At 68.3% G+C, this 54,492-nt stretch carries 61 protein-coding genes, 15 pseudogenes and 1 riboswitch (1 of these 77 only partly in view); of the genes and pseudogenes, 28 read left to right on the top strand and 48 right to left on the bottom strand.

Annotated features, from left to right (window positions below):
• From GNX96_RS38840 to GNX96_RS58615, 4 genes and pseudogenes are all read right to left on the bottom strand, one after another.
• Nucleotides 1-452: sigma-70 family RNA polymerase sigma factor (locus GNX96_RS38840; protein WP_163572698.1), on the bottom strand; the 452-nt coding region annotated here is incomplete at its 3' end.
• A 494-nt stretch (nt 453-946) separates the two neighbouring features.
• Entirely contained in the window at nt 947-1,855 is a 909-nt protein-coding gene (locus GNX96_RS38845; RefSeq protein WP_163572699.1) for a DUF3152 domain-containing protein, read from the bottom strand.
• 92 nt (nt 1,856-1,947) lie between these two features.
• Nucleotides 1,948-2,466, bottom strand: a complete 519-nt coding sequence (locus GNX96_RS58610) for an alpha/beta fold hydrolase (RefSeq protein WP_279582634.1) — start codon at nt 2,464-2,466, stop codon at nt 1,948-1,950.
• A gap of 100 nt (nt 2,467-2,566) precedes the next feature.
• Nucleotides 2,567-2,986: pseudogene (locus GNX96_RS58615) on the bottom strand (alpha/beta fold hydrolase); the annotation flags it as partial.
• A 292-nt stretch (nt 2,987-3,278) separates the two neighbouring features.
• Here GNX96_RS58615 and GNX96_RS38855 point away from each other — a divergent pair.
• The 4 genes and pseudogenes from GNX96_RS38855 to GNX96_RS58620 all read left to right on the top strand — a co-directional run bounded on the left by GNX96_RS38855 (nt 3,279) and on the right by GNX96_RS58620 (nt 7,491).
• Nucleotides 3,279-3,815 carry a TetR/AcrR family transcriptional regulator gene (locus GNX96_RS38855; RefSeq protein ID WP_279582636.1) on the top strand — a complete coding sequence of 179 codons (537 nt, stop codon included), beginning with the start codon at nt 3,279-3,281 and terminating at the stop codon, nt 3,813-3,815.
• A gap of 62 nt (nt 3,816-3,877) precedes the next feature.
• Nucleotides 3,878-4,139 (top strand): annotated as a pseudogene (locus tag GNX96_RS38860) (DUF3107 domain-containing protein).
• Nucleotides 4,140-4,523: 384 nt separating this feature from the next.
• A complete protein-coding gene (locus tag GNX96_RS38865; protein ID WP_279582637.1) occupies nt 4,524-7,043 on the top strand; it encodes an AAA family ATPase in 2,520 nt (839 codons plus the stop codon).
• Nucleotides 7,033-7,491: a helix-turn-helix transcriptional regulator gene (locus GNX96_RS58620; protein WP_279582638.1), complete on the top strand. Its 459-nt coding sequence runs from the start codon at nt 7,033-7,035 to the stop codon at nt 7,489-7,491. The genes GNX96_RS38865 and GNX96_RS58620 overlap by 11 nt, the downstream gene beginning before the upstream one ends.
• 150 nt (nt 7,492-7,641) lie before the next feature.
• Here GNX96_RS58620 and GNX96_RS65970 read toward each other — a convergent pair.
• Both GNX96_RS65970 and GNX96_RS38875 read right to left on the bottom strand, forming a co-directional pair.
• Nucleotides 7,642-7,689: pseudogene (locus GNX96_RS65970) on the bottom strand (hypothetical protein); the annotation flags it as partial.
• A gap of 31 nt (nt 7,690-7,720) precedes the next feature.
• Nucleotides 7,721-8,155, bottom strand: a pseudogene (locus GNX96_RS38875) (ferritin-like fold-containing protein); the annotation flags it as partial.
• Nucleotides 8,156-8,304: 149 nt separating this feature from the next.
• Here GNX96_RS38875 and GNX96_RS38880 point away from each other — a divergent pair.
• Nucleotides 8,305-9,970 (top strand): annotated as a pseudogene (locus GNX96_RS38880) (DEAD/DEAH box helicase).
• Between the two features lie 60 nt (nt 9,971-10,030).
• Entirely contained in the window at nt 10,031-10,210 is a 180-nt protein-coding gene (locus GNX96_RS38885; protein WP_163572702.1) for a hypothetical protein, read from the top strand.
• On the opposite strand, the gene GNX96_RS38890 is transcribed toward GNX96_RS38885, so the two are convergent.
• From GNX96_RS38890 to GNX96_RS38905, 5 genes and pseudogenes are all read right to left on the bottom strand, one after another.
• Complete coding sequence (locus tag GNX96_RS38890; RefSeq protein WP_163572703.1) at nt 10,199-10,480, bottom strand: alpha/beta fold hydrolase; 282 nt, start codon at nt 10,478-10,480, stop codon at nt 10,199-10,201. The genes GNX96_RS38885 and GNX96_RS38890 overlap by 12 nt on opposite strands.
• A gap of 103 nt (nt 10,481-10,583) precedes the next feature.
• A pseudogene (locus GNX96_RS65975) lies at nt 10,584-11,006 on the bottom strand (alpha/beta fold hydrolase); the annotation flags it as partial.
• Nucleotides 11,007-11,051: 45 nt separating this feature from the next.
• Complete coding sequence (locus tag GNX96_RS38900) at nt 11,052-11,465, bottom strand: LmrA/YxaF family transcription factor (RefSeq protein ID WP_279582640.1); 414 nt, start codon at nt 11,463-11,465, stop codon at nt 11,052-11,054.
• Nucleotides 11,466-11,487: 22 nt separating this feature from the next.
• Nucleotides 11,488-11,637, bottom strand: a complete 150-nt coding sequence (locus tag GNX96_RS65980) for a TetR/AcrR family transcriptional regulator (RefSeq protein ID WP_390624255.1) — start codon at nt 11,635-11,637, stop codon at nt 11,488-11,490.
• Between the two features lie 21 nt (nt 11,638-11,658).
• Nucleotides 11,659-12,450, bottom strand: a pseudogene (locus GNX96_RS38905) (ParA family protein).
• A gap of 70 nt (nt 12,451-12,520) precedes the next feature.
• On the opposite strand from GNX96_RS38905, the gene GNX96_RS65985 reads away from it, so the two are divergent.
• The 4 genes and pseudogenes from GNX96_RS65985 to GNX96_RS38915 all read left to right on the top strand — a co-directional run bounded on the left by GNX96_RS65985 (nt 12,521) and on the right by GNX96_RS38915 (nt 14,216).
• Nucleotides 12,521-12,769: an alpha/beta fold hydrolase gene (locus GNX96_RS65985; protein ID WP_390624256.1), complete on the top strand. Its 249-nt coding sequence runs from the start codon at nt 12,521-12,523 to the stop codon at nt 12,767-12,769.
• A 4-nt stretch (nt 12,770-12,773) separates the two neighbouring features.
• Nucleotides 12,774-13,349 carry an alpha/beta fold hydrolase gene (locus GNX96_RS38910; protein ID WP_390624258.1) on the top strand — a complete coding sequence of 192 codons (576 nt, stop codon included), beginning with the start codon at nt 12,774-12,776 and terminating at the stop codon, nt 13,347-13,349.
• Between the two features lie 104 nt (nt 13,350-13,453).
• A pseudogene (locus GNX96_RS65990) lies at nt 13,454-13,594 on the top strand (oxygenase MpaB family protein); the annotation flags it as partial.
• 43 nt (nt 13,595-13,637) lie between these two features.
• On the top strand, nt 13,638-14,216 hold the full coding sequence (locus GNX96_RS38915; RefSeq protein ID WP_279582642.1) for an oxygenase MpaB family protein: 579 nt from the start codon (nt 13,638-13,640) through the stop codon (nt 14,214-14,216).
• A gap of 331 nt (nt 14,217-14,547) precedes the next feature.
• Here the strand turns inward: GNX96_RS38915 and GNX96_RS58635 are convergent, their stop codons facing one another.
• From GNX96_RS58635 to GNX96_RS38935, 4 genes are all read right to left on the bottom strand, one after another.
• Entirely contained in the window at nt 14,548-15,093 is a 546-nt protein-coding gene (locus GNX96_RS58635; protein ID WP_279582643.1) for a RecB family exonuclease, read from the bottom strand.
• Nucleotides 15,094-15,116: 23 nt separating this feature from the next.
• On the bottom strand, nt 15,117-15,725 hold the full coding sequence (locus GNX96_RS38925; protein WP_163572705.1) for a MarC family protein: 609 nt from the start codon (nt 15,723-15,725) through the stop codon (nt 15,117-15,119).
• 4 nt (nt 15,726-15,729) lie between these two features.
• Nucleotides 15,730-16,530 carry a PHP domain-containing protein gene (locus GNX96_RS38930; RefSeq protein ID WP_313885901.1) on the bottom strand — a complete coding sequence of 267 codons (801 nt, stop codon included), beginning with the start codon at nt 16,528-16,530 and terminating at the stop codon, nt 15,730-15,732.
• A 234-nt stretch (nt 16,531-16,764) separates the two neighbouring features.
• Complete coding sequence (locus GNX96_RS38935; RefSeq protein WP_163572706.1) at nt 16,765-17,190, bottom strand: PH domain-containing protein; 426 nt, start codon at nt 17,188-17,190, stop codon at nt 16,765-16,767.
• A gap of 116 nt (nt 17,191-17,306) precedes the next feature.
• Between GNX96_RS38935 and GNX96_RS38940 the strand changes: the two genes are divergently transcribed.
• Nucleotides 17,307-17,654, top strand: a complete 348-nt coding sequence (locus GNX96_RS38940; protein ID WP_163572707.1) for a hypothetical protein — start codon at nt 17,307-17,309, stop codon at nt 17,652-17,654.
• A 120-nt stretch (nt 17,655-17,774) separates the two neighbouring features.
• On the opposite strand, the gene GNX96_RS65995 is transcribed toward GNX96_RS38940, so the two are convergent.
• The 4 genes and pseudogenes from GNX96_RS65995 to GNX96_RS38960 all read right to left on the bottom strand — a co-directional run bounded on the left by GNX96_RS65995 (nt 17,775) and on the right by GNX96_RS38960 (nt 20,877).
• Nucleotides 17,775-18,068 carry a DUF6758 family protein gene (locus GNX96_RS65995; RefSeq protein WP_390624257.1) on the bottom strand — a complete coding sequence of 98 codons (294 nt, stop codon included), beginning with the start codon at nt 18,066-18,068 and terminating at the stop codon, nt 17,775-17,777.
• Nucleotides 18,069-18,085: 17 nt separating this feature from the next.
• Nucleotides 18,086-19,240, bottom strand: a pseudogene (locus GNX96_RS58640) (DUF6758 family protein); the annotation flags it as partial.
• A 317-nt stretch (nt 19,241-19,557) separates the two neighbouring features.
• Nucleotides 19,558-20,181: a TrmH family RNA methyltransferase gene (locus tag GNX96_RS38955; RefSeq protein ID WP_163572737.1), complete on the bottom strand. Its 624-nt coding sequence runs from the start codon at nt 20,179-20,181 to the stop codon at nt 19,558-19,560.
• 36 nt (nt 20,182-20,217) lie between these two features.
• Nucleotides 20,218-20,877 (bottom strand): MaoC family dehydratase, encoded by a 660-nt coding sequence (locus tag GNX96_RS38960; RefSeq protein ID WP_344314000.1) that lies wholly within the window; start codon nt 20,875-20,877, stop codon nt 20,218-20,220.
• Between GNX96_RS38960 and GNX96_RS38965 the strand changes: the two genes are divergently transcribed.
• The gene (locus tag GNX96_RS38965) at nt 20,850-21,254 is read left to right on the top strand and encodes a PH domain-containing protein (RefSeq protein ID WP_163572709.1); all 405 of its coding nucleotides are present in this window, start codon (nt 20,850-20,852) and stop codon (nt 21,252-21,254) included. The two genes, GNX96_RS38960 and GNX96_RS38965, sit on opposite strands and share 28 nt — an antisense overlap.
• A gap of 39 nt (nt 21,255-21,293) precedes the next feature.
• Here the strand turns inward: GNX96_RS38965 and GNX96_RS66000 are convergent, their stop codons facing one another.
• The 4 genes and pseudogenes from GNX96_RS66000 to GNX96_RS38980 form a co-directional block, all read right to left on the bottom strand.
• Complete coding sequence (locus GNX96_RS66000; RefSeq protein WP_390624259.1) at nt 21,294-21,464, bottom strand: thiol-disulfide oxidoreductase DCC family protein; 171 nt, start codon at nt 21,462-21,464, stop codon at nt 21,294-21,296.
• A 7-nt stretch (nt 21,465-21,471) separates the two neighbouring features.
• Nucleotides 21,472-21,678: pseudogene (locus GNX96_RS66005) on the bottom strand (DCC1-like thiol-disulfide oxidoreductase family protein); the annotation flags it as partial.
• Entirely contained in the window at nt 21,675-21,965 is a 291-nt protein-coding gene (locus GNX96_RS38975; protein ID WP_279582663.1) for a suppressor of fused domain protein, read from the bottom strand. The pseudogene GNX96_RS66005 and the gene GNX96_RS38975, both read right to left, overlap by 4 nt.
• A 219-nt stretch (nt 21,966-22,184) precedes the next feature.
• Nucleotides 22,185-23,033, bottom strand: coding sequence for a LysR family transcriptional regulator (locus GNX96_RS38980; RefSeq protein ID WP_279582664.1), 849 nt, complete (start codon nt 23,031-23,033; stop codon nt 22,185-22,187).
• Between the two features lie 164 nt (nt 23,034-23,197).
• On the opposite strand from GNX96_RS38980, the pseudogene GNX96_RS66010 reads away from it, so the two are divergent.
• Nucleotides 23,198-23,970: pseudogene (locus GNX96_RS66010) on the top strand (isocitrate lyase/PEP mutase family protein).
• A 158-nt stretch (nt 23,971-24,128) separates the two neighbouring features.
• Here GNX96_RS66010 and GNX96_RS38990 read toward each other — a convergent pair.
• Complete coding sequence (locus GNX96_RS38990) at nt 24,129-24,560, bottom strand: hypothetical protein (RefSeq protein WP_163572710.1); 432 nt, start codon at nt 24,558-24,560, stop codon at nt 24,129-24,131.
• Nucleotides 24,557-27,124 carry a beta propeller repeat protein gene (locus GNX96_RS38995; RefSeq protein WP_163572711.1) on the bottom strand — a complete coding sequence of 856 codons (2,568 nt, stop codon included), beginning with the start codon at nt 27,122-27,124 and terminating at the stop codon, nt 24,557-24,559. The genes GNX96_RS38990 and GNX96_RS38995 overlap by 4 nt, the downstream gene beginning before the upstream one ends.
• A gap of 121 nt (nt 27,125-27,245) precedes the next feature.
• Between GNX96_RS38995 and GNX96_RS39000 the strand changes: the two genes are divergently transcribed.
• Nucleotides 27,246-28,337: an Rv2578c family radical SAM protein gene (locus GNX96_RS39000; RefSeq protein ID WP_163572712.1), complete on the top strand. Its 1,092-nt coding sequence runs from the start codon at nt 27,246-27,248 to the stop codon at nt 28,335-28,337.
• A 179-nt stretch (nt 28,338-28,516) separates the two neighbouring features.
• On the opposite strand, the gene GNX96_RS58660 is transcribed toward GNX96_RS39000, so the two are convergent.
• Genes GNX96_RS58660 through GNX96_RS58670 form a run of 3 tightly spaced genes read right to left on the bottom strand, consistent with a single transcriptional unit; the run spans nt 28,517 to nt 29,704 of the window.
• Complete coding sequence (locus GNX96_RS58660) at nt 28,517-28,930, bottom strand: acyl-CoA dehydrogenase family protein (RefSeq protein WP_279582646.1); 414 nt, start codon at nt 28,928-28,930, stop codon at nt 28,517-28,519.
• Nucleotides 28,884-29,471: an acyl-CoA dehydrogenase family protein gene (locus GNX96_RS58665; RefSeq protein ID WP_279582647.1), complete on the bottom strand. Its 588-nt coding sequence runs from the start codon at nt 29,469-29,471 to the stop codon at nt 28,884-28,886. The genes GNX96_RS58660 and GNX96_RS58665 overlap by 47 nt, the downstream gene beginning before the upstream one ends.
• A gap of 11 nt (nt 29,472-29,482) precedes the next feature.
• Nucleotides 29,483-29,704, bottom strand: a complete 222-nt coding sequence (locus tag GNX96_RS58670) for an acyl-CoA dehydrogenase family protein (protein ID WP_279582648.1) — start codon at nt 29,702-29,704, stop codon at nt 29,483-29,485.
• Between the two features lie 289 nt (nt 29,705-29,993).
• Between GNX96_RS58670 and GNX96_RS39010 the strand changes: the two genes are divergently transcribed.
• Nucleotides 29,994-30,260: a DUF4190 domain-containing protein gene (locus tag GNX96_RS39010; protein WP_279582649.1), complete on the top strand. Its 267-nt coding sequence runs from the start codon at nt 29,994-29,996 to the stop codon at nt 30,258-30,260.
• A 42-nt stretch (nt 30,261-30,302) separates the two neighbouring features.
• On the opposite strand, the gene GNX96_RS39015 is transcribed toward GNX96_RS39010, so the two are convergent.
• Nucleotides 30,303-30,968 carry an SDR family NAD(P)-dependent oxidoreductase gene (locus GNX96_RS39015; protein WP_279582650.1) on the bottom strand — a complete coding sequence of 222 codons (666 nt, stop codon included), beginning with the start codon at nt 30,966-30,968 and terminating at the stop codon, nt 30,303-30,305.
• A 370-nt stretch (nt 30,969-31,338) separates the two neighbouring features.
• Between GNX96_RS39015 and GNX96_RS66015 the strand changes: the two genes are divergently transcribed.
• Entirely contained in the window at nt 31,339-31,668 is a 330-nt protein-coding gene (locus tag GNX96_RS66015) for a DUF4190 domain-containing protein (protein WP_390624260.1), read from the top strand.
• Here the strand turns inward: GNX96_RS66015 and GNX96_RS39025 are convergent.
• Both GNX96_RS39025 and GNX96_RS39030 read right to left on the bottom strand, forming a co-directional pair.
• Nucleotides 31,558-32,007 (bottom strand): serine hydrolase, encoded by a 450-nt coding sequence (locus GNX96_RS39025; protein WP_163572715.1) that lies wholly within the window; start codon nt 32,005-32,007, stop codon nt 31,558-31,560. The two genes, GNX96_RS66015 and GNX96_RS39025, sit on opposite strands and share 111 nt — an antisense overlap.
• Nucleotides 31,982-32,389 carry a serine hydrolase domain-containing protein gene (locus GNX96_RS39030; RefSeq protein ID WP_163572716.1) on the bottom strand — a complete coding sequence of 136 codons (408 nt, stop codon included), beginning with the start codon at nt 32,387-32,389 and terminating at the stop codon, nt 31,982-31,984. Before GNX96_RS39030 ends, GNX96_RS39025 begins: the two co-directional genes overlap by 26 nt.
• Here GNX96_RS39030 and GNX96_RS39035 point away from each other — a divergent pair.
• From GNX96_RS39035 to GNX96_RS66020, 5 genes and pseudogenes are all read left to right on the top strand, one after another.
• Nucleotides 32,376-32,660, top strand: coding sequence for a hypothetical protein (locus GNX96_RS39035; RefSeq protein WP_279582651.1), 285 nt, complete (start codon nt 32,376-32,378; stop codon nt 32,658-32,660). The genes GNX96_RS39030 and GNX96_RS39035 overlap by 14 nt on opposite strands.
• Nucleotides 32,661-32,805: 145 nt before the next feature.
• Nucleotides 32,806-32,868, top strand: a riboswitch (cobalamin riboswitch).
• 93 nt (nt 32,869-32,961) lie between these two features.
• Nucleotides 32,962-33,921 (top strand): helical backbone metal receptor, encoded by a 960-nt coding sequence (locus GNX96_RS39040; RefSeq protein WP_279582652.1) that lies wholly within the window; start codon nt 32,962-32,964, stop codon nt 33,919-33,921.
• Nucleotides 33,918-34,691 (top strand): iron ABC transporter permease, encoded by a 774-nt coding sequence (locus GNX96_RS39045; RefSeq protein WP_313885902.1) that lies wholly within the window; start codon nt 33,918-33,920, stop codon nt 34,689-34,691. Before GNX96_RS39040 ends, GNX96_RS39045 begins: the two co-directional genes overlap by 4 nt.
• The gene (locus GNX96_RS61775) at nt 34,574-34,918 is read left to right on the top strand and encodes a FecCD family ABC transporter permease (RefSeq protein ID WP_313885905.1); all 345 of its coding nucleotides are present in this window, start codon (nt 34,574-34,576) and stop codon (nt 34,916-34,918) included. Before GNX96_RS39045 ends, GNX96_RS61775 begins: the two co-directional genes overlap by 118 nt.
• Before the next feature lie 103 nt (nt 34,919-35,021).
• A pseudogene (locus GNX96_RS66020) lies at nt 35,022-35,363 on the top strand (ABC transporter ATP-binding protein); the annotation flags it as partial.
• Between the two features lie 20 nt (nt 35,364-35,383).
• Here GNX96_RS66020 and GNX96_RS58675 read toward each other — a convergent pair.
• The 4 genes from GNX96_RS58675 to GNX96_RS58680 all read right to left on the bottom strand — a co-directional run bounded on the left by GNX96_RS58675 (nt 35,384) and on the right by GNX96_RS58680 (nt 37,746).
• Nucleotides 35,384-35,677, bottom strand: a complete 294-nt coding sequence (locus GNX96_RS58675) for a hypothetical protein (protein ID WP_279582653.1) — start codon at nt 35,675-35,677, stop codon at nt 35,384-35,386.
• An 83-nt stretch (nt 35,678-35,760) separates the two neighbouring features.
• Nucleotides 35,761-36,795, bottom strand: a complete 1,035-nt coding sequence (locus GNX96_RS39055; protein ID WP_163572718.1) for a hypothetical protein — start codon at nt 36,793-36,795, stop codon at nt 35,761-35,763.
• A 137-nt stretch (nt 36,796-36,932) separates the two neighbouring features.
• Entirely contained in the window at nt 36,933-37,523 is a 591-nt protein-coding gene (locus GNX96_RS39060) for a siderophore-interacting protein (RefSeq protein WP_279582654.1), read from the bottom strand.
• A gap of 16 nt (nt 37,524-37,539) precedes the next feature.
• On the bottom strand, nt 37,540-37,746 hold the full coding sequence (locus GNX96_RS58680; RefSeq protein ID WP_279582655.1) for a siderophore-interacting protein: 207 nt from the start codon (nt 37,744-37,746) through the stop codon (nt 37,540-37,542).
• A gap of 371 nt (nt 37,747-38,117) precedes the next feature.
• Between GNX96_RS58680 and GNX96_RS58685 the strand changes: the two genes are divergently transcribed.
• Together GNX96_RS58685 and GNX96_RS39065 are read left to right on the top strand one after the other, a co-directional pair.
• Entirely contained in the window at nt 38,118-38,534 is a 417-nt protein-coding gene (locus GNX96_RS58685; RefSeq protein WP_279582656.1) for an MFS transporter, read from the top strand.
• 34 nt (nt 38,535-38,568) lie between these two features.
• Complete coding sequence (locus GNX96_RS39065; protein ID WP_279582666.1) at nt 38,569-39,348, top strand: MFS transporter; 780 nt, start codon at nt 38,569-38,571, stop codon at nt 39,346-39,348.
• Nucleotides 39,349-39,671: 323 nt separating this feature from the next.
• Here GNX96_RS39065 and GNX96_RS39070 read toward each other — a convergent pair whose 3' ends face one another.
• The 10 genes and pseudogenes from GNX96_RS39070 to GNX96_RS39115 all read right to left on the bottom strand — a co-directional run bounded on the left by GNX96_RS39070 (nt 39,672) and on the right by GNX96_RS39115 (nt 48,913).
• Nucleotides 39,672-40,145, bottom strand: a complete 474-nt coding sequence (locus tag GNX96_RS39070; protein WP_163572719.1) for a RidA family protein — start codon at nt 40,143-40,145, stop codon at nt 39,672-39,674.
• A 31-nt stretch (nt 40,146-40,176) separates the two neighbouring features.
• Entirely contained in the window at nt 40,177-41,328 is a 1,152-nt protein-coding gene (locus GNX96_RS39075; protein ID WP_163572720.1) for an aminotransferase class V-fold PLP-dependent enzyme, read from the bottom strand.
• A complete protein-coding gene (locus GNX96_RS39080) occupies nt 41,325-42,197 on the bottom strand; it encodes an acetylxylan esterase (protein WP_163572721.1) in 873 nt (290 codons plus the stop codon). The genes GNX96_RS39075 and GNX96_RS39080 overlap by 4 nt, the downstream gene beginning before the upstream one ends.
• A pseudogene (locus GNX96_RS66025) lies at nt 42,194-43,149 on the bottom strand (acetylxylan esterase). Before GNX96_RS66025 ends, GNX96_RS39080 begins: the two are co-directional and overlap by 4 nt.
• A complete protein-coding gene (locus GNX96_RS39095; RefSeq protein WP_163572724.1) occupies nt 43,146-44,312 on the bottom strand; it encodes an ABC transporter ATP-binding protein in 1,167 nt (388 codons plus the stop codon). Before GNX96_RS39095 ends, GNX96_RS66025 begins: the two are co-directional and overlap by 4 nt.
• Before the next feature lie 3 nt (nt 44,313-44,315).
• Nucleotides 44,316-44,516, bottom strand: a complete 201-nt coding sequence (locus GNX96_RS58690; protein ID WP_279582658.1) for an ABC transporter permease family protein — start codon at nt 44,514-44,516, stop codon at nt 44,316-44,318.
• A gap of 13 nt (nt 44,517-44,529) precedes the next feature.
• Nucleotides 44,530-44,763 (bottom strand): annotated as a pseudogene (locus GNX96_RS66030) (ABC transporter permease subunit); the annotation flags it as partial.
• Nucleotides 44,763-45,935 (bottom strand): ABC transporter permease, encoded by a 1,173-nt coding sequence (locus GNX96_RS39105; RefSeq protein ID WP_163572726.1) that lies wholly within the window; start codon nt 45,933-45,935, stop codon nt 44,763-44,765. The gene GNX96_RS39105 and the pseudogene GNX96_RS66030, both read right to left, overlap by 1 nt.
• A gap of 295 nt (nt 45,936-46,230) precedes the next feature.
• Complete coding sequence (locus GNX96_RS39110) at nt 46,231-47,397, bottom strand: ABC transporter substrate-binding protein (protein WP_163572727.1); 1,167 nt, start codon at nt 47,395-47,397, stop codon at nt 46,231-46,233.
• A 73-nt stretch (nt 47,398-47,470) separates the two neighbouring features.
• Nucleotides 47,471-48,913, bottom strand: coding sequence for a hypothetical protein (locus GNX96_RS39115; protein WP_279582659.1), 1,443 nt, complete (start codon nt 48,911-48,913; stop codon nt 47,471-47,473).
• 291 nt (nt 48,914-49,204) lie between these two features.
• Here GNX96_RS39115 and GNX96_RS39120 point away from each other — a divergent pair, with 291 nt between their 5' ends.
• The 4 genes from GNX96_RS39120 to GNX96_RS39130 are packed head-to-tail and all read left to right on the top strand — an operon-like array spanning nt 49,205 to nt 51,405.
• Nucleotides 49,205-50,050, top strand: coding sequence for a magnesium transporter MgtE N-terminal domain-containing protein (locus tag GNX96_RS39120; RefSeq protein ID WP_313885903.1), 846 nt, complete (start codon nt 49,205-49,207; stop codon nt 50,048-50,050).
• Entirely contained in the window at nt 50,050-50,445 is a 396-nt protein-coding gene (locus GNX96_RS61780) for a CBS domain-containing protein (protein ID WP_313885904.1), read from the top strand. The genes GNX96_RS39120 and GNX96_RS61780 overlap by 1 nt, the downstream gene beginning before the upstream one ends.
• Nucleotides 50,438-50,953, top strand: coding sequence for a DUF1003 domain-containing protein (locus GNX96_RS39125; protein WP_163572728.1), 516 nt, complete (start codon nt 50,438-50,440; stop codon nt 50,951-50,953). Before GNX96_RS61780 ends, GNX96_RS39125 begins: the two co-directional genes overlap by 8 nt.
• An 11-nt stretch (nt 50,954-50,964) precedes the next feature.
• On the top strand, nt 50,965-51,405 hold the full coding sequence (locus tag GNX96_RS39130; protein ID WP_163572729.1) for an SRPBCC family protein: 441 nt from the start codon (nt 50,965-50,967) through the stop codon (nt 51,403-51,405).
• A gap of 130 nt (nt 51,406-51,535) precedes the next feature.
• On the opposite strand, the gene GNX96_RS58695 is transcribed toward GNX96_RS39130, so the two are convergent.
• From GNX96_RS58695 to GNX96_RS39145, 3 genes are read right to left on the bottom strand one after another with little or no spacing between them, the layout of a single operon-like run.
• The gene (locus tag GNX96_RS58695) at nt 51,536-52,195 is read right to left on the bottom strand and encodes an AzlD domain-containing protein (protein WP_279582660.1); all 660 of its coding nucleotides are present in this window, start codon (nt 52,193-52,195) and stop codon (nt 51,536-51,538) included.
• Nucleotides 52,150-52,560, bottom strand: a complete 411-nt coding sequence (locus tag GNX96_RS58700) for an AzlC family ABC transporter permease (RefSeq protein WP_279582661.1) — start codon at nt 52,558-52,560, stop codon at nt 52,150-52,152. The genes GNX96_RS58695 and GNX96_RS58700 overlap by 46 nt, the downstream gene beginning before the upstream one ends.
• Before the next feature lie 10 nt (nt 52,561-52,570).
• Entirely contained in the window at nt 52,571-53,383 is an 813-nt protein-coding gene (locus GNX96_RS39145) for an AraC family transcriptional regulator (protein WP_163572731.1), read from the bottom strand.
• A gap of 161 nt (nt 53,384-53,544) precedes the next feature.
• On the opposite strand from GNX96_RS39145, the pseudogene GNX96_RS39150 reads away from it, so the two are divergent.
• Nucleotides 53,545-54,492: pseudogene (locus GNX96_RS39150) on the top strand (Mrp/NBP35 family ATP-binding protein) (it continues 206 nt past the right edge of the window).

Raw genomic sequence — 54,492 nt, forward strand, 5'->3', positions numbered from 1 at the left:
CATCCGACTTCATCGCGGAGCTGGTAGGCGTAGGCGCGTAACAGCTCGGCGAGAGCGTGCGGAAGCCGGTGCAGTCTCGTCTTGACCGAGGTCACGGAGACCTCAAGAGCCTCGGCGGTCTCCTGGATGGACATGTCCGCGAGGTAGAACAGGGCGATCGTCTCCCGCTGGCGGGCCGGCAGCCGGCGTACCGCGTTCATCAGCACGATTCGCTCGGGTGCGAGTCCGGGCAGGTTCGTCGACTCGGGCTCGGCGAGCCTGGGCAGCAGCATTCTCAACCGCTGTTTGCGGCGGATCCGCGATCGGGCGATGTTCATCGTGACCGTACGCATCCACGCCACCGGGTTGTCCGCGCGCAGCACGAGCGCGGGCGTCGCGAAGGCTCGTACGAACGCCTCCTGGACCGCGTCCTCGGCCTCGGCCCGGTCGCCCGTCAGAGCGAACGCGGTCACCAACAAATAGCGCGACGACTCACGGTAGAGACGCTCGATGATCTCCCTCGCGGCGCGCGCGCTGGCGCACCCGCAGGCTCGGCTTGGAGCTGGTTGTTGTCCGTCACAGGGCCCCCGTCATCCGGCGTGAGATTGCAGGAGGGACGCCCGACAACGGCGAAAGGTTACCGCCTTCGACCACCGTTTCGCGGCCGCCAGCGTGGGCTGCTTACACTCTGCCCCAGAGGGCATTCTGAGAGCTGGGTATGCTTGCCTATGTTCGCGATGCCTCATCGCGTGCGTCACGCGCACGCGATGAGGCATGGCGAACAAGACCTGACATAGCTTCCCGGGCATATACCCAAAATCCGGTGACCGGGCGTGAGAATCAGTCACACCAGCCACTCCAGCCCCAAACCAGGCACCCCCGAACTCGAGTTTGCAGGGATGCACTGACAAAAAGCGGTGCCTGGTTCGTTTCTCCCCGTCGGCGCTGGAAACTGGAAATAGGTCGTCTACGGAACGGCTGGGCCGGTGACGAGTTTGCCGTCCACGTACGGCCAGGGGTTGATGCGACAGCCTTTGAGGCCGAGCGTTTGCTGCTGCATGACCGGCGCGAGCTGGCCGGCGGCCGGGCAGGCCATGTGGCCGTGGCCGAGTCGGTGGCCGACCTCGTGGTTGACCGCGTATTCGCGATAGAGGTCGAGGTGGCCGACGAAGTCCGGGACGGCGGTGAGCCAGCGGGCCAGGTTGATCACCACGCCGTCGCCGACCCGGCAGGATGTGTAGCCGTCGGTGGTCAGCGGGAAACAGAGCCGGTCGACGGTCTTGGGTGAGGCGAGCCGGATGGTGACGCCTGGGGTGCCCGTGCTCACCCGCTGGAAGGCGATCTTGCCGGCGGCCGTCCACGATCGCGGGTCGTCGAGGATCTTGTCGACCTCGGCGGCAAAGGCGGCGGCCTGTTGGCCGGTGCCGTTTTCGACCTCCACTCGGTAGGTCAGCAGCGTGCCGTGTCCGACGACACCGGTGCCACCAGGCGCCGCGGTGAACGTGCCGGCGCCCTGGTCGACCACTCCGGGCGGCGCCGGGCTGTCCGACGGCTGCGGTGCCGCGGTCGAAGGACCGGCCGACGGTGAGGGGCCGGTGACGACCGGGGCAGCCGGCCGTACGGCCGAAGTGGCGGGAGCGGGCGTCTGCGCGGTGGTCGTGTCACCGGCGGCGGAGCGGTCCTTGAGACCGTTCGTGAGGTCGACGCTGACCAGCACCAGGGTGACGGCGAGGACGGCTAGTACGGTCCAGCGGCGACGCTGCAGGGCCTGTTGCTTCGCGGCCCGTGACTGGGCGGGCCGTGGCCGAGACTGGGTGGACCGAGAGCGGGCCGGGGCGGTCCTGGAGGGACTGCGCCGTGCCTCTCGATCCGTCACCTGGGTCACTTGATCAGAGTGCCACGAGTGACCGATCTATCCGGTTAGGCGCTCGTTGGGCGAGTCGTCAGCCGGCGACTGGCGCGGGCACGTCAGCCGCGGCCGCGTCCCCGCAGCAGCGCGATGGTGGCCCGCGCGACCTGCCGCGGACACTCCATCTGGGCGATGTGGCCGGCGTTGCCGAGCACCATCAGCCGGCTGTCCGGAATCGCCCGCGTGGTCGGCAGCGCCACCCGGGCGTCCACCAACTGGTCCTTGCGGCCCCACACGACCAACGTCGGCGCGACCACCCGGCGAGCCAGCCACCAGAGCGACTGGCTCGGGATCGCCGCGTAGCTGGCGACATAACTCGCGACCAGCTGGCGGAAACTGCGGATGTACGACTCGCCCATCCACGGCAGCTCGCGGCGGACCCGCAGGGCCTCGATCGCCTCCTCGACGCGCTGCTCCGGCACGACCGAGGGATCCGCGTAGCAGCGCAGCATGGTCTCCCGGACGATGGCGGCGGGTTCGCCGGTACGGGCGATCCGGGCCACCAACCGGCCGTTGGACGGCACCGCGACGACTGGCAGCATCCGCAGCTGCAGCGGCCGCAAATGGACCGGCGGCATGGCTGGCGAGATCAGCGTCAGGGTGCGGACCAGGTCGGTCGTCGAGTCGAGTAGCCGCGACCCGTACCGACACTGCCCCGCCGAGCGAGTTCCCGAACAGATGCACCGGGCCGCGGCCAGACTGCTCGATCCAGCGGATCACCGTCTCGGCGAACCGGGTCTGGCTGTAGTCGCCGCCCGGCGGCCGACCGCTGCCGCCAAAGCCGGGCAGGTCGAGCGCCTGCCCGTCCAACCAGGGGCGCGAGCAGGCCGGCGAGGTCGGTCCAGTTGGTCGACGAGCCACCCAGGCCGTGCACATAAAGAGCCGGCTCCGAGCCGGCCCGACCCGGGGTGTCGCGCACCACGATGGGCGTACCGTCAACCTCCACTGTGCGGGCCGGCCACGGCCGCAACACCCCGCCGTTGGCAGACTGGGCACCATACTGGGCGAGGTCGGGAAGCTCCTCGTCCAAGGCCAGCGGTGCCGGCCGCGGGACCGGCGCGGCAGCGGCAGGGGGTCCGAAGAGAAGCATCTCGCCATGATAGCTACCCATTAGTAATCTGGTGTGTTCAGTTAGTTTTACCGAAAATGTTGGGTTCGGGGCCGCAGAGGTGCCGCGTGCGAGCATGGAGGGTCATGTACGGGGAAACGGGGCACCACGGCGGCCACGAGCGCGAACATCGACCGGCTGGTCCGGAGCGGAGGCGAGTCATGAGCACCGAGCCGTTGACCAACGGTGCGGCGGCGCACCCCCCGACGGGGAGCGCGCCACCGCGGCCCGGCTGCCCCGCCGGGTGCGCCGTGCGCGCAGCTGCTGCAGGCGGCTCGCGAGGTGTTCGTCGCGCAGGGCTACCACGCCGCCGCGATGGACGACATCGCCGAGCGCGCCGGCGTCAGCAAACCAGTGCTCTACCAGCACTTTCCCGGCAAGATGGAGCTTTACCTGGCGTTGCTGGAGACGCACACCACCGACCTGGTCGACCAGGTCAAACGTTCGCTGGCGACCACCACCGACAACAAGGTGCGGGTGCACCGGGCCGTCGAGGCGTACTACGAGTTCGTCGACAACAACGAAGACGGTGCCTTCCGACTGGTCTTCGAGACCGACCTGGGCAACGATCCGGCCGTACGAGGGCTCGTCGACCGCGGCAACCGGGAGTGCGCGCAGGCCATCGCGGACACCATCGCGGCCGACACCGGGCTCCCCCGCGAGCACGCCGAGCTGCTCGCCACCGGTCTGATCGGCTCCGCCCAGGTGTCAGCCCGATACTGGCTGACCACCGACCGAAAGGTCCCGATGGGCGAGGCGATCGAGCTGGTCGCCGCGGTCAGCTGGCGCGGCATCTCGGGCTTTCCCCGGCATTTGTAGGCTGCGTGGTTGACTAGGGCATGTTCGTCCGGCCTCTGGGGTTGGACGCTTCGTACGAGATCATGCAAGTCCTTGAGGAGGCCGCACAGGTGGAGGTCAAGATCGGCGTCCAGTTCGCCGCGCGCGAGCTGGTGCTGGAGAGCACGGAGTCGGCGGCCGAGGTGGAGCAGGCCGTCATGGCGGCGGTGTCGGACGAGTCGGGAGTGAGTGCTGACGCTCACTGACGACAAGGGCCGCAAGGTCCTCGTCCCGGCCGGCAAGCTGGCCTACGTGGAGATCGGTCCGGAGACCGCTACCCGCCGGGTCGGTTTCGCGGCCAGCTGACGGGTTTCGCCACGCCACCACGTGCCCAGCGCGTGGTGGCGTTTTGCTGCCCGTACGCGACTGGACTCCACTGACGTGACGGTCGCCGTTCGGGTCGAGGTCTCCGGTTTTGTCAGCCCCGCCGAGTTGGCTCGAGTTCGGGGGCGGCATTTTCAGCCCACCACTGCGCCGCGCCCGAGATCGTACGTTTCGCGCACCGGTCACCGCGAGAGCGTGGAAATGCGGTACGTCCGCGGATGAGGTGTGATCTTGTCGAGGAGTAGCCGTACGACGACCTGGAGAAAGGGTTCTCCATCGTTGAAACATGGCAAACCGACAAGCCCGGGCGGTGTTGTCCGCATTAGAGGTGGACTAAGGCAATCCTTAGCCGGCATGATGCGGAGCGTGCCGGCCGGAGCCGCCGCCGACGAGCTGGTCGGCCGCGAGAAGGAAGTCGACCTGCTGGACCGGGAGCTGGACGCGCTCGGCGGCGGGCGGACCGCCCGTACGGTCGAACTGGTCGGCGAGCCCGGGATCGGCAAGACCCGGCTGATGCACAGCGCTCGGCTGTCGGCTCGCCAGCGCGGCCACCTGGTGCTGGCCGGCCGGGCCACCGAGTTCGAGCAGCCGATTCCGTTCGCGGTGATCGTGGACGCCTTGGACGACCACCTCAGCGAGCTGTCCGAAGAGGTGCTCACGCCGCTGGGCGCGGAGCGACTGGGGTTGCTGGCGACGGTTTTCCCGGCGGTGGCCGCCTGGGTGCCACTGCCGGCCGGGAACGGGCTGGTGACCGAGCGATACCGGATGCACCGGGCGATCCGGGCGCTGCTGGAGCTGTTGGCCGCGCCGGCCGGGCTGCTGTTGATGCTGGACGACGTGCACTGGGCCGACCCCGCGTCGATCGAGTTGCTGGAACACCTGCGCCGGCATCCGCCGCGGGCGCCGCTGCTGATCGTGATGGGCTACCGGCCAAGCCAGGTGCCGGCCCGGCTGGTGGCACCGATGGCCGGCGACGACGCCGGGCTGATCCGAGTGGAGCTGGGGCCGCTGTCGGTCACCGACGTGAACCGGCTGCTCGGGCCGGACGCGAGCCCCGGCCGCGGCCGGCTGCTGCACCGGGAGAGCGGCGGCAACCCGTTCTACCTGCATGCGCTGCGGTCCGCGCCGGTCGACCCGCTGACCGGGATGCCGGCGGTGTCCGGCGCCAGCCGGCAGGTGATCGGCGCCGAGCTGGCCGCGTTGTCGCCGCTGCAGGCACTGGTCGCGAACGCGGCAGCGGTGGCCGGTGACCCGGTGGACCCGCAGCTGATCTCGGTGGTGACCGAGCTGGACCTCGCCGAGACGCTGGAGATCCTGGACCAGCTGACCGCCCGCGACCTGCTCCGGGTGACCGAGGACGGCCGGCGTACGCATTACCGCCACCCGCTGGTACGCCACGTCGCCTACATCTGCGCACCAGCCAGCTGGCGGCTGGGCGCGCACCGGCGGGCGGCCGCGGCGCTGGCCAGGCGGCCCGGTGACACGGCCGCGCTGTTGCGGGCCCAGCATCTGGTCCGGTCGGCGGATCCGGGCGACACCGAGACCGTCGAGGTGCTGCGCTGGGCGGCCGGCCACACCGGCACGTACGCCCCGGCCACCGCGGCCCACTTCCTGGCCGCCGCGCTCCGGCTCACGCCAGACACCCCGGCGAGCGCCGCTGAGCGCCGGGAGCTGCGGATCGCCCTCGCCAGCGCGCTCACCTCGGACGGCCGGTTCGACGAGGCCCGCGACCTGATCCGCGGGGTCCTGGGGTGGATACCGGCCGGGCACCACGAGCAGCGGGTACGGGCCGTGCTGCTGGCCGCACAGGTGGAGCGGCTGCTCGGCCGCAACGAGGTGGCGCGGCTGCTGCTGACCGACGAGCTGGGCCGGATGACGGCCAGCGAGCCGGCCCAGGCCGAGCCGGGGCCGGCCGCGGTGGCGATCGAGGAGCTCAAGCTCGAGGTGGCCCGCAGCGCGGTCAACTGCGCGGTCGCCGCCGACGACCGGCCGCTGCTGACCGGGATCGCCGACTTCGCCCGTACGCACGGCCTGACCTCACTGGAAGCCGCCGCGGTCGGCGTACACGCGGTGTCCGCGCACGCGATCGGCGACCGGGAGGAGGCGGTACGGCTGACGGACCAGGCGGCCGCGCTGGTGGACTCGTTACCGGACGAGGAGCTGGCCCGGCACCCGCATGCCGCGTCCCGGCTGGCGGCCGCCGAGATCGACCTTGGCCGGCTGGAGAGCGCGGTGGCGCATGCCGAGCGCGGGCTCACGGTGGCCCGCCGCAGTGGCCGCAGCTACCTGGTGATCCAGATGGGCGTCACGCTGACCGTCGCCTACCGCAAGCTCGGTCGGCTGCCGGAGGGCGCTGGCCTGCACCGAGGACATGGTGGACGCGTCCGAGCTGACCGGCAGCCACTACCTGCGTGGCATCTCGCACTGCCTGCACGCGGGGGTAAGAGCCGTCCTCGGCGAGGCACCGGACCGCCGGGCGCTCGCCGAGCACGCCACCGTCGTCATCGCGAGCCGCAGCTGGTGGTCCCGGGCCGCGCTGATCCTGGCCGCCGAGGCGATGCTGGCCGACGGCAGCGACGCCGGGGCACAGGAGTGCCGGCGGATCCTGGTCTCCGGGCACGACGAGCTGACCATCTTCTCGCTGTTGCACCGGCCCTTCGCCTACCGCCTGCTCACCCGAGCGGAGTTGCGGCTCAACCAGCTGGAGGCGGCCGCGCGGTGGGCCACCCTGGCCGAGGCGACCGCCGATCCGGCGCTGGCCGGCCAGGTCGGGCTGGCCCAGCTGGCCAGGGCGAACGTGCTGTTCTGCGGCGGCTCACCGCACCGCGCGGCGGCCCTGGCCAACGCGGCGGCGGCCAAGTTCCTGGCCGCCACCATGCCGCATGAGGCCAGCCGGGCGCTGCTCATCGAGACGGACTGCCTGCTCGCTATCGGCGACCAGCCGGGCGCCCGGCTCCGGCTGGAGGAAGCGGCTGACCTGCTCCACACCTGCGGAGCGTACGAGCCGCAGGCCGTCGCCGTACGCAAGCTGCGCCGGATCGGTCGGCGGGCCGGCCGGATCGACCGGGTCACCGACCTGACCACCTCGCTTCCGCTGGGCGCCGCCGGATCGACCGAGCCACTGACCGCCCGCGAGGACGAGATCGCCCGGTTGGTCGGGATCGGGCTGACCAACCAGCAGATCGCCGACCGCCTGGTGGTCAGCGTCCGTACGGTCACCACCCACGTCTCGAACATCTTCCGCAAGCTCGGCGTCGTCTCCCGCGCCGAGCTGGCCGCCCCACCTCGCCGGCCACAACCCCGCGAACTCGACGTTTCGGTAGCCGGCCGTTAGTTGCTGAGGCCCAGGGCTTTTCATGCGAGCTGAGTGGGCGCTGGTGAGGCGCTTGAAGAGTTCGCCGATGCCGGTGATGTCACCGGAGCCGGCGACCACCAGATCGGTCAACGCCTCCCGTTCGGCCGCGACCCGCTGCGCCTGGCTGAACGCCTCGCCGACCAGCCGCCGGGCCCACAGCGCGAGCCGGCCGGCCACCGACGGGTCTTCCTCGACGGCGGGCCCGCACCTCGGCGACGGCGAAGTCGGCGTGCCGGGTGTCGTGCAGGACCTGCTGGACCAGCGTCCGGTCGGCCTCCTCGGGAAGGAACTCGGCCACCTCACGGTAGAAGTCGTCCGCGATCCCGTCGCCGACGTACGCCTTGATCAGGCCCTCCAGCCAGGTCCGCGGCGCGGTGGCCCCGTGGAAGGCCTCCAGTGGCTCGGCGAACGGCGCCATCGCCGTCTCCGGGTCGGCGCCGAGCTCGTCCAGCCGTACGGCCAGCAGCTCGTAGTTGCGCATCTCGTCCGCGGCCATCACCGCTAACACGGCGCGTCTGCGCAGGTCCGGGGCCAGCCGGGCGTCGGCGGCCATCCGGTCGAAACCGATCAGGGTGCCGTACGCCAGCACCCCCAACAGGTCGATGACCGCGGTCTTGGTGTCGGCGTTCTCTACCCCGCTCAGCTGGTCCTCCCGCGTCCGACGCCCTCAGGCATACGGGCACTACGCACTCCCGTACGAGACATCGTCCGGCGGCCGGCCCGAGCGCAGGCTACACCCGCTCACGACCGGCACCGCAGAGGTCCGCGAGTCGCGAATGGGCACGGCGTAGGATGGGGGTCAGGTTCGCACTGAAAGGCACCCTTCTGAGCACCGAAAACGTATCTCCAGACAGCCAGGACGACCTCCCGCCGGCCCGGGCGCTCGATCACTCCACCACCGGGGCCCCCGAGGTCGAAGACGTCGAAGAGCTCGCCGCCCGCGCGCCGGTCAAGGAGACCGCTCCGCTGTTCGCGTCGCTGGGCGTGCGCAAGGGAGACGGTCGAGGCGCTCTCGAAGGTCGGCATCGACCGCGCGTTCGCGATCCAGGAGCTGACCCTGCCGATCGCGCTCGGCGGCTCCGACGTGATCGGCCAGGCGCGCACCGGCACCGGCAAGACGCTCGGCTTCGGCATCCCGATCCTGCAGAACATCAAGGCCCCCGCGGACGGCGCCGACGGCGTCCCGCAGGCCCTCGTGGTGGTTCCGACGCGTGAGCTGTGTGTGCAGGTCAGCAGGGACATCGCCACCGCCGGCAAGACCCGCAAGGTGCGGGTGCTGTCGGTCTACGGCGGTCGTGCGTACGAGCCGCAGGTGAGCGCGCTGCGGTCCGGCGTGGATATCGTGGTCGGTACGCCGGGCCGGCTGATCGACCTCGCCGAGCAGCGCCAGTTGGTGTTGGGCAAGGTCCGGATGCTGGTGCTGGACGAGGCCGACGAGATGCTCGACCTGGGCTTCCTGCCGGATATCGAGAAGATCCTCCGGATGATCCCGGACCAGCGCCAGACGATGCTGTTCTCGGCCACCATGCCGGGACCGATCGTGACGCTGGCTCGGCAGTTCATGAAGCAGCCGACGCACATCCGTGCCGAGGAGCCGGACGAGGGTCGTACGGTGCCGGCCACCGACCAGCACATCTACCGGGCGCACTCGCTGGACAAGCTGGAGATGTTGGCGCGGATCCTGCAGGCCGACGGCCGTGGTCTCGCGATGGTCTTCTGCCGGACGAAACGGCATGCGCAGTCGCTGTCCGACGACCTGGAACACCGCGGTTTCGCGGCCGCGGCCGTGCACGGCGACCTCGGCCAGGGCGCCCGGGAGCAGGCGCTGCGGGCGTTCCGGGCCGGCAAGGTCGACGTTCTCGTAGCCACTGACGTGGCGGCCCGCGGCATCGACGTCACCGGGGTCACGCACGTGATCAACTACGAGTGCCCCGAAGACGAGAAGATGTATTTGCACCGCATCGGCCGGACCGGCCGGGCCGGTGCGAGCGGCGTCGCGGTCACCTTCGTGGACTGGGACGACATCGCTCGCTGGCAGATGATCAACAAGAACCTGGACCTGCCCTTCCACGACCCGCCGGAGACGTATTCGACCTCCGACGTCCTCTACGAAGAGCTGAACATCCCGAAGACCGCGAAGGGCGTGCTGCCGCGTGCGCAGCGCACCCGCGCCGGCCTGGACGCCGAGGAGATCGAGGATCTCGGCGAGACCGGCCGGGGCCGCAAGCCCGCCCCCGCGGTCGTACGAGCGCGAAGGCGTCCGTCGGCAAGGCCACCACGTCCAAGGCGAAGTCGGACAGCGAGGGCGGCACCACCCGGACCCGCGCCCGCCGGCGGACCCGCGCCGGCCAGCCGGTGCAGGAGCCGGCCGAGGGCGCGCAGAAGCCGGCTGAGTGAGCGAAGACTCGTTCTGGCGGCGGCCGGACGACCCCGCGCCGGGGCCGAGCCGGCCCGCTGACAGTGGGCCGGTGGTGGCGGCGTATGTGCCACACCACGGATGCGGCTGCCGCCGCCGTGGGTGAGTTCGGGCCCCTTGCTTGCCCGGGAAACGCCAGCACCCGTGTTGCCGGAGCAGGATCACGCCACGATGGACGCGGTGGAGTCGCAGGCAACCACACTGACGGTGGTCGTCGCGATCGCCGTCGGCGGAGTGGCGCTGGTGTTGCTCGTGCTGGCGTTGCTGCGGCTAGTTTTTTAGGAACGCCAGAACCTGCGCGACGAACTCGTCCGGGACCGTGTCGATGGCCGTGTGGCCCTGCCCGACCAGCTCCACGAGTTCGCTGCTGCCCGGCACGGCCGCGGCTGCTGCCGCGGTTGACGCCTGGAGCGCGGCGGGACTGACCGTGCCGACGAGGAACCGTACGGGCATCTTGAGCTGGCCGAGCCGCGCCGGATCCGCCGTGTAAGCGTTGACCGTTCGGCCCTCGCGTACCAGGGTGGGCGCGATCTCGATGCGGCGCTGCCACATCGGTTCGGCCTTCATCGCGTCGACGCTGCTGCTGCGGCACACCGACCGCCTCGCGGTAGAAGACCTCCAGCGCAGCCTCCTGCTCACCGGCCTCCAACAAGCCCTGCACCCGCACCAACGCATCCGGCGGCACCGCGAAGTGCCCGGGCGTCGCCAGCGGCGGCTCGTAAAGCAGCATCGCCGCGATGTTGTCGCTGATCAGGCCGGTCTCCATGGACGTGAGGGCGCCGTACGAGTGCCCCAGCACCAGAGCGGGCTCGCCGATCGAGGCGATCACGGCGGCGATGTCCTCCGCTTCGCGGGCGAGCGCGTACGCACCATCGCCGTCGCCGCTCAGTCCACGGCCGCGCCGGTCGACCAGATGCAGCGTGTAGTGCTCCGCGAGCGGGTCCACCACCGGCGCCCAGCGGTGATGGTCAGCCGTGGTGCCGTGCACCGCCACCAGCGCCGGACCGGTGCCCAGCCGCTGGAAGCCGATCTTCGTACCGTCCGTGGACGTGACCGTGCCGAACTCGCCTGTCGCCATCTGCCCTAATTACGCGGCCGCCGGCCGGCGGGGCACTCGCGGGTGTCATGCGCAAAGTTCCTGAATCTCCTGGGTGACCACGGCCGCGAGGCGGTTGGCGACCTGGACCAGCGGCGCTGTGTCCTGTCGGGTACGAGCCAGCAGCAGCGCACCCTCCAGGCCCGACAACACCAACACGGCAAGTTCGGCCGCCGTCGCTTCCGCGAGACCAGCCTGTGTCAGGTGGTCGGTGATCGACGCCAGCCATCCCGCGTAGCCGGAGTCGCAGGCGCTGCGCACTGTGGGGCTGTCGGCGACGTCCAGAGCGACGCTTGCTATTGGACAGCCGTCAAGGAAACCGGAGCTTTCCAGCCGAGCCGTGAGGAGATCGCCCATCGTACGAATCGCCGAAGCCGGATCGGGCGCGTGTTCCAGGACCGCGTCGATCACCTGGCCCAGGTCTGTCGCGCCGAGACTCACCGCTTCGGCGGCAAGTTGCTCCTTACCGCCGGGAAAGTAAGTACAGCGATCCTTTCGGGGCGGCGGCCTCGGCCAGGATCTGGTTGACCCCGGTCGCGTGGTACCCCTGCCTGCCGAACAAGCCCTGCGCGGTCTCGAGCATTTGCTTGCGCGTCTGCCCACGAGGTGTCATAGTCAAAATATAGAGACTGGTCTAGAAATTTGCAAACTCTGGCCCGAGCAGCGACTTTGCGAGCTTTCGGTACGCCTTCGCGCCCTTGCTGGCACTGTCGGTGGCCAGCAACGTACGGCCGGCGGCCGGCGCCTCGGCGAACCGGATCGTCCGCGGGATCGCCGGCTCCAGCACGTCCACGCCGTAGCGCTGCGAGATGTCCGCCAGCACTTCGCGGGAGTGGGCCGTGCGCCCGTCGTAGAGCGTCGGCAGCACGCCGAGGATCCGCAGGTTGGGGTTGGTGATGCCGACGACGTCGATCGTCACGGTGTCCAGCAGCTGACCCCCACCCCGCGGTAGGCGAGCGTCTCGCACTGCATCGGGATGATCAGCGCATCCGCCGCGGTCAGGCCGTTGATGGTCAACATCCCGAGGGTCGGCGGGCAGTCGATCAGGATATCGTCGTACGAGCGGCCATCCTCAGCGATCCGGGTCAGCGCCTGCCGCAGCCGGTATTCACGGTCCTGCACAGGCAGCAGCCGCGCCTCGCACCCGGCCAGGTCGATCGACGCCGGCAGCAGGTCCGGCCCTTCCTCGGTGCCCGACCACCACCGCCCGCGGGTCGACCAGACCGAGCATCACCTCGTACAGCGACACCTCGATGGCGTCCGGGTCCAGCCCGACCGAGAACGTCAGGCACGCCTGCGGGTCGAGGTCAACGAGCAGCACTCGACGACCGGCCTCGGCGAGCGCGGCCCCGAGGCAGGCCACCGTGGTGGTCTTGCCGACGCCACCCTTCTGGTTGGCGAACGTCAAGACGCGCGGTCCACTCACCCTGACCCCTTGGCTTGCCGCATACCGATCATCCTGTCGTGGATCGGCTGTCACGGGCACTATAGGGAGCGTGAGTCAGATCTCCGCGCACCACGCCCGGGTTGGCCGGATCGGTGAGGTCGCCGTCCTGGACAGCCACGCCACCGCTGAGCTGCGCGGGACCGCGCTGCTGGTGCCCGGCTACACCGGGTCCAAAGAGGACTTCGTCGATATCCTGGACCCGCTCGCGGCCCGCGGTTTCCGGGTGGTCGCGATGGACCAGCCGGGCCAGTACGAGTCGCCCGGGCCGCCCGACTACCTCGCCTACCCCCACCCCTGACTGGCTGGGCGGGGCGGTAAGAGCGGTGGCTCGCACACTCGGTGCGGTCCATTTGCTCGGGCACTCCTTTGGCGGCCTGACCGCGCGGGCCGCGGTGATCGCCGAGCCGGCGCTGTTCGCCTCGCTGACACTGCTGGACTCCGGCCCGGCCAAGCTCGGCGGCAGCCGTACGGCCCAGATCGACATCCTGGAGCCGCTCTACGAGTCCGGTGGCATCGAGGCCGTCTATGCGCAACTGGAGCGGTTGGCGATGGCCGATCCCGCCTGGCCGACCCGCCCGCAGGCGCTGAAGGACTTCCTCCGCAAGAGGTTCGTCGGCTCCACCCCGGCCGGGCTGCGCGGGATGGGCACCTCGCTGGTCACCGAGCCGGACCGGGTCGACGAGCTGCGGGCGACCGGCGTACGAGTGCTGGTCGCTTACGGGGAGCACGACAACGCCTGGCGGCCGCAAACCCAGGCCGTGATGGCCGAGCGGCTTGGCGCCCGGACCGAGGTGATCGCCGCCGCGGTGCACTCGCCGGCCATCGAAGCGACCGAAGCGACCGTGAAGATCCTCGAAGACTTCTGGTCCCAGCCGTGAACGGCTCTAGCAGCACCGCCGTGAACGGCTCTAGCAGCACCGCCGTGGGCGGCGGGCTGTTCGCCGCCGACAGCGTCACCTGGCAGGTGCACCGCGACCCGGCGATGATCCTCGGTGGCTTACGGGCACTGTTCCTGCAGGCGCTGCACCCGGCCGCGATGCGCGGGGTCGCGCAGAACTCGGACTTTCGGGCCGACCCGTGGGGGCGGCTGATGCGTACGGCCGAGTTCGTCGGCGTCACCACGTACGGCACCGAGGCCAACGCCCGCAAGACGGCGGCCCGGATCCGTGGCATTCACCGGAAAACTGCGCGCGCTCGACCCACAAACCGGTGTCTCGTACCGGATCGACTCGCCGGACCTGCTGCTTTGGGTGCACTGCGCGGAAATCGACTCGTACCTGTCCGTCACCCGGCGGGCGGGCCTACGGCTGTCCGCCGCCGACGCGGACCGCTATGTGCTGGAGCAGGTCACTTCCGCGGAACTGATCGGCGTACCAGCCGACGACCCACGGATCCCGCGCTCAGTGCGGGACCTGGACCGCTATTTCCAGTGGTTGCGCCCCGACCTCGCACTCACCCAGGAAGCCCTCGCCGCGGCCCGTTTCCTGCTGTCCCCGCCGATGCCCACCTGGGTCCGCCTCGGCACTCCCGCCGCGCCGGCCTGGGCGGGCCTGGCCAGCCTCGGCTTCGCGCTGCTCCCCCGCTGGGCCCGCCGCATCTACGCCCTCCCCGGGCTGCCCACCACCGACCTCGGCGCCGCGGCCATCACCACCGCCCTGCGGATGGCCGTGCTGGCGGTGCCGCCCAGATTCCGGGACGGCCCACACTACAAAGCCGCCCTGGCCCGTACGACCCCAGCCGCCTGACCCAATTCTTCCCCATTCCCTTCGAGCGCGGCGGTTATTCGACGGCGACCCAGGAGGCTTTGGCGGGAGCCGCCGCTTGGCCTTGGGGACAGTGCCGGCGCCAGTCGCACCACGAGCACATCGGCCCAGGGGTCGGCGCGAACACCGCCTCCGCGTCGGCGCCGGCGGAGAGACTGCGCGGTGGCGGCCACGATGTCCGCGGCGGTGTCCTCAGCCCGGCGCACGTGCCGAGCCAACGACTCCTCGGTGTGCTCGTGTGCGTGGACAGTCCCGGTAGGCAGGTGATGCAACTCGACGCGGCTGCATGGCCGGCGAAGCGTTCGCCGAGCCGCTAGGGCGTAAAGCGCCAACGCGCGCGCGAACCGCGGGTGTCATCGCTGGTCAGCTCGCCGCGGCCGGTCTTGTAGTCGACGACGATGACCAGCTCGCCGCCGCGCTGGTCGATCCGGTCCACCCGGCCGGAAACCGCGAGCCGCTCGGTGGTGGTCGCGACCGTCCGCTCCAGGCCGACCGGTTCGAAACTCGGCTCGATCTCGGACACATAGTCCTTCACCCAGTCGGTCGCCCGCGCCCGCACGGCCTCGGACTGCTCCCGGTCGCGGAAGCCGTCGGTCAGCCACCCAGTGGCCAACAATCCGGCGATGCCGGTCTGAGTCCGCTGGTCAACGGGCAGATCGAACCAGCCGCGCAGCGCATTGTGCACGCTGGCACCCATCGAGTTGTGCGCCCAGGGCGGCCCTTTGGGCAGCTGCGGACGGTCCACGTAGGTCATCCGGTAGCGCCGGGGACATTGCTCGTACGACGCCAGACGCGACGGCGTACAGCTGAAAAGCCGGGTGGGCATTCCCTCAAAACCAAGCTGCTGCACGGAATTCATCTTCCCAGACGCGTACGACAGTCCTACCCGCCGTGGGCGCTGATGAATCCGTAGATGGAGTTCGCGATCAGTTGGACGGCGATCGCCGACACCAGCAGACCGCTGATTTTGGTGACCAGCACGATCCCGCTGTCCCGTACGACCCGGACGATCAACGACGAGAACCGCAGGAAAAGATAGAGCGAGAGGTGGACGGCGACGATCGCGGCGGCCACCGCGACGTAGCCCCCGACGCCGGTGGCGCGCTGGGTGAAGACGATCGTCGCCACGATCGCGCCCGGACCAGCCAGCAGCGGGGTGCCCAGCGGCACCAGCGCGACATTCACGTCGGCCACCTGCTCCGGCGGTTTCTCGTTGCCAGTCAACAACTGCAACGCGACGAGCAACAGCAGCAGCCCGCCGGCGCCCTGCAGGGCCGGGATGCCGATGCCCAAATACGTCAGGATCTGCTGGCCGGCGACCGCGAAGACCGAGATCACCGAGATGGCCACCGCGACCGCCTGCCAGGCCGACCGGGAGCGCCGGGCGCCGGACTGCATCGAGGTCAGGGCAAGGAAAAGCGGCACGGTGCCGGGCGGGTCCATGATCACGAACAACGTCACGAACGCCTCGCCGAACAGCTTGAGATTCATCCTCTTACCGGTTCGACACCGGACGCCTCGGACAGCAACCGTTCGTACGCCGACGGCTCGGTCGTCTCGGCACCGAGCGCGATCGTTTTGTTGGCACCGTGGAAATCGCTGGAGCCGGTGACGAAAAGCCCCAGCTCGGCGGCGATCGCCCGGATCTTCTGCCGAGCCGGCGGTTCATGGTCGACGTGGTTCGCCTCAATGCCGCCCAGGCCCGCCTCGGCGAGCACCGCGTACGCACCATCGGGCACCAGCAGCCCACGCTTGGCGGCCATGGGATGCGCGCGAAGACCGGCACCCCACCGGCGGCCCGTACCAACTCGATGGCGGTCAGCACGTTGGTGTCCGGCTTGGCCACCCGATAGCGACCGCCAGCACCGATCCAGGCCGCTGTGAACGCTTCGTCCATTGTGGACACAAGGCCACGGCGTACCATCGCGCGGGCCACGTGCGGACGTCCGACCGGACCACCACCGGCCTCCTCGGCCACGTCGTCCCAGCGCATGTCGTGGCCGTCGGCGACCATCCGCTCGACCATCGTACGGGCCCGGCCGACCCGGCCCTCCCGGACTCGCAGCCGCTCGGCCCGCAACCGCGGCTCGGCCGGATCGAACAGGTACGCAAGCAGGTGCAGGCTGATCGGCGGCTGGTCCCTATCGGCCGGCCACCACACACATGACAACTCGGCGCCGCGGATCAGCGTCAGACCGCTGGGCACTGCCGCGGCCGCCTCGGCCCAGCCGGCGGTGGTGTCGTGATCGGTGAGCGCGACCACGTCCAGCCGCGCGTCGACGGCCGCCCGCAGCACCGCGGCCGCGGCATCGGCGACATCGTGCCGTCGCTGGCCGCGGAGTGAGTGTGCAGGTCAATGCGCATATCCCGGGCAGCCTAGCGTCCCGGCCGAAGTGTCCGAATGCGGCCCGAGGCGGCCACTGAACCGGCTGTTGTCCGGCGGCGACCTCACCGTTCCGCGCAGCCTTCCGAAAAAGGTCGACGCATGACTTCGACCTGCCAGATCACCTAGTACAACAGGGCTGTAGTACTAGTCGGCGCGCCAGGGGCCGGGGGTGCCGGCGGAGTCGCGCTTGCGAGTCCGGGTGCGCTTGGGCGGCACCGCTTCCGTGCTGCCGTACATCTCGTCGCACATCAGCAGGTAGAGAGCATTGGGCCGGGGCAGCGTGGAGATCTCCCGCAGCGCCTGGTCCTGGCCGGCGGACTCCACGATGAAGGTGCCGTAGTTGAGCATCCTGCCAAGAACTGTCTGGTTGTACGCCATATCCGTGACGCGGCCGAGCGGCATCATCGCGACCTTGCGGGTAACGATGCCGGAAACCTCCATGATGCGTTTGTTCGTCAGCACGAACCGGTCGTAATACCAGTCGGCGACCCCCCACATCACCCAGAGCAGCAACAGCACCCAGAGCAGCAAGATGATGCGCAGGATGATCGGCGCCGCGTTGGCCAGCACCCCCGCCGAGGTAGCCGACCACGAACGGCGACAGCGCCGCCGCGAGGATCTGCTTCCACAGGAAGATCGGGTGTTTGCGCCATTCGCCGCGGAAAGTCTCGCTGCCGAACAGGTAGTTGTCGACCACCTTGCTGGGGATCTGCTCACCGGAGCCCACCCGCCCGGGCAGCGTCATCCGCCGATCGGCCCGGCGGCGGCGCCTCGGGGTGGACGTGCCGCCCGTGGACCTGGTGCCGCCGGTCGTACGCGCACCGGTGGAACGCGGGCCGCCGCTCGTCCGGGCACCCGAGGGCGGTGGCTTCTCAATGCGGATGACCTGCGGGAGCGGCTCGGTCTCCTGGTCATACTCCGAACCCGGTGTGCGCTCCGGCCCAGGCTCGGATGCCGAGTCAGACGGGGTCGCGATCGTCGTCCATCAGCGGCACCTCCTCACCAGCAGTGACGTCCAGTTCATCACACCGTGACGCCGGCTACCAGCCCGCCCATGGTCACATTTATGGCAGGCAGCACCGCATTCCGGGGCCAACTGGTGCTCAGCCTACCCGTCGGCACACCCTTCCGGCACGTTTGTTGGCCGGCGCGTGTTACTGAGTCGGGTTGATCAGATAGGGCGACGGAGCGCCGTAGACCAACTCACCAGGAAGCCGCTCACGGCCGTCCATCAGCTCCACGTTGTCCGCGAGCAGGTATCCCGCCTCGGCCGGCCAGAGCACCGCCCACAGCCACAGGCCGCTAGCCTCCCCGACATACGCACAACGGTCGTCAGCGCTGTCCACCGACCACAGCGGCGTCGGGTGGCCGTCGACCTTGACTTTGGCGTGCGCGCTGGTCGTACGGGCGGCTTCGGCCAGCGCCGGACCCGGATCGGTCCCGACCACACCGGCGTAATGCGCGCGCCGAGCCCAATGCCCAACTCCTCGGCGATCAGCACCACGTCAGCCGCGCCGCCCGAAAGCGCCGGGCCGGTGCAGGCGATCGCGGTCGCTCGTACGCCACTGCGGTCATCGCCCACCCAGCCGAAACCGGTGATCGTCCAGCCCGGAAGCAGCGGCCAGGGCACCCACATCGGCACTTTTGCCTGTTGCCGCAACATTTTCAGCACATCGCTGTCGGCGTGCCCCGGGATCCGCAACGGCAACACCACACCGTGCTGGTCGCACCGCCAGTCGGACGACATCATGCCGGCGCGCGCGCAGCACACCGCCGCAGCGCGGGCAACTGGCCGAAATGGACACAGAGTCACCGTGGCCCGGCAACCATTCCCCGTCAAGTCGAGACTCTGTCCGGCGCTGGTGTTGATGAGTTCTGGACGCTCAGCGTCCAAAGCCTCGATCACGAGCCGAGCGGCCTGCGCACCGGAATACTGTTGCTGACCGGTGATGAGGTTGCCGTCCCGCACGGCATGTGCACGGAACGCGCCCTGCACGATGAAGTTGCTGCCCGTCAGTTTCCGTGCCTCGGTCTCGATCCGGAAGGGCTGGATCGACTGCCCGACGTAGTCGTCCGCGAAATCCTCCTCGGAGTTGGCGAAACCCGTCCAGGTCTTGCCGTTGACCAGCAGACTCCCGTCGGCCAGCCGGACCCTCAGCAACACACAGGTAGCGTGGCAGACCACCGCCGTGATCTTTCCCGCCTCATAAAAGTCACGGACGACATCATGTACGCGTTCGTTCTCATAGAAGGTGTACATCGGCCCTTGGCCGCCGACAAGGAACACCGCCGAATAGTCAACGTGGTCGACCTCACCGAGTGCGGCCGTGTTCGCTACGAGTTTGGCGTGCTCCGGTGAATTCACAAACCCCAGACTGATCAGGTCGGAAGCGGAATATCCCGACTCGTCGCGAGGGTCGCTCCAGCTGTCCGCGCGGACCGGACCGCCGGCCGGGCTGGCGATCTCGACCTGGTAGCCGTTCTCGGCGAACTCCCAGAACGCGTGGGTGAGCTCCGCCCACCAAAATCCGATCGGCCACCCGGTCTGGCCGGACGTGGCGGGATCGGACACCACCATGAGGATCTTCTTCTCGGAGAGAATGTCTACCGTTGAGCTCATCGCAGCGGATCCTTTCAAACAACTGGCTGGTTATGCCGGGGCATTCTTGATGGCGAGCATCGCGGTGAGCGTGGGCGGCTCGGTACGGAGTTGGCGGGCTGCGGCAAAGCCACCAAAGCGGCCGACGTGACCAACGACGTCATGAGCCAGGACATGGCCCGGCCGAGAAGTACAGCATGAACCGACGGTAGCCGTGGCTACCTTTCACGGGTCTGAAACAGCTGACGTGCCATTCACCAACCGATGTGCGCCACCCTTGCTGGCCGAGCCCAACCGGCTGGCATTGCCATTTCGCAGACTGACCAAGATGAGTGTTGCTACGCATCAGGGGGGGGTGGTGGGGTGGCGTGCGTACGGATCCAGGCGTGCATCGCGATGCCGCTGGCCACGCCGGCGTTGATCGAGCGGGTTGAGCCGTATTGGGCGATCGAGCAGACCAGGTCGAGCTGTGCGCGGGCGTCGTCGGACAGGCCGGGGCCTTCCTGGCCGAAGAGGAAAACGCAGCGGCGCGGCAGCTCGGTCGTCTCCAGTGGCACCGCGCCGGGCAGGTTGTCGATGCCGACCACGGCGACGCCGTCGGCTCTCGCCCAGGCCAGGAATTCCTCGACGGTCGGGTGAAACCGCAGGTGTTGGTAGCGATCGGTCACCATCGCGCCGCGCCGGTTGAAGCGCCGCTTGCCGACGATGTGAACCTCGCGGGCGAGGAACGCGTTGGCGTTGCGGATCACCGTGCCGATGTTCAGGTCGTGCTGCCAGTTTTCAATCGCCACATGGAAGTCGTGCCGGCGCAGGTCCAGGTCGGCGACGATCGCCTCGTGCCGCCAATACCGGTAGCGGTCCACCACGTTGCGCGCGTCGCCGTCGGCGAGCAGCTGCGGGTCGTACGTCGGGTCGTCCGGCCACCGGCCCGGCCAGGGGCCGACGCCGACGGTCGGCACCATGCCGACCGAGCTGGCGTCAGGAGCTTCGGTCACCGGCTAATTCTGCGGTACGGGCCGGCCGGGCTGCTCGCCGCCGCGGGCGTCACCGTACGACTGCTTGGGCACCATTACCTTGCGCCGGAACACACACACGACAGTGCCGTCCTGCTTGTAGCCGCGCGTCTGCACGTACACAATCCCGCGGTCGTTCTTGGACTTCGACTCGGTCTTGTCCAGCACCTCGGTCTCGCCGTAGATCGTGTCGCCGTGGAAGGTCGGCTTGAGGTGCTTGAGCGACTCGACTTCCAGGTTCGCGATCGCCTTGCCCGACACGTCCGGCACGGACATCCCCAGCAGCAGCGAGTAGATGTAGTTGCCGACCACCACGTTCTTGCCGAACTCGGTGGTCTCGGCGGCGAAATGCGCGTCCAGGTGCAGCGGGTGGTGGTTCATCGTCAGCAGGCAGAACAAGTGGTCGTCGTATTCGGTCACCGTCTTGCCTGGCCAGTGCTTGTAGATCGCACCGACCTCGAACTCCTCGAAATACCGCCCGAACTGCATCGAACCACTCCTTACCAGGTGCGGAAACCTGGCCGAATCTTGCCTCAGGGTGGCTGCCGGGCGTACGGCGAGGTGGCAAACCGCACGAGTGACAACAGCCACAGCACGGCAGCTGGCAGACTGGCGCGGTGCCCAGCGAACAACCCATCTCCCCATGGCTCCTGCGACCGCGCCCGATTCAGCTCCTCCCGTCCGTTGCCACCAGCGTCGTCGCGGTCGCGCTGCTGTCGTGGCTGTTCGGGCGGGGACTCGGCGTGCTCGGCTTCATCCTCTGCGCGGTGTTCGTCGCCCGGGACGCGATCGGCGCGACGGTGTCCAGCGACGGCATCCGAGTACGCGGGGTCGTGCGGTCCAAACTGATCACCTGGCGCCGGATCGAGCGGATCGAGGCGCCCGGTAATCGGGTGTCGATCGCCGGTATGACCTGGGCAACCACCTTGCCGGCTCCGCGCAAGGGGATGTTCGGCGACCCGGACTTCGACTCCAAGGTCGCCCAACTCCGCGACACCTGGCGCGCCAACCTCTCCGACTAACCAGACAGGGCCTAACCCATCCTCACGCTCGTCGGCCGGTTACTGGGCGTCGCGGGCGGACTGGGGCAGGGAGCAGTATGGGGTGCCGCCGGGCAGGTGCGAGCGGTTGCGGGCGATCAACCGATAGAGCGGGTCGGCGACCCAGCGGACCGGGCGCAGGGCGAGGAAGTGGCCGAGCGGGCGCCAGCCACGGCCGGCGGAGACCAGCAGCCGCGCGAAGGCGGCGGGACCGGCGTACCGGCCGTCTGGTCCGGCATTGCACGGCCTCCTCGCACTGTTGCGCGGTGAGGCCGAGCGAGCCCAGGTCGGCGTGCTGCCAGGCCACCAGCGGCACCCGCGGCCGGACCCGGCGCTCAATCCACCGGGCCGTACTGGAGCAGAAAGCACAGTCACCGTCATAAACAAAAAAAAAAACCGCGGTCATGACTCCAGTGTCGACCCGCCGGCGGCCGGCGTCACCGTGAGGAAGCGCACCGGATCGCGGCCGCCGTCAAGGACCAGGTCTGGTACGTGCGACGGCTCCCCCAACAGCACGGACGTCACGTCCGAGCCGTCCCACAGCGGTTGCCCGAGCTCGACCGTCCCGCCCGGCCGCAGCACCAGGCCCTCGACGGACGGCACGGCGGCGACCACGGCCAGCGCCCGCAACACCGAGTCGCGCGGCTCGTCGAGCGCCAGCACCAGCTCCACCCGCGGGCCGCGCGACCGGATCGGCCAGCATCGCGGTCGGCTCGGCCATCGGCGCGCGGGACGCGCCGTCGCGCGTACACCACACCGAGTCCGTCCGGTCGCGGCCCGAACCGCAGCACGTCGATCCGTTGTACGCCAAGGAAAGTCACGGAGGCCCGGCCGGAATCGGCACCGAGCGCGTTCACCAGATGCGCCTCGACGGTGACCAGCACGTCGTCTCCCGGTTCCAGTCGCACGTCGTCAGCGTAGTTCCGCAAGCAGGGTGCGGGCCGCGCCGGACAGGTAGCCGTTGGCGCGGGTGACGACGGTCACCGGTGCGGTGATGTCCAGGTCGGCCATGTCCAGTACGACCAGGGAGCCGGCGGCGAGCTCTTCCTGCACGCTGCTGTCAGGTATCAGCGCGATCCCGAATCCGGCCTCAATGAGCCGTTTCTGCGCGGTGAGGCTGTCGATACGCAGGATCTGGGCCTCGCTGACGCCAGCCGCGTCGAAGGCCCGGCGAACATTGCGGTTGGCCGCCTCAGGGCGAGCCGGATTGTCCGGGAAGGCAATCCAGCGCTCGCTTCCCAGCGCGCCGATAGCGATAGCGATTTTCCGAGTATCCGCGAGCCGATGGTCCGGCGCCGCGACGATCACCTGGCGCTCGGCGAAAATCTCCTCACAATGCAGCTCCGGAGCCAGGTCCGGGCCGTAGCGCAAGCCCATCGTGACGTCCGCCCTGCGGACCAACTCGCTGACCTCGTCGCTGGTCGCGGTCTGCAGCCGAACGTCGATTTTTGGATGCCGCTCGGCGAAACGGCGGAGCACGGCGGTGAGCCGGCTGCTGGCCAACGTCCCCACCAACGCGACCGCGAGCGGGCCGACTGCGGACCTGAGGCCGTCAACGGCGGCCTCGGCATCGCGCAGGGCTGCCAGGACGGTCTCCGCGTACGGGAGCAACACGCGCCCGGCCTCACTCAGCACCAGGGCGCCGGGCGTACGTTCAAAAAGCGGCATTCCCAGCTCCTTCTCCAGCAGCGCGAGGCGGCGGCTGACCGCTGGCTGGGAACGGAACAGTGCTTCGGAGGCGCGCGCGTGATGCCGCCGGATCGATGGATCGCGACGAACGTACGCAGCGCTTCAGAATCCATGACACCCACATGCAGCAAACTGATGGCTCACCACCAAAGTATGCATTGGGCAGATGCAGCTAGCCGCTCTACGGTGGGTTCATGACCAAAACCTTCCGGGAACTACACGATGAATGCTTCTTGATGCCCAACGCCTGGGATGCCGGCAGCGCGATCCTGTTGGCCGAGGCCGGCTTCGCGGCCATCGCGACGACCAGCGCCGGAATCGCCGCGGCGCTGGGCAAGGCCGACTTCCTGGTGCCCGAGGGCGCGACCGCGGTGTCCCGATCGCAGATGTTCGATCGCGTCCACCAGATCGTGTCAGCCGTCGACATTCCGGTCAGCGGCGACCTGGAGAACGGCTACGGGGACAAGCCCGAGGAGGTCGCCGAAACCATCCGGCTGGCCATCGACGCGGGCCTGGCTGGCGCCAGCATCGAGGACCACCACAGTGCGCCATCTACGACGACGATCTGGCCGTCGAACGCATCGTGGCGGCGAAGGAGGCCGCCAGCGGCACTGACTTCGTCCTCACCGCCCGTACGGACTACATCCTGCTTCGCCCGGCCGACGGCCTGTCCGCCGCCGTGCGCCGCTTCCAGCTCTTCGCCGAGACCGGCGCCGACTGTCTCTACGCGCCGGCCGTCAACGACCCGGCCATTCTTGCGGCGCTGGTGGGCGCAAGCGAGACTCCGATCAACGCGATCATGGGCCGCAACGACACCGTCGCTGGCCTGGGCGCCGCCGGCGTGGCCCGCATCAGCCTCGGCAGCGGCATCTCCCGCGCCGTCCTCGGCTTCATCCGCGACTGCGCCCGCGAACTGCTCGACCAGGGCACCATGACCTTCGCCGACCGGCAGATCTCGCATCCCGATCTCAACGCGGTCTTCGCTCGCCGCGAACTTTCCCGCCCCTGACAACCAGGTGCGGCGCGAAAATGTCGTACCGACACTGTTTTCTGGCCCCCACCCAGATCGGGTGGGGGGTGGGTTTGAGGACGCGCGCGCGAGAAAAAATCGCACCGTCGCTGACCTCGACGATCTCGCCAGCGAAAACGCCGAATTCGTAGAGGGGGTCAGGTCTGGGGTTGGCGCAGAACCACGAGGGACTGGCCGCTCTGGGTGTAGGCCTCCCCCACCGCGACCAGGTCTCCGCCGAGTCCGGCGAGGGTCGACAGGTGCTGGTAGCCGGGGCCGGTCAGCCGACTGTCCTTGATCGTGTCGAAACGCCACTGCTTGCCGTCCGCCGACGACCAGATCGCCGCGTCCGGGTTGCTCTGGTCGCCGAGCGACCCCCGACCGCGACCAGCCGTGAGCCCAGTACGGTTGAGTCGTTCACCGCGGCCCGGTGGGTGACCGTCACGGCGCCGCTGGCGCCCGGCAGGACCGTCGACGACCACGTCTTGCCATGGTCCGTCGAGGCGTACGCGATGGCCACCTGCTTCGGGTCGGCCGCCGCTGCCGACCTGGCCAAGGCCGACCACTGTGCCGTTGGGCAGCGCGCTCACCGTGTCCAGCTCGCCGCCGACATAGCCGGCGGGGGCAACGGCAGCACCTGCGAGGCCCAGTGCAACCCGTCGGTGCTGACGTACGTGGAGGGCTGCGCGATCCCGTTCTTCTCGGCGCCGCCCACCGCGTAGGCGGTGGACCCCACGGCCGTCACGTCGTTGATGGTCCGCTCCGTGGTGTCGCTGGTCGCCAGCAGGTCATCGCCCGTCACTCCGCTGCCTGGCAGCCACGTCGAACCGTCAGTGGACCGCCACACGGCCGCCGACACCCGGCCGTTGTCGCGCCGGTAGCCGGCGACCAGCCACCCTTGCCCGTACGCGGTGGCGGACAGCGGTGACGAGCCGTAGTAGATGCTGTTACGCCCATAGACGGTCGGATGTCGTACGACCGCGGGCGTCGCGTCCTTCCAGTCCGACCCGTCCTTGGACGACACGAACACGCCCTCCGGTGTCGGGCCGGTGGACACCGAGCCGACGGCCAGCCAGCCAGCCGGGCCACTGGCCAGGTCGACCAGCGCCGGTCGGGCCGCCGGCTGGCCAACCGCGCCGGCCGGCAGCGACACCATGCTGAAGTCGCCGCCGTCGCTGGACTTCCAGAGCGCCGCCTGGCCCCGGCTGGTCCCGATCGCGAGCAACCCGCCGCCCGGCTTGGCGCGCAACGCGGTGACCGAGAGGGCCGGCCGTACGCCAGCGGTCGCGGCTGACATCGTGACGGCGGACCACGGGCCGTTGGGAGCGCGCACCCACGCCTGCGCGGCGGCGTTGGAGGCTGAGCCGCCGCTGCCCCCCGCGACCACGCTGGAGCCATCGGTGGCCAGCGCCCAGATCCGCTGGGTGCCCGGCCCGGTGAGGCCACCGGCCGACACGTTGGCGAGCGCGTTCGCCGGCCCCTGCAGGAGCATGCCGTCCAGGTCGTCGACGCCGCTCCGCTCGTCCGTACGATGGCCGGCGACCACGAGTTGGCCATTCACCTGGACGACCGCGGACGGGATGTCGTCCTGCGCGGTGGCCATCGCGGACTCCGGCAACACCTGCCAGTTCGCACCGTCCGGCGAGGTCAGCACCACGCCGTCCCAAGTGGTCAAGCCGCCGCCCTGGGCGACCGCGAGGAACCCGCTGTCGGTGGCCACGATGCTGTTCACGTAACCAAAAAGCTTGTTCGTCGCGGTCGGATTCGTCTGGAACTCGGGGCCGATCGTCAGCGCGTACGACTTGCCGGCGTTCTTCGAGACAGCGAAGTAGTGGCCGTTCTGGTTCTGGGCATCGGTGAAACGACCGCCGATGACGATCGTCGAGCCTCTTACGGCGACCGCGTCATAACGCACGTCATGCGTGCCCGGCGGCTGTTGGCTGGCCGGCTGCCGGGTCCACGTGATGCCATCCGCCGAGGTCCACACGACCGCGCCGCCAGGAGTGGCGACGTTGTTGTAGCCGACCGCGAGATACCGGTCGGTCGACGTGGTGGTCAGCTCGTTGACCGTGTCGCCGGGCCGAAACACCGTCGGCTGGGTCGCCCTGCGCAGCCAGCTCGCGCCATCGGAGCTGGTCCACAGCGCGATGCCCACGTCCGCGGTGCCCAAAGCCACCCACCCGCGCGACCCGTACGCCACCTGGTCCGGCACGTCTGTCGGGGTGGTGGCCGCGATGCCGTTCGGGTCCAGCCGGGCCGGCTGCCAGGTCTGGCCACTGTCGGTGGTCTGCAGGAACAGCGGCTGGGTGCTGCTGCCGGTGGCCTCGCCGACCGCGACGAACATCGACTTCCGGCTGGAGGCCACGTCGTACAACCGCTGGTCGATGCCCGCGCCGGCGGAAGCCGGATAAGCCGCGAACTTGCTGCCGTCATCGGCGGCCTGGGTGCTGCTGGGCGCGGGCTGGCGGCCGAAATACCAGACGCCGGCGAGCGCACCGCCAGCCAGCACCAGCAGACCGACCACCACGCCGGCCACCACCGACAGCATCATCCGGCGGTTGCGTCGGCGACGGTTCGCACCGGCCGGCAGCGGCGGGATTGGTTCGCCATAAGGCGACACATTCCAGTCCGGACGCTGGCCATAAGGATTGCCCGAAGTCGGGTGGCCGGAGGTCGGCTGGCTGGAGACGGGCTGCGCGGAGGGTTGCAAGTACGGCGACGACAACCCAGGAGCGGGCTCGGCGTAGTACGGATTGTGCTGGGTCTGCTCCTGCGGCGACGGCTCGTACTGCTGGGGCTGGTAAGGCTGGGGTTCGTACGGCTGCGGCTGACCGGCGGGCTGCCCGTACGGCTGCTGTCCTTGCTGATACGAGGGGTCCTGCGGCGCGGTCGGCGGCTGGCCGGGCTGATAGGGGACCTGCTGCGGCGGCTGCTCGTATGGCGAGCGCTCCGACGGCTGGCCGTGCTGCGGATCGCCCTGTGCGGGCGGGCCGTATTGCTGGCCGTAGGGCGGCTGCCCGTACGCCGGCGGCTGCTCAGGCTGCTGCTGACCCGGCTGCCCATAAGGCTGCTCGGGTGGTCTGGAGAAGGACGTCGTCTCCTCCGGGTCGGGCTGCTGCGGCCCACCCGGTGCTCCCCACGAACCGTCGTTCATCGCTCTCCACTGTCGGGTGATGACGATTATTTCCGATTCCGGCCACCTCGGCTGCCCCGCCCCCCACCCATCGCCCGAAATCGGCTCGACAAATACTCGAACGCGTGTTCGAATCTTAGTCATGCGATGGGAGGCTCAGCTCGTCAATCCGCCGGACGCCTCGGCCGCGCTGGCCGACGGAACTCTGCCATTAGAGCTGCCGTTGGATCTTCCGTCGCAGACCGCTGGCACCGGACCGCTCGCCGGTTCGGTGGTGCGGACGTTCGACACGCCCGAGTTCCGCGGCGTGACGTTCTACGAGGTGCGGGCGAAGTCGGTGCTCAACCGGGTGCCAGCGGCTTCCCAGGTGCCGTTCGAGTGGACGGTCAATCCGTATAGAGGCTGCACCCACGCGTGTCGGTATTGCTTCGCCCGCAAAACGCACAGCTATCTGGACCTGGACACCGGCCGCGGCTTCGACACCCAGGTGGTGGTGAAGGTGAATGCCGCCGAGGTGCTGCGCCGCGAGCTCGCGGCGCCCCGCTGGGAGCGGCCGCACGTCGCGATGGGCACCAACACCGATCCGTACCAGCGGGCCGAAGGACGCTACAAACTGATGCCTGGCATCATCAGCGCGCTGGCCGAATCCGGCACCGGCTTCTCGATCCTCACCAAAGGCACCCTGATCGCCCGCGACCTTCCCCTGCTGGCGAAAGCGGCCGCCGGTGCCGGAGCGGGAGCCAACCTGTCCATCGGCTTTCTCGACCGGGAGATCTGGCGATCGGTGGAGCCGGGTACGCCCAGCCCGCAGGCCCGGCTGCGGGTCTGCGGACAGCTGTCGGACGCCGCCGGCCTGAACTGCGGAGTGCTGCTGGCGCCCGTGCTTCCGTATCTGACCGATTCGGACGAGTCGATCGACGCCACCGCGGCCGCGATCGCGAGGGCCGGCGCGCGGCAGCTGACCGGCATCGCACTGCATCTGCGTCCGGGCGCGCGCGAATGGTTCATGGCGTGGCTGAGCCGCGAGCATCCGGAGCTGGTCCAACGTTATCGACGGCTCTACCGAGGCGGGACGTACGCGGACGCCGACTATCGCGCCGAGCTGAGCAGCCGGATCCACGCGGCGGCGCAGCGGCACGGCCTGAACCGGCGCAACGACACTCCCGGCCGGTGGACGGGTCAGGCTCCAGAGCCGCCGCCACCAGCGCAACCCGAGCAGCTCACGCTGATGTGAAAACGCGGCCAACCAACCGGGCGGGTCAGGCGTCACAGGGATGGGTGCTTTACAACGAGGTGGGGCGCCCCTGCAATGGGGGGGCATGGGGGTGGGTGGATCGGGGTCCGGTGGTGCGGGCTCGCTCGTTGGTGGGGGTCAGCATGAGCGGCGCACACCGGGCCCCGATTGATCAGATTTTATTCCTTGAGCAGGCCACGGCTGATGATCGTTTTCTGGATCTCGCTGGTGCCTTCGCCGATCAGCAGGAACGGCGCTTCGCGCATCAGCCGCTCGATCTCGTACTCCTTGGAGTAGCCGTAGCCGCCGTGGATCCGGAAGGCGGCTTGAGTGACTTCGGCGCAGTATTCGCTGGCGATCAGTTTCGCCATCCCGGCCGCGACATCGTTGCGCGTGCCCGAGTCCTTCAGCCGCGCGGCATTCACCATCATCGCGTGCGCGGCCTCGATCTTGGTGGCCATCTCGGCCAGTGAGAACGCCACAGCCTGGTGTTCGGCGATCGCCTTACCGAAGGTTTTTCGTTGCTGCGCGTACGAAATCGCCAACTCAAACGCGCGGATGGCGATGCCGCAGGCGCGGGCGGCGACATTCACCCGGCCGACCTCGATGCCGTCCATCATCTGGTAGAAAACCCTTGCCGGTCTCGCCGCCGAGGATGGCGTCCGCGCCGATCCGGTAGTCGTCGAAGACCGCCTCGGTGGTGTCGACGCCCTTGTAACCCATTTTCGCGATCTTGCCGGGAATAGTCAGCCCCGGTGACACCTCACCGAATCCGGTCGGCTTTTCGACCAGGAAGGCGGTCATGTTCTTGTACGGCGAATCGGCGCCCTCGTTGGTACGCACCAACAAGGCGATCAAATTCGAGGAACCGCCGTTGGTGAGCCACATTTTCTGGCCGTTGATGACATATTCGTCACCGTCCCGAACAGCCTTGGTACGGATCGCGGCCACGTCCGACCCGAGTTCGGGCTCGGACATCGAAAAGGCGCCGCGCACCTCACCGGTCGCCATCTTGGGCAGCAGCCGCTGTTTCTGCTCTTCGGTGCCGTGCCGGGAAATCATGTAAGCGGCGATGAAATGCGTGTTGATCACGCCGGAGATGCTCATCCAGCCGCGGGCGATCTCCTCGACCACCAGCGCGTACGTCAGCAGCGACTCGCCGAGCCCGCCGTACTGCTCTGCTCGTCGATGGTGAGCCCGAAAAGGCCCATCTCCTTCATTTTCTCGACGATCCCGGCCGGATACTCGTCGGCGTGCTCGAGCTCCTGGGCGACCGGGATGATCTCCTTGTCCACGAAGGTGCGGACCGCGTCGAGGATCTCGGTCTGGATGTCGGTCAGTCCGTGGGTCTGCGCCAGCCGCGCCATGGTGTCACTCCCGGTCCGTAGCGGTTACCGGTCAGTATCGGCGACCGATGGCCCGCTCCGCGACTTCGTGTGGAGGTTGTCACGTGCTGAACCGTGCAACCTCTCACCCATTCGTGCCATTACGGCGGTCATCCATCCAGGTATGGGACCGCGCTGCCACACTCAACGCATACCAACGGGGACTTCCTTGGAGCCAGCGATGACCTACCAGCCACCTGTGACCGGCGGACCTTATGGACCGAACGGCCCGTACCCGTACCCCTACCCACCGGCACGCCGTACGAACACCATGGCGGTCCTCGCCCTGGTCTTCTCCTTCGTCTTCGCGCCGGTTGGCATCTTCCTCGGCTACCGGGCGAAAAAAGAGATCGCGCGAACGGGCGAGGACGGCGACGGCCTGGCGACCGCAGGCATCATCGTCGGCTGGGTGCACTGCGGCATCTGGGCGCTGGTGTTCCTGATCTGGATCGCCTTCATCGTGCTCTACGTCGTCTTCGCGATCAGCCTGGTCGGCGCCGCGGGCGCGGCCGGCTCCACCAACGCCCTATTCTTCTAGATATTGGCCTTCGACGGCCCGCGGCCGGGCCGTCGAAGGGAATCAGCGGCGGCCGGAGTCGACGCTGTTGCCGCCGTCGACGACCAGCATGTGGCCGGTGATGTACGAGGCGGACGGTGAAGCCAGGAAGCACACCGCGGCCGCCACCTCCTCGGGCGTGCCGGGCCGCCCGACCGGCGTGTGCCGGCCATATTCCAGCTCGGTGGCGGTCGACGACGACGTACGAATCCAGCCCGGCGCCACCGCGTTGACGGTCACCCCGTCCGCGACGACCTCCATCGCCAGCGCCCTGGTCAGGCCGACCATGCCGGCCTTGGCCGCCGCGTAACCGGCCTCGGCTGGCACCGCGTTGACCGGGCCGGTGGTAGACGCGACGTTCACGATCCGGCCCCAGCCGCGCTCGGCCATCTGTCCCACCAGCGACCGCGACACCAGGAACGCGGTGGTCAGGTTGCGGTCGATCTCGGCCCGCCAGTCCGCGTCGGACAGGTGCGCCACCGGCCGCAACACCTCCGGGCTCGCGAGCGAGGCCATCCCGGCGTTGTTGATCACGATGTCCGGCTCGCCGACGCTCTCGGTGAGCGCGTCCGAGAGCGCGCCCACCTCGGCCGGGTCGACCAGGTCGGCGACGAACCCAGCGGAGTCCAACTCCTGGGCGCGCTCGTGGATCCGCTTGGTGGTCGACACGATCGCGACCGTGGCGCCCATCGAGCGGAGCCGGTACGCGACGGCGAAACCGATGCCGTATGGGGCTGCCGGCTCCGGTGACCAGCGCCACCCGGCCGCTCAACTCGTCGCTGATCTTCTCGACCACTGAACTCCCTGCCCGCTCGCGCCTTCGGCTGTCGTACGTTCGCGGCAGAATCTCCAGGAGTGCCCCGATGCCGGCGTACGGTCCGGTCTGTCACGCTACCCTGGCCGGCAGATCCGAGCGGAAAGTGAAGCGATGTCAAATCCTTACGACCCCTATGGGAACCAGCCGTACCAGCCCGTCAGCGGCTATCCCGGCGGTTACCCGGCCCAACGCAGCACCAACGGGCTGGCGATCGCCTCGATGATCCTGTCCATCCTCGGGGTGGTGTCCTGCTGTTTCTTTGGCATCGCCGGCGCGATCATGGGTCACGTTGCCACTGGCCAGATCCGCGAGCGAAACGAGGACGGCGAGGGCTTCGCCAAGGCTGGCATCATCATCGGCTGGGCCAGCGTCGCCCTCTGGGTCGTCATCATCATCGTCTATCTGTTGATCTTCGGGCGGACTCTTCGCCATCGGCCTCAGCCACACCCCACCGACTTATCGCTAACCGCCGCAGTAGGCGGTGTCGAGGAGGTTCCGTACGGCGGTGCTTGCCTCGGCGGTCGGCTCATAAGGCGTGGCGTAGGCCTCGACCCGGCGCATCCCGTCGAGTGAGGTCATGGCGAAGGTGTTGAAGCCCTGGATGCCGCCGGCGTGGCCCCAGGCAGTGCCGCAGGTCAGCGGGATCTGCATGAAACCGAGGCCGTAGCCGGAGCTGAACGGCAGTGTCCTGCGCATCTCGGCGAACTGCGCGGGCGCGAGCAGCCGGCCGCCGGTCAGCCCGGCGAGGAACCGGTCGAGGTCGGCGGTGGTGGACACCAGCGCGCCGGAGGCGCCGGCGATGGTCGGGTTGATCTCGGTGGTGTCGACCGCGTAACCGTCGACCGGCAGGTAGGCGTGTACGTGTGCACCGGCGATGAACGGGTTGTCACCAGGGGCCGAGGAATCGTGCATGCCCCAGCGGGCGGAAGACGCGTTGGGTCACCTCGTCGCCCCAGCTGTGCCCGGTGACGGCCTCGATCAGCATCCCGGCCAGCAGGTAGTTGGTGTTGGAGTAGCTCCACGCGGTGCCGGCTGGGAAGTTTCGCGGCTTGGCCGCCGCCTCCGCCACGAATGCCTCGGCGGACTGGTGCTGGAACCGGATCCGCTGGTAGGCCTTACCGTCCAGCGGGACGTCGTCGGTGTAGTCATGCAGGCCGCTGGTGTGCTGCAGCATCATTCGTACGGTGATCTTGTCGCCGTCGGCCAGTACGCCGGGCAGATAGCGGGAGACGGGGCTGTCCAGGTCGACCGTGCCCGCCCCCACCAGCTGCAACACGACCGTGGACAGGAACATCTTGGTGGTGCTGCCGATCCGAAAACCGGCCGTTCACCGGCACCGGCAGGGACGTACCGCGGACCGCGGTGCCGGCGCGCACGATACGGGTGTGGCCGGCACTGGTGATCCGGACCTGGAGCCCCACCACGCCGGTACGGGCGGCCTCGTCGGCGAACTGTTGGAGGGAATCCGGGCTCGCCGCGGCGAGGGCTGGCGTCAAGGCGATGGCCGCGGCGGCCACGGTGGCAATGGCAAGGATGCGAAGTCTGAGGTTTCTCATGAGGTCTGAGTCTTCCGACGGCGATGCGCGCGTACGTCCGTCGCGGGACTGACCGTGTCCCTTAAGGGCGGGCGGCCTTGACCCTGATGGATCCGGCTCCTTGGGGTAGTGTCCGGCTGCCGGCGGTCCGCCGCTGGCGGCGCAGGCCAGCGAAGCCGGTGGGAATCCGGCGCTGTCCCGCAACTGTGAGACCGCCGACTAGGGCGGTCGAGCCAGGTCGCCTGGCCCTGCGCCGGTCCCGCTGCTCGGGACGCGGGTTGCCGGCCGGCGAGGGACCAGCCGCGGCCAGCGCGTCCCCCGCCGACAGGAGTTGGCAATTTCCACCACAATTTCCACCACAATTTCCGCTACCAGGCGCTGGCTGCTCGCGACCGTACTCACCGCCGCCGTGCTCAGCGGCTGCGCGCAGGCGCCACCGCCCACGACCGGCACCGCCACCTCGGGCGCCGCCTTCCCGGTCACCGTGCAGGCCGGCAACGGCCCGGTCACCATCAAGGCCCGGCCGACCCGCATCGTGTCGCTGTCGCCGACCGCCACCGAGATGCTGTACGCGATGAGCGCCGGCTCGCAGGTCACCGCGGTCGACGACCAGTCCGACTTCCCGACCAACGCGCCGCGCACGAAACTGTCCGGCTTCAAGCCCAACGCCGAGGGAGTGGCCGGCTACAAGCCTGACCTCGTCCTCATCCAGAACGACGCGAACGGCCTGCTGGCCGCACTCACCCGACTCAAGATCACCGTGCTCGTACTCCCGTCGGCGACCACGTTGACCTCGGCGTACGCGCAAATGACAGCGCTGGGCACCGCGACCGGGCACCAGCAGCAGGCCGCTCAGGCGGTCGCCGCCGAGAAGTCGAAGATCGCCACCGCGGTCGCCTCCACGCAGGGGCGCGGCAAAGGGCTGAAGGTCTATTACGAGGTCGACCCGACCTACTACTCGGCGACCTCAAAGACGTTCGTGGGCGACATTTACCGGCAGTTCGGGATGATCGACATCGCCGACGCGGCGAAGGGCACGGCGCCGGACTATCCGCAGCTCTCGGCCGAGTTCGTGGTCCGGTCCGCGCCGGACCTCATCGTGCTGGCGGACACCAAGTGCTGCGGGCAGTCGGCCGCGACGGTCGGCAAACGGCCCGCCTTCGCCGACGTTCCGGCCGTACGCACCGGCTCGGTGGTCGCTGTCGACGACGACATCGCGTCCCGCTGGGGACCGCGGGCGGCCGACCTCACCGCGGCCGTGGCCGCCGCGATCGTGCACCGGAAGGCGTGACGACGGCCGGTCTGCGGCCGACCCTCGCGATCGGCGGCGTGCTGGTCCTGCTGGCCGCGTCGATCCTGCTCGCGGTGTGCGTCGGCGCCGACGTGGTCAACCCGGTCGCGCTGCTGACCGGGCACCTGACCGGCGTGGACGCCGAGGTGATCGGGCAGCTCCGGCTGCCGCGGGTGCTGCTGGCCGCGCTGGTCGGCGGCATGTTGTCGCAGGCCGGCGCCGCGTACCAGGGCGTCTTTCGCAATCCGCTGGCCGACCCGTACCTGCTGGGCGCGGCGGCCGGCGCGGGCCTGGGCGCCACCGCGGTGATCGTGCTGGCCGGTGCCACTGTGGTCGGCACGATCAGCGCGGTGCCGCTGGGCGCCTTCGTCGGCGCGGTCATCGGGATCGGCGGCGCGTACGTCCTCGGGCGAGCCGCCAGCCGTACCGGCGGCACCGCGGCCCTGCTGCTCGCCGGGGTCGCCATGACGGCGTTCCTGACCGCTGTCCAGACCGCGTTGCTGCAGGCGCACAACAGTGACTTGTTGCAGGTCACCGCGTGGATCCTCGGCGAGCTCGGCACCGCGAGCTGGCCGTCGCTGGGGTTGCTCGCACACCGTACGCGGCGATTGCCGCCCTCGCGCTCGCGTTCGCCGGCCGTTGGCTGGACGTGCTGTCGGTCGGCGACGACGAGGCCGCTTCGCTGGGTATCCGGCCGGAGCTGGTCCGATTCATCATTCTGCTGGCCGCGTCGCTGTCGACGGCGGCCGCGGTGTCGGCGGCCGGGCTGATCGGCTTCGTCGGACTGGTCGTGCCGCACATCCTGCGTCGACTGGCTGGCCAGTCGTACCGGCTGCTGCTGCCGCTGTCGCTGTTCGGCGGCGCGGCCTTCCTGGTGCTCGCCGACCTGGTCTCTCGTACGTTGTTCTACCCGGCCGAGATCCCGATCGGCGTGGTGACGGCCTTTGTCGGCGCGCCTTTCTTCGCGTTCCTGCTGCTGGTCGGCAGCCGCTCATGAGCGACCCCAGGCTGCGTGTCGCCGGCGTGTCCGTCACGCTTGGGCGGTCGGCGATCCTGCGCGATGTCGACCTGGCCGTGCCAGCCGGCTCGTGGGTGTGGGCGTGATCGGGCCGAACGGCGCCGGCAAGTCCACCCTGCTGCGGGCCGTCCTCGGGCTGGTCCGGCACACCGGGCGGATCAGCCTCGACGGCACCGACATCGGTGCCCTGCGGCCCCGCGACCGAGCCCGCCGGATCGCGTACGCGCCGCAAACACCGCTCCTGCCGGCCGGGATGTCGGTGGTGGACTACACCCTGCTGGGCCGGACGCCGTACCAGTCGATGCTCGCCGGCCCGCGACGCGCCGACCGCGAGCTCGCCGAGGGCATCCTGCACCGCCTGGACCTCACCGATTTCGCCGGCCGGCCGCTGCAGACCCTGTCCGGCGGCGAGCGGCAGCGGGTCGTACTGGCCCGCGCGCTGGCTCAGCAACCGAGCCTGCTGCTGCTGGACGAGCCGACCGCGTCGCTGGACCTCGGGCACGCGCAGGCCGTGTTGGAGCTGGTCGACCGGCTCCGGGTCGAGGACGGCATCACCGTGGTCAGCTCGCTGCACGCCTCGCGCTGGCAGCGCAGTATCCCCGCGAGCTGGTTCTGCTGTCCGGTGGCTCGGTCGTCGCCGCCGGCGCGGCCGCCGACGTACTCACCCCAGCCGCCCTGGCCACGTACTACTCGGCACACGCCCACGTCGAAGTCGGGCCCGACGGCGTACGCATCCATCCTTTGCGCACTCCCCCACCCTCCTAGCCGTCTCCCCACGACCACACAGCGTCACGCCTGTCTTTACTCGGCGCCACGGAGAGTCAGGAAAGGCCGGGGACTAGGCGACGGTGCCGCCGAGGTCGGTCCAGGCTTTGCTGGCGGTGTTGTAGACGTAGAGATGGCCGTCGGCGCCGCGGGCGAACACGTTGGCGCGGTCCGGCTGACTCGGGACGCCTTCGTCCAAGACGTACGGGGTCGACGTGATCGCGCCGCCGGCGCGGTAGGGCGGGGTGTTCAGCGAGGCCCCGTTGAGGAAGTAGAGAGCGCTGTCGGTGCCGCGATAGTAGTACCGCAGGGCTCCGCTCACCGACCGACGCGGCGGACGCGACCTGCGCGGTGCCCAGGCGTACGGGCGCGCCGAAGTAATGTGAGTCGCCGTTCACGCCGTTCACCATCCGGTAGAGATTTCCATCCATGCCACGGAAAGTCAGGATCGTGTTCTGGTAGACGGCGTTGTACGACAGCGCCGGCGCTGACGTGATGAGGGCCTTGAAGTCAGTCCCATTCGTGTAGAGCTTCCCGTCGGCGCCGCGGGCCGCGTAGAAGACGACCTGGTTCGTCGGCGTCGAGAAATGCTTGTCGTAGTTGACGCCGAGCGGTGACGTATACGTCCCACCCAGCACGTACCAGCTCTCCCACGCGTTCAGGTCGTCGTTGTCATTGACCGTCGTCATGGCCCGCCCAGCCAGGTCGGTGGTCAGGATGCTCACGTCGAGCTTGGGCACCGGGGCCGTGCTGGTACGGGACCGGCCGAACGGTCGCGGCGCGCTCGGCGGAGGTGGCTGCGAAGTGAAGACCACCATCGGACCGGTGGCCGCGCCGGCCGGGATCCGGGTGTCGATCCACGGGGCGTTGGGCGCGATGCTGCGCATGTGGATGTGCCCGTCGGTGCCCCGGACGAAGGCGTACGTGCCGGCCGGCAGCGACGACCCGCCGGGCAGCACCGCCGCCGACACCGCGAAGGGCGACAGCGGCGCTGGTACGACCGCGGCCTGCGCGGCAACCGCGCTGGTCAGGACCAACGCAACAGCCGCGGCGACGGCGACGATCTTGGTCGGCAGAGCCTTACCAGGCACGGAAATCGCCCTTTCCCAGCACGCACTCCCCGCGGTGCGGCCGGCGGTCGGAGGGAGCCAGGGCCGCACCGTGCCCCGGCGACGGCTTCTCCACCGTACCGACGATTCAGGCTATTTGGTGACGAAATGCGCCTTGTTCATATCGGCTCGTGGTGGTCGTGGTTGGCGGTGCCGCGCTTCCAGTAGCCGCTGATCGACGTCCAGTCCTTGTTCGCGCCCAGCTCATCGGCCAGATAGCGGCGGATCGGCCGCAGCGTGCCGGCCTCCCCGGCGGCGAAGAAATAGCCGTCGCCGTCCGGCAGCTTCAGCTCGCGCAACGCCGACAACAGCAGTTCGGTGCTGCCCGGCTCGGCGCCGTCGCGATGCAGCCACCGCACCTCGACGCTGTCCCGGTTCGCCAGCGACTGCTCCTCGGCCGCGTCCGCGACCTCCAGCAGCACGATGACCCGACTGGACGCCGGCAGCTCCTCAAGATGCCGGCCGATCGCTGGCAACGTGGTCTCGTCGCCAAGCAGTACGTAGTAGTCGAAGTCGTCGGGCACCAGGCGCGACCCACGCGGCCCGCCGATCGCCAGCTTGTCACCCGGCTGCGCCTGCGACGCCCAGCTGGAAGCCGGCCCGTCGCCGTGTACGACGAAATCGATGTCCAGCTCACCGGCGGCCGAGTCGTACCGGCGTGGGGTGTAGTCCCGAGCCTCCGGCCGCTGCTTGCCCTCCGGCCAGCGCACCCCCTCCGGACCGAGCTCAGGCAGGCAGCACCGGCTCCGCTCCGGCCGGCGAGAAGAACACTTTGATGTGGTCCGCCGGCCCGAGGCTTACGAAACCCTCCAGATCCGGCCCGGTGAACGTCACCCGGATCATTCGCGGGGTCAGGTTGTTCACCTTGGCCACTTCCAGGGTCCGCAACCTCACCTCGTGCCGTACCCGCTCCACCTCATGCAGCACTGCCATCCGCCAACCCCTTTGTTAGGTATACCTAAGGTGCTCACTGTACGACTATCGCCGATACATCGCTACCACGGCCTGTCATGGCCGCGCCCTACCGGGGATCACGCGCAACTCGGTCACCGTACGCGGGCAATGGATGTATCCGCGTACGGCGAACGTGGGCATGATCCGGCTCATCACCGCCGGCGCCCTGGACCTGGGACCCGAGCACGTCACCCGCTTCGACCTTGACCACGTCAACGACGCGGTCACCCCCACGCCGCAGCCCACGGCGGCCCGTTCGAACGCACCATCCGCATGCCGAGGCCGTAACCTCAGTACGACGCGGGAGCCATCGGAAACCGCTCGTACACAAGCCCTTCGGGAGTGCATTGTTGCCCGCACCTGGCGCCGCCGACGTCACGACCACGCCATCTGCCGTACGCGCCATCGTGGCCTCCCCGCTCTATCGCGGCGCGACCGTCGCGCTGTTCCTGTCCGGGCTCGGCATGTCGGCCGCCGCACCACAGATCGCGTTGTTCCTGGTCAACGACCTGCATGTGCCGCTGGCCACGGCCGGCCTGTACTACCTCACGAACGTCACGGCCCCGGTTGCCGGCTACCTGATCGGCGCACGCTCGGACCGTACGGGCAAGCGACTGGGGCTGTTCCGGCTGTGCGCCATCACGGGATTCGTCGGCTGGGCCTGTATCGCGCTCGCCGAGCGGGCCTGGATGCCGTTCGTGATCAGCGCCCTCGTGCTGGCCTTCTCCGGTGCGGCCGGCTCGCAGCTCCGCGGCGATCCACGATGACCTGCGGGCGACCCGCAGCCCGGTGGGGGACGGCGTGGTTTCGATTGTACGGATGGCTCTGACCGCTGGCTGGATCATCGGCCCCGTACTGGGCTCAATCCTGGCCACCGCCGTCAGTCCTCGAGCGATGTTCGCGGCCACCGCGCTCTGCGCCCTCGCCCAGATCGTCCCCCTGGGCTTCCTGCGCACCGCCCCGCCGCAGCCACGGACACCGGCCACGCCGGCGTCCGAGCACGTCACGCGCCGCCGCGGACTACAGGTCATGCTGCCCCTGCTCACCTTCACCGGACTCTACGTGCTCGTCTACGCGGGAGAGCCGATCAAATACGGCTACCTGCCCATCTACATGCACGACGACCTCCGCCTGCCGACCCTGGTCAGCGGCGCGGTGATCGGCATCCAACCCCTGATCGAGCTGATCCTGATGCCGGTGGCCGTGATTGTCGCCCGCCGCATCGGCATGCTGCGCCTGATGATCCTTGGCGCCGCCTTGGGCGTCGGCGCCAATCTCTGCTTCGCGCTGACCGGGAACGCCACCGGCATGTTCGTCGGGCAAATTCTCATGGGCGGCGTCTGGGGCATCTTCGCCGCACTGGGCATCATCGTCGCCCAACGACTGCTGCCCGAAGCAGTCGCGACCGCCTCGGCCATTTTCATGAGCTCCACCGCGATCGCCAGCGCCCTCGGAGGGTTGACCGGCAGCCTCGGCGTCAGCGCCTTCGGTTTACCGTACGTGTTCCTCGGGGCGGCCTTCTACGGCCTCATCGCCACCGGCGGGATCGCGATCATGAGCCGATCCCGGCCCATGCGCTAGATGACCACTTAGAAACGTTTGACGGACGGGTGTGGAACTCTGCAGGTCGGCAAACGTCAACAGAAGGCGCGTCAAGCGCAGGGTCTCTGGTTCTCGTTCTCTGCCTCGGCGGGCGGAGCCCTGGCACGTTTCCGGGGCCGAGGGAGAGAACGAGAACCAGAGACCACCACAAACCCGCAACACCCGCACCCCGACCCCCACCTCTCCCGAGGTAGCAGGTCCAAATCCCAGAACCCTGGCACCCCAGCAAAAACCACACCGCCCCTACCTGCCCTTCCCTGATACAAAGTTAAGGGCGCGGGGTTGGGATGAGGGCCGGAACGTCAGTCGCGAATAGCCACGATCAGCTCAATTTCCACCGGCTGGTTGTCGGGGAGGTTGGAGGTGCCGATGGCTGAGCGGGCGTGTTGGCCGCGGACGCCGAAGATTTCGATCATCAGGTCGGAGAAGCCGTGCACGACTTTGGGCTGCTCGTGGAAATCGTCGGCGCTGTTGACAAAGGCCAGCGCTTTGACGATCCGGTCGACCCGGTCGAGGTCGCCGAGGTGGTCGCGGATGCTGATGCTGCGCAGCAGTTGGACGCCGGTCGCGCGAGCCGCGTCATAGGCTTCTTCGGGGCTGACTTCGGCGCCGACCCGGCCGCGGTAAAGCAGTTTGCCGTCGTTGTCGGCCGGTCCGTGGCCGGATACGAACAGCAGGTTGCCGTGCTGGACGCATGGCACCAGACCGGTGCCTCGCTGCAGCTTGGTCGGCAGCTCGATGCCGGCTTCCCGCAGCTTGTCATCGATGAATCCCACTACTCACTCCTCTTTCTCTTTGTTGTCAACATTATCGGCGCCGAGACTCCAACAGGCGGCGCAGTTCGGACAGCACCAGCTCGTCCTCGCCGTTCTGCAATGTCTGCGGGTTCAGGGCTATCACGTCGGGATCGACGGCACCGACCGCGATGTGCGGATCCGCGGACCAGAGCGCTTCGACCAGACTGTCCCGGTCCCAGCCGCTGGCTGGTCCAATGTGGACCATCGCGCGTCCGTGCGGTTGGCCCGCCTCACTGGGATAGCCGCGCTCGACCTCGATACCAGGCAGGCCGGAAAGGCCGGCTATCCACTTCTGTACGGACGTTTCGTACGCCGCCAACAACGCCGGCTCGTCCTGCTGAAGAGACCATTCCACCGCGGCCAGCAAGCCAAGCAGCTCCTCTTTGCCGACCTTCATGCCGCGACCGAGCGAGTGATTCGGGGCACCGTTGGCCCGCGCCGCCTCGATCAGCCAGCCCTTGCCGACCATCAGCCCGGTCGACTGCGGGCCTCGCAAACCCTTGCCACCACTGAAAACCGCCGCGTCGGCGCCGACCTCAGCGGTGAAATGCCACAGCGAGGAAATCGGCGGCACCTGGGCGGCGCCGTCGACCACCACAGGCACTCCGGCCCGGTGCGCGATGTCCACCACTTGCTCGATCGGTAGCGCGCCAGCGCTGAAGTGAGCACCAGCGAACCACAGGACGCAGGCCGTGCGCTCGTCGATCGCGGCCGCCAGCTCGTCAGGTTCTGGTCCCACCTCGACGATCCGGACACCGACTTGGCGCACTGCGTAGTCGTACGCGTTTCGTTGACTGCCATAGATAATGACCGTCTTCTCGCCGGTCTTATCCAGATATGGCAAGTCTTCGATAGCGACCGGATTCGGGCCGCCCTTCGGCCCTGAAACGCAGCCGATTACGGCAAGCGTCAGCAGCGCGGCCGCACCACTGGAGACAAGGGCGGCCTCATTGCCAGTCACTTTCGCCAGTCGTTGGCCCACCGCGCGATGTAATTCGAAGACGTCCACGAAATTCCGGGAAGCCGCGGCCATCGCCGGCAGCACCGGCGGCGCGACCAGCGAGCCGCCGAGTTTTGTCAGCGTCGCGGCCGCGTTGACCACCGGGCGCAGACCCAGCGACGCGTACGCCTCGTTCACATATCGATCCGCGGGCGCTGTCATGCGGACGTACGGTCGAATCGTGACAGCGCCGGCAACCCGAATTTCCCCGCCAGCCAGGCATCCGCGGCGTCGTTGTCGGTCTGCCCCTCGTGGCTGACCACATACCGTTCGGCGTCCAGTTTCCCGGCAAGCGGCAGCAAAGCACTGGTCTCGCTGGAAATATCGACGCGTACGGACGCCCGAACCGCCGCCGCGTGCCGGTCCGAGTCGAAGAATTCCAGCGTACGACTCACCGCGTCAGTGTCCGCGGGAGTCGTACGGAGATGGTCGTTGAACTCCTCCATCGGATAGTCCGCGGTGGCCTTGCGCAGTTCCGCCGCGCGGTAGAGCAACGCGCCGGTGACCTGCAGCGCCGCGAAGACCGGCCGGCGGGCCGCGGTGAGCACGGCCAGGTCATCTCCGACGACAGCGATCCGAGACTGGTCGACTTCGGGAAGGCCGCTGAGGAATTCGGCGGCCCGCAGGCAGTCGGCGACAATCCCCCGGTAGACGTACCTGGAATCGTCCGCGATCCGGTCCGTCAGCAGGCCCGGATATGCGGCCGCATAAGGAGAATCCGCGGTCCGCTGACCGCGGTGCGCGATCGTCAACGTCACGTATCGGAGCCGGTCGTTGTAGTGCGGCGGATTGTTGACGCTGCCGTAGCGCGGAGTGGCCAGCAGCGCCGGGAAAGGGCCGTCGCCGGTCGGGATGCTCAGATACCCGAAAATCCGGTACGCGCCAAGGCTGGTCAGCCGCACTTCGTAGCCGGTGAAATCGTCAGTGCACCGGCCGGGGATCCGCTCGATCACCGGCCGGGCCGGTAAGTCTGTCAGCTCGATGTCTATTTTCTCCCAGTACGCCGTGAAATCCGCGTCTGTGATGGTCACTCCCCCCCCCCCGCCGCGCCGGGCTTGAGGTGCCCGGCGAGGAAATCGTCGACCTTGGGCAACACCCAGTGCAGCCCGGCGTCATGGCCACAGCGCTCGTACGTGTGCAGCTCCTTCTCGCATTTCATCGCGTCGTACACGGCGAATCCAGTCTCTGGCGGGCAAACATCGTCTTCCAGTCCGATGTAGACGAACATCGACGCCCGGATGTTCGGCGCGAAGTTGACGCCGTCGTAGTAGCCGACCGTCTCGGCCATCTGCTGTTCGTGGTCCGGGTGCACGCGCAGGTACTCGTTCATTTCCTCGTACGGGTACGAATGCGTCAGCTTCGCCGAATCCATGAAACCGCACAGGTAGGGCGCGCCGGCCGCGCCGCACTTGATGACATCCGGCAGCAGGGCGGCGGTGGTGATGGTGAGCGCACCGCCCTGACTGGAGCCGGACAGTCCGACCCGGTCGGCGTCCACCTCCGGCCGGGTCAGCGCGGTTTCCACCGCGCGAACGGCATCCACGTAAAACCCGCGATATCCGTACGTGTTCGGGTCCACGATGTTCTCGACCAACAGCCCCGGATAGCCCGGGTTGAAAAGCTGGTTCGACCGGAGCTTGCGCGCGGCGCGACGGCGAAGGCCGCATAGCCCTGTTTCGCCCAGTGCTTGGGAACCGTCGGCTCCGAGATATAGCCCGGAAGCATCATCAGCGCCGGATAAGGTGGCGGCAGATACTCGGGGCGTGGCACCGCGAACCAGCCGGAAATCCGTACGCCTTCCCAGCTGTCGTAATGCACATCGTAAACAGCGATTTCCTCGGTCGAGCGCTCCGGCACATAGTCGAACGACGGCCGCAGCGGCACCGCGGCCACCTGTTGCAAGGTAGCGGCCCAGAATTCCTCGAAATCATCTGGCCTGTGCACGTCGACGGTGTAGCGCTGTGGTTCCCGCACCCGCGTCACCCGGTATCCCCCTTCGCAGCTGCCGGCGATTGGTTGGCTACCACTGAATCCTGCCGGTTCAGTGGGGTCGCCGAGCGCGCCGCCAGCACCGCGCGCCCGTCGGACGGGTCGAAAAGATGTACTTTTTCGGCCGGAAATTCGACGGTGACCTGGGCGTTGACGCCGACCTGGTAGGGCGCCGGCACCCGCGCCTTGACCAGCTGCTCACCGAGACTGACCGTGACGAGTACGTCCGCGCCCAGTAGTTCGGCCACGAAAATCTTAGCCGCGGTACCGTTTTCCACACCCAGGAGGACATCTTCCGGACGGATGCCCAGCACGGCTTCGCGGCCGGACAGGTCGTCGACCGCGGCCGACGCGTGGTCGGGCAACTCGATCGCGATGCCCTGGTGCCGGAACAGCAGTTTGCCGTCCTCCCGCTGGACTTCGCCATGCAGGAAGTTCATTGGCGGGCTGCCCATAAAAGACGCCACGAACAGGTTCGCCGGCCGGGCGTAAATCTCCTCCGGCGAAGCACACTGCTGAACCAGGCCGTCCTTCATCACCGCGATCCGGTCGGACATCGTCATCGCCTCGACCTGGTCGTGCGTCACGTAGATGAAGGTCCGCCGCAGGTCCGCGTGCAGCCGCTTCAGCTCGGCCCGCATCGTCACCCGGAGCTGAGCGTCCAGATTGGACAGTGGCTCGTCCAACAAGTACGCGCCGGCGTCCCGGATAACCGCCCGTCCCAGGGCGACCCGCTGGCGCTGGCCGCCCGAGAGTGCCTTTGGCTTGCGTTCCAACAAGTTCTCGATGCCGAGCGATGCGGCCACCTGGTCCACCCGGGACGCGATCTCCGCCTTCGGTACGCGCATCATCCGCAGCGCGACCCCCGATGTTCTGCGCGACCGTCTTATGTGTGGATAGAGAGCGTAGCTCTGAAAAACCATCGCCACGTCCCGCTTGTTCGCGGGTAGGTGCGCGACCGGCTGGTCATCGAAGAATACCTCGCCGCCGGACGTACGTTCCAATCCGCAAATCATCCGCAGGGTCGTCGACTTCCCACACCCGGACGGTCCGACCAGGGTCAGGAACTCCCGGTCCGCGATGGTCAACGACAGGTCGTCGACGGCGACCACACCGCCGAACTCCTTGCGTACGTTCTCCAACCTGACTTCAGCCATCGTCTATCCCTTCACCGAACCGGCGGCCATGCCCTGCACGATCAACCGCTGGCAGATCAACACCAGCACCAACGGCGGCACCACGGCCACCACCCCCGCAGCGGCCATCAGAGTGACCTGCGTGTTCAGGTCGGTGGCGAAGTTGGCCGCGATCACTGGCATCGTCTGCGAACTGATGGTGCTGGTCATGAACAACGCGAACATGGAACTCGTTCCAGGCGGTCATAAAGGCGAAGATCGCCGCCGCGACCAGCCCGGGCGCGGAAATCGGCAGGAACACCGACCACATCATCCGGAACCACCCGCACCGGTCCACCCGGGCCGCGTCCTCCAACTCCCGTGGCACCGAACGGATGTAGTCCTTGAGGATCCAGATCGTGATAGGCAGGGCGAAAGTCGTGTACGACAAAATCAAAGCGCCATACGTGTCCAGCAAATGCAGCGCTCTCATCACCAGATAGAACGGGGGATGATGATCGCGATGCCGGGCACCATCCGGGTCAGCAGATAGACGATCAGCAGCACTTGGCTGCCCTTGAACTGAATCCGGGAAAACGAGTAGGCCGCGAAAGTTCCCAGCACCAGGTTGAAAAGCGCGGTGGTGAGAGCCACGATCATGCTGTTCATCAGCGCGTACGGCGTGTCCGCTACGGCGTGCGAGCCGAGCAGCGCCTGGTCGGTGGTGGGGTGGATGAAGCCCAGGAAGTTCGCCAGCGTCGGGTCCTTGGGTAGGAAGTGCGGCGGCACCGAGGTCGCGTCCACCTCGTGCATGAAGCTCATGTTGACGATCCAGTAGAACGGCAACACCAGCCACAGCGCGAAAAGGATGGCCACCGTGTAGAGAATGATCTTGCGCCACGGAATCCTGGACATCAGCGGGAGCGCCGGCCGGCTGGCCGGAATGCTGGTCATATCTCGATGCTCCCCTTCTTGTAGAGCACCGAGATGTAGCCGATCGAGATCACCAGCGTCACCAGGGTGATCACCCAGGAGTAGGCGCTGCCCAGACCGAAGTCGGTGTACGTGAGGACGGTGCGGACGTTGAGCACGGCGATCACGTTGGTGGCGTCGCCCGGCCCACCGCCGGTGAGGACGTAGATCGTGTCGAACGCGCGGAAGGCGTTCATCGTCTCCAAAATCAGCACGATCAGCAGCGGGTGCAACAGCCACGGCAGGGTGACCTGCCGGAATCGCTGGAAAACCCCGGCCACGGTCGACTTTGGCCGCGTCGTACAACTCGCCCGGGATGGTGGACAGCCCGGCCAGCAGGATGATCACCGTGAACGGCAGGGTGTTCCAGACCTGCGCCACCGCGGTGATCAGGAAGGCACCGGTCGGCGAGGTGAGGAATGCCTGGTACGAGTCGATAAATCCGAGCTGGTAGAGCAGTCCGTTCAGCGGTCCGGTCTTCGCGTCGAAAATGGTCCGCCACATCAGACCGTTGACCACTCCGGGCATGGCCCATGGCAACAACACAAGACTACGCAACAGACCGCGGCCGACGAAGGTTTCGTTGAGCACCAAGGCAAGGGCGGTGCCCATGAGCACGGTCAGGCCGAGCACCACCACCACGAAACCGACGGTCACCTTCAGCGAGGTGAGAAACTCCGGGTCGGTGACCAACGAGAGGTAGTTGCCGAACCAGACGAACCTCTCCAGCGCCGGCAGCTTCAGGTTGTATTTGTGCAGGCTCAGCCAGAACGAATAGCCCGATCGGGTAAGCGACCAGCACGCCGATCACGATCATCGCCGGTGCATTCAGAAAGTACGCTCGGAGAGTGTCACTGATCCCGCGCCGGGGCGGCCGGCGCGGCGGCTTCACCTCCTGCGCACGCGGTTTCGTGGTGTCCACGGCTGTGGTCGCCACGGCGTCAGGAGTATTTCTTCTTGAGGGACGCCACCGACTGGGCCAGGGTCTTCACCGCCGCGTCCGGGGTGGTCTGGTTGTTGATGATCTGCTGGACCGTCTTCTGCTGCTGGTTCTCGTACTCGCTGTACCAGGGCTGCTTGATGGCCGTCCGCGGCCGAGCCAGCGAGGCCAGTTTGGCGTAAATGGTGGGATCCGCGAACTTGCCAAGCGTCTGCAGCACGTCCGGGTCCTTTTCCAACGCCCGGAACGGAAAGCCGAGACCCTTCTGCTGGAACCAGAACTTGGACGTGTACGGCTTGCCGCTGGAGTCCAGTCCGCCCATGTAGTTGAGGAGTTTGAGCGCCTTGTCCTTGACCTCGGTGTTCTTGCCCAGGCAGTACATCCGGGTGTTGCTGACCGTGCCGACCACCTGGCCGTCCAGGCTCGGAACGTACGCGATCTTGAGCTTTCCGGCGGCCTTGGACTTGGTCGGGTCGTTGTAGTCCCCCGCAGCGCGTAACGAGCGCCGACGGTGAACGCGTACCGCTCGGTTTTCATCGCGTTGTCCAACGGAACCGGCAGCAACTGGAGCACCGCCGGGTCGATCACCTTGCTGACCGTGGCGGCCTTGTGCAACCAGGCGAACACGTTCTTGGCGGTGGCGTCCTTGCCGTCCATGGTCGGCTCACCATTGGCGTCGAAGAGGTCACCGCCACTGGCGAAGATCAGCCCCCAGACCCACGCCCACCAAGTGTCCTGCAACTGCCCGGTGACACCGATCGGATACTGCAGAATGCCGGCGTTCTTGATTTTCAGCGACTGCTGCTCAAGCTCGTCAAGACTCTTGGGCGGTGCCGAAATGCCCGCCTTCTTGAGAATGGACTCGTTGTAGATCAGACATTGCGAGTCGGTGTAGTACGGCAGGCCGTACCGCTTGCCACCGACGGTCATCGCCTGCGCGTTCGACGGGTAAATGCCGGAATAGACCTCGTCGACGCCGGCCAGGCCGTCGATCGGTTGGAGGTAGTCCGCGCCCACCCAGCCAGCCAACGAGTCGTCGTACACGTAAAGCGCGTCAGGACCGCCGCCACCGGTGAATTCGGCGACCGTCTTCTGCACATACTGCGCGCTGGTGATCGGCGTGTACGCGACCTTGATGTCCTTGTTCAGCTGCTGGAACCGGGCGACGTTCTGCTGGACCAGCGCGGATTCGTAGTCCCAGCCGGAAAACTTCACCGCACCGGAGCCCCCGTTGCCGCCGCCCCCCCGCAGGCGGCCAGTGCCGAGCCGAGCACCGGCAGGCTGGCGGTCAGCGCCCCGAGTTGCAGCACCCGCCGCCGGCTGAGGTTTGTTTCGCGAGGTCCATGATTTTCCTCTCGGATGGATCGATCGTCCGGACCGCCACGCCGCGGTCACCGGACGAAGACAACGGGTTCTTCTCGGAGATCAGGTGTCGCTGATGGTCGCGGCGATCGTCAGCTGGTAGAGGTTGGTGGGTCTGCCTTTGCGGTTGACCTGCGCGCTTCCCCGCTGTACGGCCAAACCGCTGGCGATCAGCTTGCGGATCAGCCGCCGCCCACTCGGATCGGTGATGCACAGAGCGTCGGCGAGGTCGCCAGGAGACAACGGTTTTCCGGCCAGTTTCCGGTCCACCGCGGCTAATCGTGAGATGGTGGCGGCGGACAGGCCGGCTTTGCGGGCCAGTTTTTCCAGGTCCGCGCCATGTTCGCGGTAGGTGAAGCTGAGCGGTGTAGCGCCGGGCCGCAGCGGCCCGACCATCAGGCCGTCCTCGTCCATCAGGCAGCCGCACGGTGCGCCGTACTGCTCCGCCTGCGCGGCGGCCTTCTCGGCCAGCACCCACATTTTTTCGCGCCGACGAACCGATCCCGAACCCGAACCCGGCCGCCACCCGCAGGCCCAAGTTCGTGTGAGCGGTCCCGACCACCGGCAGCGATGACCAGTTCTGGGTGACATCGTTGAAAAGTGCCCGATGGGCGAGCACGACCACACCGCGCCGGCCGCGGTTGTCGACCCAGGCGTCGGCGAATTCGGGGGTGTTCAACAACATGTTCAGCAGACCCACCCGGGCCCGATCCAGGTTGGAGTCCTTGTCGAAGCCGACCACCGAGAAAATGCCGGCGGCGAAAGACAACTCGCGAGCCCGTTGGGACTGGATCCGCAGCACCAGCTCGTGAAGTTCGGCTCGTACGCTGGACTTCAGCGGCGCCACGTTGAGCAACCGCACCTTTTCGCCGAGCCGCCGGGTCACCTCGCTTCGCACGGTGATGACATATCCGCCCGGATTTTCCTGCTGGAATTTCTGGTGGAAGTCGATGATCTGGTCGTAGGAGGTGTCCGCCGCGTACGGCAGGCAGGCGATCTCGTCCGAGCGCATTCCGAGCGCGCTGGTGACGTCCTCCACGATCGACCGGTCGAAGGTGTCGATGCTGATGGGGCCTGGCGCCCAGCCCTGCCGCAGCGCCCGGCCAATGGTGAGCGTGAGCTCCAGGGTCGTGTAGCGGGTCACTGACAGCGGCAGGTCCGGTGGCAGGAAGTCGCGGCAGGCGTCGTACGGGACCAGGCCGAGGATCATGCCGTCCAGGTGGACGCGGCGCAGCATCGCCTTGACCTTGGGTCGGATCTCCTTCTCCTGGTCGTACGCCACCACCTCCAACTGGACGCCGGTGAGCGTGCCACTCGCCTCCACCAGCCGGTCCTGATGAGAGCTGTGCAGGACGAGCCCGAGAACCATCCGCATGCCGCCGCCAATACGATCTATGTCCGTAAATAGCTCGTTGAAGGATTTGGGGTACCGTTCCACGGCTGGCGGCCAGGGTCAAGACTGCACTGATTCAGACCTGTGTTAATCTGCGGTTTCGCAGGCCTACAAACCCGGACATACGCTTCCCAGCCTCTCTTCAACGGGAACTCAGTGCCCCTTGGGGACAGCAACACCAGGGGACGGTTAACGAGCCATTACCGAACCCGTACTGGGGTGATGCGGCAGGCCGGCTGGGTCGCGGGCCGATTACGCTCTACAAATGTGACGACGGCGACGCGGATCTACCTGGCCCGACTGGCCGGAATCTCGGTTTTCGACCCGAACGCCGAACCGGTCGGCAAGATCCGCGACACGGTCGTACGCCTCGGCGCACAGCCGCCCCGGGTGACCGGGCTGGTCGTGGACATCACCCAGCGACGCCGGATCTTCGTCCCGATCGGCCGGATCACCTCGCTGGACGTGGACGCGGTCGTGCTGGCCAGCGGCACGGTGTCGCTGCGCAGGTTCGAGAAGCGGCTCGGCGAGACACTCGTGCTCGGGGAGTTGCTCGACCGCCGGATCACGATGGCCGGCAGCGACGTGGCCGCGACCGTTATCGACATGGCGATGGAGAAGTCCCGTACCGGCGACTGGCAGATCAGCCGCGTGGCCGTACGCGAGACGATGCCGGGTTTCCTGCAGCGGCGGCGCGGTCAGCTGCACCAACTGGACTGGGAAGACGTGCTCGGGCTCGCGGTTCCGGACCAGGAGCAGGGCGCCGACACGCTGATCGAGATGATCACCGAGATGAAGTCGGCGGACGTGGCGAACCTGCTGCACGACCTGCCGGCCAAGCGCCGCAACGAGGTGGCCGAGGCACTGGAGGACGAGCGGCTCGCGGACGTCCTGGAGGAAATGCCGGAAAGCGACCAGATCGACATTCTCAAGTCGCTCGACCGTGAGCGGGCCGCCGACGTGCTGGAGGCGATGGACCCGGACGATGCCGCCGACCTGCTGGCGGAGCTGCCGGAGCAGGAAAAAGAGGGCTTCCTGAAGCTGATGGAGCCGGACGAAGCCGCCGGCGTACGACGGTTGCTCGTACACGAGGGGGCACCGCCGGCTCGATGATGACGACCGAACCAGTGATCATCGCCGCCGATGCCACCGTCGCCGAGGCGCTGGCCCGGATCCGGATGTCGGAGTTGCCACCGGCGCTGGCCGCGCAGGTGTACGTCTGCCGGTCCCCGCTGGTCACTCCGACCGGCCAGTACCTCGGGCTGGTGCATTTTCAACGCCTGCTTCGAGAACAGCCCAGCGTGCTGGTCGGCGGAGTGGTCGACTCCGATATCGTGCCGCTCACCCCGCACACGTCGCTGCCGGACGTGACCCGCCACATGGCCACGTACAACCTGGTCGCGATGCCGGTGGTGGACGGCGAACAACTGGTCGGCGCGGTCACCGTCGACGACGTCCTTGACCACCTGCTGCCGGACGACTGGCGAGAGCGGAGTCTGCATGCCTAAGGAAAACTTGGCCCGGCGCCGGCTGGACCAGCCCAAGGGCAGCGACCGGATGGTGCTGCTGTCCGACCCGGACCTGTTCGGTCGTCGGTTCGCCGAACGGGTGGCCCGGTTCTCCGGCACCGCGCAGTTCCTGATCTACATGACGATCGTCATTGTTTTGTGGCTGCTGTGGAACACATTGGCGCCCAGACATCTGCAATTCGACCCGTACACTTTCACGTTCCTAACTCTTTTGTTGAGTCTGCAGGCAAGTTATGCGGCACCTTTCATTCTGCTCGCGCAGAACCGGCAGACCGACCGCGACCGGGTCGGCATCGAGGAGGACCGGCAACGCGCCGCCGCATCCAAGGCGGACACCGAATACCTGGCTCGCGAAATCGCCGCGCTGCGGATCGCCCTCGGCGAGGTGGCGACCCGCGACTTCGTACGGTCGGAATTGCAGCGGCTGATTGAAGACCAGCGCGACGACGAAGAACGTCCGCGAAAAAAAAAACGCGAAAGAGTCTAGAAAGGAACTTCATGGCAGAGGTCACCGCGTCGACGGCTCGGGTGCTGGACGCCCCGGCCGACCGGGTTTTCGCGGCCGTACGGGACTATTCCGGTGCCCGGCAACGGATCCTGTCCGAGCAGTTCAGCGAATACGAGGTGCAGGATGGCGGCACCGGCGCCGGCACCCGGGTGCACTGGAAGCTGCAGGCCACCAAAAGCCGGGTCCGGGACTGCCTTTTCGAGGTCAGCGAACCAGGTTCGCATCAGCTGGTGGAAAAGGACGCCAACTCCAGCATGGTCACCACCTGGACGATCAGCCCGGCCGGTGATCGTACCGAGGTGAAGATCAGCACCAGCTGGGCCGGCGCCGGCGGAGTCGGCGGTTTCTTCGAGAAAACCTTCGCGCCACTGGGTTTGCGGCGGATCTACGACGAGCTGCTGACCAACCTGGACAAGGAAGTACGCGCCTAAGAGCAGGTTGTGCCGGGCCGCTGGAAGGGCCGTGGCTCATCGACTGCAGCACAATGTCCCGCACTCGACATCGAGTGCGGGATTTTGTGCCGCACTCAACGACCAAGACCACGCTGTCCGCGGTCAGATCTCAGAAGAAGAGGCGTACGAGTGCCGCCGTGACCGCTGCCACCACGACAATCACGATGAAAGGTGCGCGCAGGAGCAGCGCGATGACGGCGGCGGCCAAGCCGGCCGTACGAGCGTCGATGACCAGTCGTTGGCCGGTTGCGAACGCTTCCACGGCCATAAGAGCGGCGAGCAAGGCGACGGGGAGCAGCTCGACGGCACGGCGGATGCGCGGCCGTTCCAGCACTTCGTTCACCCGGGGCACGCCGGGGAGCAGCAGCCCGAGCAGCTTGATCCCGTAGCTGCCGACGGCGGCCACTGCGATCGCTATCCAGAGCGTCACGTCGGGTCCTTCGCGGGTCGGTGGCGCAGCAGTACGGGCAGGATGACCAGCGCGGACAGCAGGACCGGTACGCCCGGCGGGAGCAGTGGCGTGGTCGCGAGGGCCACCAGCGCGCCGCCGATCGCGATCAGCCGCTCGGTCCAGCCAGCTCGCAGCCGGGGCGCCAGCAGGCCGAGGACGCGCGGGCGGCGCGGCGGCGTCCAGGCCGAAGGTCTGCGGGTTGCCCAACACGCTCGCGCCGGCCGCGCCGACCAGGGTCATCGCGTTCCAAAGCACGAAAACCGCGCCGCCAGTCACCCAGAACCCGAGCCGCGACAACGCCGGTTCCGGCTGGGCCACCGCGACCGCGGTGCTCTCGTCGATGACGAGTGGGGGGCGGCGAGCAGTCGGCGTGGCCCGCCCAGTCGCAGCAGCCCGGCCAACCGCACGCCGTACATCGCGTTGCGTGCCCCCAGCAACAGTGCGGACGCGACACCGCTGGTCAGGCCAGCCGCCGGACCGGCCGCGGCGATCACGCCGACCAGCGCGAACTGGCTGCCACCGGTGAACATCAGCAGGCTGAGCGCGCAGGACTGCCAGACGGACAAGCCGGCGGCGGTGCCGGCGGCTCCGAAGGCGACGCCGTACGCACCGGTGGCGGCGCCGACCGCCAGCGAGGCACGGATGACCGGCCGCCGGTTGGCGGTCGCGGTGGAGGTCGTCATAGCGGTCAGGCTACGAGCGCTGGCACCGGATCTCTTGAACGTTCTTGCTCAGCCGCTCGGATCGGTACGCGCCTGGGGTGACGCCGACGAACTGCTTGAAATGCCGGGTCAGGTGGGCCTGGTCCGCGAACCCGGTAGCCGCTGCGGCGGCAGCGGGCACCTCGCCGGCGTCTAACAGAGCACGCGCTTTCGTCACCCGTTGCTGGACCAGCCAGCGATGCGGCGGGAGGCCGGTGGACGCCCGGAAGGTGCGTACGAGCGCGTACTGGCTCATGCCGACCCTGCGGGCCAGCTCGTCCAGCGCCGGCGGATCCACCAGCTGGTCGGCCAGCAACTCCTGCACCTGACTGACCACCGCCGGCCGTGGCCGCGCCGACCGCCCCCGCCCGGGGCTGCCGTGCCGGCTCACCAACATGGCGATGGCCTGCAGGAACAGCGTGGTCGCGGCGAGCGGATCAGCGGTCTCGTACGCGGCCCGGTGAGCGGCCGCGAGCACCCCGGCGGTGGCCGGGTCGTCCATGATCGCCCGCGGGAAGGACGGCGTGCCACGCACGCCGGTCACCTCGGCGGCGACCGCGGCCACCACCGCCGGCTCGGGGTAGAACATCCGGTAAGCCCAGCCGGCCGGGCCGCCGGCAGAGCCGGTGTGCACCCGGTCCGGCTCGATCACCACGATCTGCCCGCCGCCGGCCTGGTGGAACCCGCCGCGGTAGTCGAACGCCTCCAGCCCGTCGGTGATCACGCCGATCGCATACCCGGAATGGGTGTGCCGGCCGAAGGTGTGAGTGACATATCGCGCACGGAGCAGGTCGGTATCGGGCACGCCGGGATGCCGCCATGCCGCCGTGCCGCGCCACCTCCCGTACCTGCCGCATTTTCCCGACCCTACCCGGCACCCAGCGACGATGACCCGGGTCGAACCCCGCCGGCGGTTACCGCTGCCGGGGGAAGCTGCGCGTACATACGGCGCCTAGCGGTGGGGACATGCCCGCAACCACAACCGCCGCCGCGCCGACCGAGGACGCGATCCGCCAGGCGCTCGCCGGCGTCAACGACCCGGAGATCCGCCGGCCCATCACCGATCTCGGGATGGTCAGCGACGTACGGGTCGAACCGGACGGCCGGGTCCGGGTCGAGGTGTGCTGCTGACGGTGTCCGCCTGCCCCATGCGGGACACCCTGACCAGGGACGTCACTGCCGCGGTCACCGCCGTACCAGGAGTCAGCGGCGTCACCGTCGACCTCGGGGTGATGACAGCTGAGCAGCGCAAACAGCTGCAGGAGAAACTTCGCGGCCCGGGGCGGGCCGAGCTGGTCGTGCCGTTCGCTCAGCCCGGGTCACTGACGCGGGTGTACGCGGTCGCGTCCGGCAAGGGTGGTGTCGGCAAGTCGTCGGTGACGGTCAACCTGGCCGCCGCGCTGGCCGCCAAGGGGATGTCCGTCGGCGTGTTGGACGCCGACATCTACGGCTTCTCGATCCCCGCATGCTGGGGGTGCAGGGCAAGCAAGCCGACCAAGGTCGAGCAGATGATCATGCCGCCGCAGGCGCACGGCGTGAAGGTGATCTCGATCGGCATGTTCACTCCCGGCAACACCGCGGTGGTCTGGCGCGGGCCGATGCTGCATCGCGCGCTGCAGCAGTTCCTCGCCGAGGTCTATTGGGGCGATCTGGACGTGCTCCTTATGGACCTGCCGCCGGGCACCGGTGACATCGCGATCAGCGTCGCCCAGCTGGTCCCGGGCGCCGAGATCCTGGTCGTCACCACCCCCCAGCAGGCCGCCGCCGAGGTGGCCGAGCGGGCCGGGTCGATCGCCCTGCAGACCCATCAGCAGGTGGTCGGTGTGGTCGAGAACATGTCCTGGTTGGAGCTGCCGGACGGCCAGCGGATGGAGGTCTTCGGCTCCGGCGGTGGCGAAGCGGTCTCCGCCGCCC

The organism is Fodinicola feengrottensis (assembly GCF_010993775.1).
Classification (GTDB): Bacteria; Actinomycetota; Actinomycetes; order Mycobacteriales; family HKI-0501; genus Fodinicola; species Fodinicola feengrottensis.

Coding starts and splice junctions, on each gene's coding strand:
- GNX96_RS58610 (WP_279582634.1), bottom strand. CDS start 2,466: ATGCCGCCGGTCCATTTGCGGCCGCTGCAGCTGCGGATGCTGCCAGTC.
- GNX96_RS58620 (WP_279582638.1), top strand. CDS start 7,033: ATGCCGCATGAGGCCAGCCGGGCGCTGCTCATCGAGACGGACTGCCTG.
- GNX96_RS38890 (WP_163572703.1), bottom strand. CDS start 10,480: ATGTGGCAGCGCCGCATCGAGATCGCGCCCACCCTGGTACGCGAGGGC.
- GNX96_RS65980 (WP_390624255.1), bottom strand. CDS start 11,637: ATGACACCTCGTGGGCAGACGCGCAAGCAAATGCTCGAGACCGCGCAG.
- GNX96_RS58635 (WP_279582643.1), bottom strand. CDS start 15,093: ATGAATTCCGTGCAGCAGCTTGGTTTTGAGGGAATGCCCACCCGGCTT.
- GNX96_RS38925 (WP_163572705.1), bottom strand. CDS start 15,725: ATGAATCTCAAGCTGTTCGGCGAGGCGTTCGTGACGTTGTTCGTGATC.
- GNX96_RS38955 (WP_163572737.1), bottom strand. CDS start 20,181: ATGGTGCCGACCGTCGGCGTCGGCCCCTGGCCGGGCCGGTGGCCGGAC.
- GNX96_RS38960 (WP_344314000.1), bottom strand. CDS start 20,877: ATGGGGAGATGGGTTGTTCGCTGGGCACCGCGCCAGTCTGCCAGCTGC.
- GNX96_RS38995 (WP_163572711.1), bottom strand. CDS start 27,124: ATGAACGACGGTTCGTGGGGAGCACCGGGTGGGCCGCAGCAGCCCGAC.
- GNX96_RS39000 (WP_163572712.1), top strand. CDS start 27,246: ATGCGATGGGAGGCTCAGCTCGTCAATCCGCCGGACGCCTCGGCCGCG.
- GNX96_RS58670 (WP_279582648.1), bottom strand. CDS start 29,704: ATGGCGCGGCTGGCGCAGACCCACGGACTGACCGACATCCAGACCGAG.
- GNX96_RS39010 (WP_279582649.1), top strand. CDS start 29,994: ATGGCGGTCCTCGCCCTGGTCTTCTCCTTCGTCTTCGCGCCGGTTGGC.
- GNX96_RS39015 (WP_279582650.1), bottom strand. CDS start 30,968: ATGGGCGCCACGGTCGCGATCGTGTCGACCACCAAGCGGATCCACGAG.
- GNX96_RS39025 (WP_163572715.1), bottom strand. CDS start 32,007: ATGCACGATTCCTCGGCCCCTGGTGACAACCCGTTCATCGCCGGTGCA.
- GNX96_RS39030 (WP_163572716.1), bottom strand. CDS start 32,389: ATGTTCCTGTCCACGGTCGTGTTGCAGCTGGTGGGGGCGGGCACGGTC.
- GNX96_RS58675 (WP_279582653.1), bottom strand. CDS start 35,677: ATGGATGCGTACGCCGTCGGGCCCGACTTCGACGTGGGCGTGTGCCGA.
- GNX96_RS58680 (WP_279582655.1), bottom strand. CDS start 37,746: ATGGCAGTGCTGCATGAGGTGGAGCGGGTACGGCACGAGGTGAGGTTG.
- GNX96_RS39075 (WP_163572720.1), bottom strand. CDS start 41,328: ATGACAGCGCCCGCGGATCGATATGTGAACGAGGCGTACGCGTCGCTG.
- GNX96_RS39095 (WP_163572724.1), bottom strand. CDS start 44,312: ATGGCTGAAGTCAGGTTGGAGAACGTACGCAAGGAGTTCGGCGGTGTG.
- GNX96_RS58690 (WP_279582658.1), bottom strand. CDS start 44,516: ATGTTCGCGTTGTTCATGACCAGCACCATCAGTTCGCAGACGATGCCA.
- GNX96_RS39115 (WP_279582659.1), bottom strand. CDS start 48,913: ATGGTTCTCGGGCTCGTCCTGCACAGCTCTCATCAGGACCGGCTGGTG.
- GNX96_RS61780 (WP_313885904.1), top strand. CDS start 50,050: ATGACGACCGAACCAGTGATCATCGCCGCCGATGCCACCGTCGCCGAG.
- GNX96_RS39125 (WP_163572728.1), top strand. CDS start 50,438: ATGCCTAAGGAAAACTTGGCCCGGCGCCGGCTGGACCAGCCCAAGGGC.
- GNX96_RS39130 (WP_163572729.1), top strand. CDS start 50,965: ATGGCAGAGGTCACCGCGTCGACGGCTCGGGTGCTGGACGCCCCGGCC.
- GNX96_RS58700 (WP_279582661.1), bottom strand. CDS start 52,560: ATGACGACCTCCACCGCGACCGCCAACCGGCGGCCGGTCATCCGTGCC.